The sequence below is a fragment of the Mycolicibacterium vaccae NBRC 14118 = CIP 105934 genome (assembly GCF_001552715.1).
In the GTDB taxonomy this organism is placed as follows: domain Bacteria; phylum Actinomycetota; class Actinomycetes; order Mycobacteriales; family Mycobacteriaceae; genus Mycobacterium; species Mycobacterium vaccae.
The window spans coordinates 1-46,265 of record NZ_BCRS01000023.1 but is presented as its reverse complement, the minus strand read 5'-3'; the positions used below and the strand labels follow the sequence as shown (position 1 = coordinate 46,265).

General features: G+C 69.0%; 42 protein-coding genes. 25 read left to right on the top strand and 17 right to left on the bottom strand.

The features are described 5' to 3' along the window. Positions 1 to 766, top strand: a 766-nt coding sequence (locus tag MVA01S_RS07085) for an LmeA family phospholipid-binding protein (protein WP_060941563.1), incomplete at its 5' end; no start/stop codon positions are given. A 1-nt stretch (position 767) separates the two neighbouring features. On the opposite strand, the gene MVA01S_RS07080 is transcribed toward MVA01S_RS07085, so the two are convergent. From MVA01S_RS07080 to MVA01S_RS07065, 4 genes are all read right to left on the bottom strand, one after another. Further along, the gene (locus MVA01S_RS07080; RefSeq protein WP_051015214.1) at positions 768 to 1,406 is read right to left on the bottom strand and encodes a cutinase family protein; all 639 of its coding nucleotides are present in this window, start codon (positions 1,404 to 1,406) and stop codon (positions 768 to 770) included. Between the two features lie 86 nt (positions 1,407 to 1,492). After that, positions 1,493 to 2,026: a nuclear transport factor 2 family protein gene (locus MVA01S_RS07075; RefSeq protein ID WP_003928934.1), complete on the bottom strand. Its 534-nt coding sequence runs from the start codon at positions 2,024 to 2,026 to the stop codon at positions 1,493 to 1,495. 29 nt (positions 2,027 to 2,055) lie between these two features. Then, positions 2,056 to 2,889: an aminoglycoside phosphotransferase family protein gene (locus MVA01S_RS07070; RefSeq protein ID WP_003928933.1), complete on the bottom strand. Its 834-nt coding sequence runs from the start codon at positions 2,887 to 2,889 to the stop codon at positions 2,056 to 2,058. A 20-nt stretch (positions 2,890 to 2,909) separates the two neighbouring features. Beyond that, complete coding sequence (locus MVA01S_RS07065; RefSeq protein ID WP_003928932.1) at positions 2,910 to 4,073, bottom strand: LLM class flavin-dependent oxidoreductase; 1,164 nt, start codon at positions 4,071 to 4,073, stop codon at positions 2,910 to 2,912. A gap of 167 nt (positions 4,074 to 4,240) precedes the next feature. Between MVA01S_RS07065 and MVA01S_RS07060 the strand changes: the two genes are divergently transcribed. Further along, on the top strand, positions 4,241 to 5,572 hold the full coding sequence (locus tag MVA01S_RS07060; RefSeq protein WP_040540134.1) for an APC family permease: 1,332 nt from the start codon (positions 4,241 to 4,243) through the stop codon (positions 5,570 to 5,572). Between the two features lie 5 nt (positions 5,573 to 5,577). Here the strand turns inward: MVA01S_RS07060 and MVA01S_RS07055 are convergent, their stop codons facing one another. Further along, complete coding sequence (locus MVA01S_RS07055; protein ID WP_003928930.1) at positions 5,578 to 6,429, bottom strand: class I SAM-dependent methyltransferase; 852 nt, start codon at positions 6,427 to 6,429, stop codon at positions 5,578 to 5,580. A gap of 398 nt (positions 6,430 to 6,827) precedes the next feature. On the opposite strand from MVA01S_RS07055, the gene MVA01S_RS07050 reads away from it, so the two are divergent. The 4 genes from MVA01S_RS07050 to MVA01S_RS07035 are packed head-to-tail and all read left to right on the top strand — an operon-like array spanning position 6,828 to position 12,362. Further along, entirely contained in the window at positions 6,828 to 7,502 is a 675-nt protein-coding gene (locus MVA01S_RS07050) for a PAS and ANTAR domain-containing protein (protein WP_003928929.1), read from the top strand. 14 nt (positions 7,503 to 7,516) lie between these two features. Next, positions 7,517 to 7,879, top strand: a complete 363-nt coding sequence (locus tag MVA01S_RS07045; RefSeq protein WP_003928928.1) for an STAS domain-containing protein — start codon at positions 7,517 to 7,519, stop codon at positions 7,877 to 7,879. Next, positions 7,879 to 12,057, top strand: a complete 4,179-nt coding sequence (locus MVA01S_RS07040) for a SpoIIE family protein phosphatase (RefSeq protein WP_040540130.1) — start codon at positions 7,879 to 7,881, stop codon at positions 12,055 to 12,057. Before MVA01S_RS07045 ends, MVA01S_RS07040 begins: the two co-directional genes overlap by 1 nt. Beyond that, entirely contained in the window at positions 12,057 to 12,362 is a 306-nt protein-coding gene (locus MVA01S_RS07035; RefSeq protein ID WP_003928926.1) for an STAS domain-containing protein, read from the top strand. The genes MVA01S_RS07040 and MVA01S_RS07035 overlap by 1 nt, the downstream gene beginning before the upstream one ends. Positions 12,363 to 12,369: 7 nt before the next feature. On the opposite strand, the gene MVA01S_RS07030 is transcribed toward MVA01S_RS07035, so the two are convergent. From MVA01S_RS07030 to MVA01S_RS07020, 3 genes are all read right to left on the bottom strand, one after another. Continuing rightward, positions 12,370 to 13,332, bottom strand: a complete 963-nt coding sequence (locus MVA01S_RS07030; RefSeq protein WP_003928925.1) for a DNA polymerase domain-containing protein — start codon at positions 13,330 to 13,332, stop codon at positions 12,370 to 12,372. 103 nt (positions 13,333 to 13,435) lie between these two features. Then, on the bottom strand, positions 13,436 to 14,650 hold the full coding sequence (locus MVA01S_RS07025) for a sulfotransferase family protein (protein WP_003928924.1): 1,215 nt from the start codon (positions 14,648 to 14,650) through the stop codon (positions 13,436 to 13,438). Then, on the bottom strand, positions 14,647 to 15,717 hold the full coding sequence (locus MVA01S_RS07020) for a DUF1214 domain-containing protein (protein ID WP_003928923.1): 1,071 nt from the start codon (positions 15,715 to 15,717) through the stop codon (positions 14,647 to 14,649). Before MVA01S_RS07020 ends, MVA01S_RS07025 begins: the two co-directional genes overlap by 4 nt. A gap of 162 nt (positions 15,718 to 15,879) precedes the next feature. Here MVA01S_RS07020 and MVA01S_RS07015 point away from each other — a divergent pair, with 162 nt between their 5' ends. Both MVA01S_RS07015 and MVA01S_RS07010 read left to right on the top strand, forming a co-directional pair. After that, a complete protein-coding gene (locus tag MVA01S_RS07015; RefSeq protein WP_003928922.1) occupies positions 15,880 to 17,907 on the top strand; it encodes a TRAP transporter permease in 2,028 nt (675 codons plus the stop codon). Beyond that, positions 17,904 to 18,923, top strand: a complete 1,020-nt coding sequence (locus MVA01S_RS07010) for a TAXI family TRAP transporter solute-binding subunit (protein WP_003928921.1) — start codon at positions 17,904 to 17,906, stop codon at positions 18,921 to 18,923. The genes MVA01S_RS07015 and MVA01S_RS07010 overlap by 4 nt, the downstream gene beginning before the upstream one ends. Positions 18,924 to 18,929: 6 nt before the next feature. Here the strand turns inward: MVA01S_RS07010 and MVA01S_RS07005 are convergent, their stop codons facing one another. Then, positions 18,930 to 20,060 (bottom strand): acyl-CoA dehydrogenase family protein, encoded by a 1,131-nt coding sequence (locus tag MVA01S_RS07005; protein ID WP_003928920.1) that lies wholly within the window; start codon positions 20,058 to 20,060, stop codon positions 18,930 to 18,932. A 117-nt stretch (positions 20,061 to 20,177) separates the two neighbouring features. Between MVA01S_RS07005 and MVA01S_RS07000 the strand changes: the two genes are divergently transcribed. The 13 genes from MVA01S_RS07000 (at position 20,178) to MVA01S_RS06940 (ending at position 33,014) form a co-directional block, all read left to right on the top strand. Next, the gene (locus MVA01S_RS07000) at positions 20,178 to 21,356 is read left to right on the top strand and encodes an acyl-CoA dehydrogenase family protein (RefSeq protein ID WP_003928919.1); all 1,179 of its coding nucleotides are present in this window, start codon (positions 20,178 to 20,180) and stop codon (positions 21,354 to 21,356) included. Between the two features lie 69 nt (positions 21,357 to 21,425). Further along, positions 21,426 to 22,586: an amidohydrolase family protein gene (locus MVA01S_RS06995; protein WP_003928918.1), complete on the top strand. Its 1,161-nt coding sequence runs from the start codon at positions 21,426 to 21,428 to the stop codon at positions 22,584 to 22,586. After that, positions 22,583 to 22,867, top strand: a complete 285-nt coding sequence (locus tag MVA01S_RS06990; RefSeq protein WP_003928917.1) for a hypothetical protein — start codon at positions 22,583 to 22,585, stop codon at positions 22,865 to 22,867. The genes MVA01S_RS06995 and MVA01S_RS06990 overlap by 4 nt, the downstream gene beginning before the upstream one ends. 45 nt (positions 22,868 to 22,912) lie before the next feature. Next, positions 22,913 to 23,743: an MlaE family ABC transporter permease gene (locus MVA01S_RS06985; protein WP_003928916.1), complete on the top strand. Its 831-nt coding sequence runs from the start codon at positions 22,913 to 22,915 to the stop codon at positions 23,741 to 23,743. Further along, positions 23,743 to 24,597 (top strand): ABC transporter permease, encoded by an 855-nt coding sequence (locus tag MVA01S_RS06980; protein WP_003928915.1) that lies wholly within the window; start codon positions 23,743 to 23,745, stop codon positions 24,595 to 24,597. The genes MVA01S_RS06985 and MVA01S_RS06980 overlap by 1 nt, the downstream gene beginning before the upstream one ends. A 1-nt stretch (position 24,598) precedes the next feature. Beyond that, on the top strand, positions 24,599 to 25,978 hold the full coding sequence (locus MVA01S_RS06975; protein ID WP_040540127.1) for an MlaD family protein: 1,380 nt from the start codon (positions 24,599 to 24,601) through the stop codon (positions 25,976 to 25,978). Next, positions 25,975 to 27,024 (top strand): MlaD family protein, encoded by a 1,050-nt coding sequence (locus MVA01S_RS06970; protein WP_003928913.1) that lies wholly within the window; start codon positions 25,975 to 25,977, stop codon positions 27,022 to 27,024. Before MVA01S_RS06975 ends, MVA01S_RS06970 begins: the two co-directional genes overlap by 4 nt. Then, entirely contained in the window at positions 27,021 to 28,067 is a 1,047-nt protein-coding gene (locus MVA01S_RS06965; RefSeq protein WP_051015213.1) for an MCE family protein, read from the top strand. Before MVA01S_RS06970 ends, MVA01S_RS06965 begins: the two co-directional genes overlap by 4 nt. Further along, complete coding sequence (locus MVA01S_RS06960) at positions 28,064 to 29,170, top strand: MCE family protein (RefSeq protein WP_003928911.1); 1,107 nt, start codon at positions 28,064 to 28,066, stop codon at positions 29,168 to 29,170. Before MVA01S_RS06965 ends, MVA01S_RS06960 begins: the two co-directional genes overlap by 4 nt. Continuing rightward, positions 29,167 to 30,405 carry an MlaD family protein gene (locus MVA01S_RS06955; RefSeq protein WP_003928910.1) on the top strand — a complete coding sequence of 413 codons (1,239 nt, stop codon included), beginning with the start codon at positions 29,167 to 29,169 and terminating at the stop codon, positions 30,403 to 30,405. The genes MVA01S_RS06960 and MVA01S_RS06955 overlap by 4 nt, the downstream gene beginning before the upstream one ends. Beyond that, positions 30,402 to 31,652: an MlaD family protein gene (locus MVA01S_RS06950; RefSeq protein ID WP_003928909.1), complete on the top strand. Its 1,251-nt coding sequence runs from the start codon at positions 30,402 to 30,404 to the stop codon at positions 31,650 to 31,652. The genes MVA01S_RS06955 and MVA01S_RS06950 overlap by 4 nt, the downstream gene beginning before the upstream one ends. 5 nt (positions 31,653 to 31,657) lie before the next feature. Then, positions 31,658 to 32,263 carry an Rv1363c family protein gene (locus MVA01S_RS06945; protein WP_255251683.1) on the top strand — a complete coding sequence of 202 codons (606 nt, stop codon included), beginning with the start codon at positions 31,658 to 31,660 and terminating at the stop codon, positions 32,261 to 32,263. Positions 32,264 to 32,276: 13 nt separating this feature from the next. Continuing rightward, a complete protein-coding gene (locus tag MVA01S_RS06940; protein ID WP_003928907.1) occupies positions 32,277 to 33,014 on the top strand; it encodes an RsiV family protein in 738 nt (245 codons plus the stop codon). Here the strand turns inward: MVA01S_RS06940 and MVA01S_RS06935 are convergent. Both MVA01S_RS06935 and MVA01S_RS06930 read right to left on the bottom strand, forming a co-directional pair. Next, positions 33,004 to 33,465 carry a DUF2599 domain-containing protein gene (locus MVA01S_RS06935; protein WP_003928906.1) on the bottom strand — a complete coding sequence of 154 codons (462 nt, stop codon included), beginning with the start codon at positions 33,463 to 33,465 and terminating at the stop codon, positions 33,004 to 33,006. The two genes, MVA01S_RS06940 and MVA01S_RS06935, sit on opposite strands and share 11 nt — an antisense overlap. Beyond that, positions 33,450 to 34,922, bottom strand: coding sequence for an aldehyde dehydrogenase family protein (locus tag MVA01S_RS06930; protein ID WP_003928905.1), 1,473 nt, complete (start codon positions 34,920 to 34,922; stop codon positions 33,450 to 33,452). The genes MVA01S_RS06935 and MVA01S_RS06930 overlap by 16 nt, the downstream gene beginning before the upstream one ends. Positions 34,923 to 35,034: 112 nt before the next feature. On the opposite strand from MVA01S_RS06930, the gene MVA01S_RS06925 reads away from it, so the two are divergent. Further along, the gene (locus MVA01S_RS06925; RefSeq protein WP_237024357.1) at positions 35,035 to 35,802 is read left to right on the top strand and encodes a FadR/GntR family transcriptional regulator; all 768 of its coding nucleotides are present in this window, start codon (positions 35,035 to 35,037) and stop codon (positions 35,800 to 35,802) included. Positions 35,803 to 35,810: 8 nt separating this feature from the next. On the opposite strand, the gene MVA01S_RS06920 is transcribed toward MVA01S_RS06925, so the two are convergent. From MVA01S_RS06920 to MVA01S_RS06895, 6 genes are all read right to left on the bottom strand, one after another. Next, a complete protein-coding gene (locus MVA01S_RS06920; protein WP_003928903.1) occupies positions 35,811 to 37,019 on the bottom strand; it encodes a CaiB/BaiF CoA transferase family protein in 1,209 nt (402 codons plus the stop codon). 45 nt (positions 37,020 to 37,064) lie between these two features. Further along, entirely contained in the window at positions 37,065 to 38,186 is a 1,122-nt protein-coding gene (locus MVA01S_RS06915) for a DUF7064 domain-containing protein (RefSeq protein ID WP_003928902.1), read from the bottom strand. A 25-nt stretch (positions 38,187 to 38,211) separates the two neighbouring features. Continuing rightward, complete coding sequence (locus MVA01S_RS06910; RefSeq protein ID WP_003928901.1) at positions 38,212 to 39,042, bottom strand: acyl-CoA thioesterase; 831 nt, start codon at positions 39,040 to 39,042, stop codon at positions 38,212 to 38,214. Continuing rightward, positions 39,042 to 40,610, bottom strand: a complete 1,569-nt coding sequence (locus MVA01S_RS06905; RefSeq protein ID WP_003928900.1) for an AMP-binding protein — start codon at positions 40,608 to 40,610, stop codon at positions 39,042 to 39,044. The genes MVA01S_RS06910 and MVA01S_RS06905 overlap by 1 nt, the downstream gene beginning before the upstream one ends. Positions 40,611 to 40,689: 79 nt before the next feature. Next, complete coding sequence (locus tag MVA01S_RS06900; RefSeq protein WP_003928899.1) at positions 40,690 to 42,129, bottom strand: FadR/GntR family transcriptional regulator; 1,440 nt, start codon at positions 42,127 to 42,129, stop codon at positions 40,690 to 40,692. Then, complete coding sequence (locus tag MVA01S_RS06895) at positions 42,126 to 42,986, bottom strand: enoyl-CoA hydratase/isomerase family protein (RefSeq protein ID WP_003928898.1); 861 nt, start codon at positions 42,984 to 42,986, stop codon at positions 42,126 to 42,128. The genes MVA01S_RS06900 and MVA01S_RS06895 overlap by 4 nt, the downstream gene beginning before the upstream one ends. Positions 42,987 to 43,101: 115 nt before the next feature. Here MVA01S_RS06895 and MVA01S_RS06890 point away from each other — a divergent pair, with 115 nt between their 5' ends. The 3 genes from MVA01S_RS06890 to MVA01S_RS06880 form a co-directional block, all read left to right on the top strand. Then, positions 43,102 to 44,328, top strand: a complete 1,227-nt coding sequence (locus tag MVA01S_RS06890) for a cytochrome P450 family protein (RefSeq protein WP_003928897.1) — start codon at positions 43,102 to 43,104, stop codon at positions 44,326 to 44,328. A 15-nt stretch (positions 44,329 to 44,343) separates the two neighbouring features. Next, entirely contained in the window at positions 44,344 to 45,612 is a 1,269-nt protein-coding gene (locus tag MVA01S_RS06885; protein ID WP_003928896.1) for an FAS1-like dehydratase domain-containing protein, read from the top strand. After that, a partial coding sequence (locus tag MVA01S_RS06880; protein WP_060941562.1) for an enoyl-CoA hydratase/isomerase family protein occupies positions 45,609 to 46,265 on the top strand: 657 nt, incomplete at its 3' end. The genes MVA01S_RS06885 and MVA01S_RS06880, both read left to right, overlap by 4 nt.

The following is a 46,265-nucleotide window of genomic DNA, read 5'->3' as shown; positions in this document are numbered from 1 at the left end:
CCGGGCTGCGGCGCCGCCCCCGGCGCGAGACGCTGCGGGTCGCGGCCACGGCCTCGACCGGCAGGCCGGCATCCTGCTCGCAGTCATCGTGGTCGCGGCGCTGGCGGGCGGCCTCGCCGGCGCCGAACTGTATGCGCGGCACCGCGCGGACGACGTGCTGGTCGGCATCGCCGAATGCGTGGTGGAGGACGGAGCGAGCATCTCCTACGGGGTGAACCCGCCGTTCCTGTGGCAGCACGTGACGGGTCACTACACGAACATCTCGGTGCACACCGCCGGAGACCGGGTGCAGGCTGCTGACGGGATGACCGCCGACGTCGTCCTCGAGGACATCCGGCTGCACGGCAGCGAAGACTCCAAGGGCACTATCGGCTCGCTGAGTGCCACGCTGACGTGGCGTTCGGACGGCATCAGGGACACCGTCGCGGAGAATCTGCCGGGCGTCGGGGCTCTCGTCACCGGCGTCCGCACCGACCCGGCGGCGGGCACCATCGTGCTCGACGCCGGCGCCGCCAGCGTGACCGCCAAACCTGTTGTGGTAGACGGTGACTTGAATCTAGAGGTGCTGGACGTGCAGGGGCCGTTCCCGAAGGCGGTCGTGCAGGGCGCGCTGAACGACCTGACGAAGAACCTGAACGACAACTACCCGTTGGGTATCCGTGCCGACAGTGTCGAGGTCACCGACGCCGGCGTCGTGGGGACCTTCTCCAGTCGGGACGCTGCGATTCCACAGGACGACGCCGATCCCTGTTTCGCCCCGCTGTGAATCAGACCTGTTGCCGCACATGCTTGGTGACCCACTGGGCCGCAAGTTTGACCAGTCCTGACTGCGGATAGCGCACATGGGCGGAGAAGTCCTCGCCGCGTGAGCACACCGGGTCGTTGGTGTTGCACAGATCGGCGGTGCGGGCGCCGAAGTCCGGGCTCAGCACGGTCAGGGGTCGTCCGAGGCGTGCCGACGGGTTGCCGAACACCGCGATCGCCGCGACGTGCGGGATCACGGCGGCAGGCAGCGGGGCGGTGTAACCCAGCCCGGCGATCGGGGCGGTGGCCACGACATCGATGACCGCCGCACCCTGGGAGTAACCACCGAGCACGATCCGGCTGTCCGGGCAGTTCGCGGCGATGGTCTGCACGCGCCTGCTGGCGTCGTTGGCGCCGGTGGCGACCTGGAGGAAGTCCCACGACGCGGGGTAGCGGACGGCGTAGGTGCCGATGGTCTGGTCCTTGATCATCGGTCGCAGCGTGTCGACGAGCGCCTTGCCGACGACCCCGAGACCGGGGGGTTCGTCGGTGCCCCGGGCGAACACGACCTCCACGTCGTGGCACCGCGGTGCCGCCGTTGCGGTCGGCGCGCCGACCAGCGCTGCGGCCGTCATCGCCGCGGTGGCCGCGATCGTGGACATGGTGGTGATTCGGGCGCTCACGGACCTCTCCTCGACCGGGCGTGGTGGGACGATGACCTCCCGTCAGTACCCGTTAGTCACAGCTTTCACTCCTTTAACAGCGTGAAGAAGCTGTGCGAGGGATCGTCCGGGCCGGGGCTGCCCGGGGCGGTGTCCCTGGTGATCGGGTGATCGAGGTTCCTCGGGGACGGGTCCTCGACGCGGGCCCAGTCCGTGACGACCGCACGGGCGACGAAGCGCCACTGGCCGTCGTGCTTCCGGTATTTGTCCAGGTAACGCCCGCCCACCGTGACGTCGACGTCCCGGTCGCCCGCGGCCAGGGTATGGGTGGCGATCGTGTAGATCTCACCCTCGGCCACCTCGCCGTCGACGGCGAAGTTGGTCGTCGTGACGTGATGCTGCATCGAGCGCAGATAGGGGCGGGCTGCCGCGATCCGGTCGGCGAACGCGTTTGCCGTTCCCGACGAGAATCCGCCGTGGTCGTCCTGCGCCTCGGCGTGGTAGAGCCTCCTCAGTGTGTCGACGTCACCGCGGTCGACGGCGCGGCAGTAGCGGTGCACCAGCTTGAGAAGCTGATGCTCGTCGAGCATCTCCTGCAGTGCCGCATCGGTCGAGCCCATTCGCCCAGCCACCTTCCGGTTCTCGTGGTTCAGTCCTGAACGGCCTTGGCGACCGCCACGTACCTGGTCAGTGCGTCTGCGGGGGCGCCGGGCACAGGTTCCCGGGTGGCGTTCCACACCACGCGGATCAGCGTCCAGGCCCTGGCGCGGTCCTCGTCGAGACCCGCGGCGTCGACGAGTGTGTAGAAGCGACGGCGCACTCCGTCGCGGACATCGTGGGCGAGTTCGTGCCAGCGGTGCCACAGCGTCGGGGCCAGCTCGTAGTGCGGGTCACCGTTCATCGGCTCGGGGGAGATGGCCAGCCAGGGTTGGCGGTCCGCGGCGAGCACGTTGCCGGGGTGCAGATCACCGTGCAGCACGACCGAATCGACTGATTCCGCGGTCAATTCGCGAGCCAGCGCCGCCGCCTGCTCGACCAGTCGGTGCGGGACCGCGGAGCGGCGGGGTAGGCGTTCGGCGGAGTCGACCCACCGGGTCACCTGCGCGTGCAGCGACGGCAACTGCGGCATCGGCGGTACGTGCAACTGGCCAGAGAGGCCGGCGACGATCTCGCACGCCTCGACGTCCGGCCTAGTCGTCAGCGACTGTGGGTGCAGCCTCTCCAGCAGAACCGCGCGCTGCGGCGGGTCGGCGCGCAGCAGCCGTACCGCTCCTCGACCGCCCCAGCGTCGCAGCACGAGATGCTCGTGACAGGGCGCGGTGTCGTGCGCACCCACCTTGAGGACCGCGGGGACGTTGTCCTCGGTGACGACCGGCGCCACGAGCGACGCCGTGCCCTCGCGGACCGGACCGTCGGTCCGCAGCTGCCACCGGTCGAGGTGGTCGCGCAGCGCAGCACCGAGATCGCGTTGTCGATCCGTCATCGATTGTGTTCCGGCACTGCCTAATTCGACGCCGGGTGCGGCGCCCGCTGTTCGGCCGCGTGATCCTCGATCGCCTTGCCGATCGCGTGGGCAGCCTGGTCGACAAACGTGCGGCCGCTTCCGGTGACCCAGTCGCGGGACGCCGTCGGCGGGGTGAGCTGTCCGGTGAAATGCGGGATCACGTACTGCGCGAACAGTTCATAGCTGTGCGACTTCGCAGCGGGGGGAGCCCAGTCGTGGTCGAACAACAGGAACGCGCCGAACCCGCCGTTGCTCGCCTCGACCAGTTCCTCGATCTTGGCGATCGCGTCCTGCGGGGTGCCGATCACCGCGAAACCCGTCGCGTGATTGTTCGCGATGATCTCGGCGGGTGTGTCGCCCTGCACCGGCCCCGCAGGCAGGATGTGCGAAAAGTACTGCGAGAACTCCGCGATCCCGTATTCGACGTCGCGCTCGGCCTGCTCGCGGGTCTCTGCCAGATGCATCGGGCCCACCAGCCGCCACTTAGACCGGTCGGCGACGTGGCCGTGCTCGCGGGCCACCTCCTGCCAGGTGTCCCAGTGTTGGGCGAGCAGGTCCATGCCCTGCCTGGCCGTGGCCGCGATCGAGAGCATGCCGATGCCGTGGCGGCCCGCGCCGCGCGGGCCGGTGGGGGAGAACGACGCGGCGACGGCCACGTCGAAGCACGGATCGCTGTAGGGCCGTAGCTGCAGGCGTGCGTCCTGCAGCGTGAACCCGTCGGTGTGCATGGTGACGGTCTCGCCGCGCAGCAGTCGCATGATCGCGTCCAGGCACTGTTCCATGCGCGGTCGCTGCTCGTCGGCGGGGATACCCAGCATGTGTGCGTCCGAGGTGAGTTGGCCTGGGCCGCAACCCAGCATCACCCGCCCCCGGGTGAGGTGGTCGAGCAGCACCATCCGGTCGGCGAGCAGCAGCGGCTGGTGGTAGGGCAGCGAACTCACTCCGGTGCCGAGCCTGATGTGCTTGGTGCGCTCGGCGGCGACCGCGATGAACACCTCGGGGGAGGCGATGATCTCGAAGCCCGCCGAGTGGTGCTCGCCGACCCACGCCTCGTGAAATCCGAGGCGGTCCATCGCGACGATCAGGTCGAGGTCCCGTTCCAGGGCGAGGGTGGGATTCTGCCCGACGGGATGGAACGGGGCCATGAAGCTACCGAAGCGCATCCGGCCATTCTGTCTGCGGAGGCGGCCGCGCAGGGTGATTTCGGACCAGACCCCCGGTCCCGGCTGAGCCGGGGTGTCGATTTTGCACTTCGGGGTATCTGCCTCTACGGCTCGGTGTGGAGCCCGGAAAGCACTTCGACATGGGGCGACAAAGAGGGGGCCGACTGATGTCTTCAGACACCACAGAGGTGAACGCCGCACCGACCAAGTTGGCGCGCAAGATCACAGGCCCGCTGTTGTTCCTGTTCATCCTCGGCGACGTGCTCGGCGCCGGCGTGTACGCGCTGATGGGGAAGCTGTCGGCGGAGGTCGGCGGGGTGCTGTGGGCGCCGCTGGTGGTGGCGATGCTGCTGGCGCTGCTCACCGCAGGGTCTTACGCCGAGCTGGTGACGAAGTACCCGCGTGCGGGAGGCGCGGCGGTGTTCGCCGAGCGGGCGTTCGGAAAACCGCTGATCGCGTTCCTGGTCGGATTCAGCATGCTGGCCGCGGGCGTGACCAGCGCCGCGGGCCTGGCTCTGGCGTTCTCCGGCGACTACCTCGCCACGTTCGTCGACGTCCCGGTCGTCGTAGCGGCGCTGGTCTTCCTGGTGCTGGTCGCCTGTCTCAATGCCCGCGGCATCAGCGAATCGCTCAAGACCAACGTCGTCATGACGGCGATCGAGCTGACCGGCCTGGTCATCGTGATCGCCGTGGTCGCGATGATGCTGGGCCGCGGAGACGGGGACATCGGCCGCGCCACCACGCTGCCCGACGGCGCGTCGCCGGGGCTGGCGATCCTCGGCGGCGCGATTCTCGCGTACTACTCGTTCGTCGGTTTCGAGACCTCGGCCAACGTCGTCGAGGAGATCAGGAACCCGCGACGGGTGTACCCGGCGGCGTTGTTCGCGGCGTTGATCACCGCCGGCGTGGTGTACGCCCTGGTCGGTCTGGCCAGTGCGATCGCGTTGCCCTCCGGCGAACTCTCGCAGTCCTCGGGGCCGTTGCTCGATGTGGTGTCGGCCTCCGGCGTCGGGGTGCCGGACTGGCTCTTCAGCCTGATCGCGCTGATCGCCGTCGCCAACGGGGCGCTGCTGACGATGATCATGTCGAGTCGGCTGGGCTTCGGGATGGCAGAACAGGGGCTGCTGCCCGACGTCTTGTCCCGGGTGCTGCCCAACAGGCGCACCCCGTGGGTCGCCATCGTCGCGACGACGGCGGTGTCGATGCTGTTGACGCTGGTCGGCGACCTGTCCACCCTCGCCGAGACGGTGGTGTTACTGCTGCTCTTCGTGTTCCTGGCCGCGAACGTCTCGGTGCTGATGCTGCGACGCGACCACGTCGAACACGACCACTACCGGGTCTGGACGTTCGTCCCGGTTCTCGGGGTGGGGTCGTGCGTGCTGCTCATGACGCAGCAGAGCGGCAAGGTCTGGTTGCTGGCAGCGATGCTGCTGGGAGTCGGCGTGGTGCTGCACTTCGTCACCCGGCGGTACTCCAGCGCCGCCCCCGCGAACGCGTGAGGGACTCAGCGCTTGGTGGCCGTCACCAACAGATACTCGGCCTCATAGGCGGTCCGGCCGGGTTCCCCGGAGGTGTTCCACTGCTCCAGGAATGCCAGGAAATCGCGGTCCAGAGCCGACAACCGGTCGGGATCCTGGGCGTTGAAGCCGTACACCGCGATGGTGGGGCCGTAGTTGGACTTCCAGTACTCACGGAATTCCAGCGGTGTCGCGCAGCGGTCCATCAGGACCGTCCGGCGCTGCATTTGTAAGTCGGCGACCCTGTCTCCGAACAACTTCCGGACGTGATCCTCGCTGCCCCACAACGGCGCGGCGCCGGCCCCCGGTGGCGGCGGGGCGGCGTAGGGCTTCATCGTGGCGAACAGGTTGCCGATGAACCCTTCCGGCGTCCAATTGATCAGGCCGATGGTGGCGCCCGGACGGGCAACCCGGACGAGTTCGTCGGCGGTGGCCTGGTGGTGCGGTGCGAACATCGCGCCGACACACGACATCACGACGTCGAAGTCATTGTCGGGGAACGGCATCGACTCGGCATCGGCTTCGACCCAGTCGAGTTCCACTCCGCGTAGTGCGGCGATGGCGCGCCCGGCTTCGAACAGTTCCGGGGTCAGGTCACTGGCCACGACCGTCGCGCCGGACACAGCCGCCGGGATCGCGGCATTGCCCGAGCCCGCGGCGACGTCGAGCACCCGTTGGCCGGGACCGATGCCACACGCTTGCACCAGCCGTGGCCCGAGGTCAGGGATCAGCTCCGCGGCCACGGCGGGGTAATCGCCCGATGCCCACAGCGCGCGGTGCCTGGTTTTGAGTTGACGGTCGGCGTCGGGTTGGCCCGTCACGCTGTCAGCAGTGGTCATCTGTCTCCTCGAATCTGTCAATGGGTGCCGTGGTCCGCGCGACCGGCTGCAGAAACCATCGCCCACCGACGGCTCGCCCACATCGGGGAGCGACTACCTGTATTTGTGCCCACCACCCCCTCAGGTGCGGATGCGGTCTCGCGCCGCGCTACGTACCGCGGTGCGGCGCCCGGCCGCCGGCGGCGCGTTGCGGGGCTGCGGCACAACCGCTTCTGGGCGCCCGACGGCGGGCCGGCGCAGGATCGTGCCCGCTGCAGCCGCGCCTCCGCGGCCGATGCTATCCGCATTCGACCCGGCCCATCAGCGGAAACGGCAAGTTCGGCGGGCCGGCGTCCGCAGCTGCCGACCAGTCCGGCGCAAGGTGTTTGCCAAATCGGCTGAAGTGGAATAATGCGGCAATGCCGCGTGCCGATCAGTCGTGTGAGGGTGGGTCGTCTGCTGACGAATCGCCCCAGGCGGGGGGTGACCTCCGCATCGGCGGCTTCCGGTTCTGGTTCGTCGGCCAGCGGTGGGAGTGGTCGGACGAGGTGGCCCGGATGCACGGCTACGAGCCCGGCACGGTCACCCCCACCACCGAACTGCTGCTCTCCCACAAACATCCCGACGACCGCCGCCATGTGCAGGAGTTGCTCGACCGTGCCCTGCACTCCGGCGGGGCGTTCTCCAGCCGGCATCGCCTCCTCGACACCCGCCACCGCGAACACAGCGTTCTCGTGCTGGGCGACAGGATGTTCGACGACAGTGGCGCCGTCGTCGGCACCGAGGGTTACTACGTCGACCTGACCGACACCCTCGATCAGACCCGCCGCGACGTGCTGAACACCTCGCTGCCCGATCTGTTCGCCGCGCGCGCGGCCATCGAGCAGGCCAAGGGCGCTCTGATGCTGGTCTACCGCATCGACGAGACCCAGGCGTTCGAGTTGCTGCAGTGGCGGTCTCAGCAGACGAACACCAAACTCCGGGCACTCGCCGGCCGGATCGTCGCCGAGTTCCACAAGGTGGAGGTGCGCGGCGACGATCTGCGCCGGCAGTTCGACCACCTGCTCCTGACCGCGCACCAGCGCGTCGAGTGACTGTCGCCGAATCCGTGAAATCGTTGAACATCGCGCAGGAAGCGCGCGACGGCGCGGTGATCGTCTATGTCAGCGGCGAGGTGGACACCGGCACCGTGCAGCGTCTGGCCGCGGCGCTGCAGGCCGCGACCGCCGACGCGCTCGCCCATCCGTCGCGGGCACTGGTCGTCGAGCTCAACGAGGCCACCTACTTCGGCAGTGCCGGATTGAACGCGCTGCTCGACAGCGTCGAAACCGGTGGCGGCCGCGGCGTCACGGTCCGGGTGGTGGCCGCGAATGCCGAGGTGACCCGGCCCATCGAGGTCACCAAGCTCGACGACGTGCTGCGGCCCTACCCGACGGTGGCGGACGCACTGGCATCGAGCGAAGGCCTGTGATGAGTAGCGTGGACGGCGGGAATCCCTCGCGCTCAAGTCTTTTCGCCGACGGTGGCGAGGTCGGCCGCGACCACGCCGAGGTCGACTGGGCCGCGACGCCACTCGGTCCGCCGACCGGTTGGCCGCAGAGCCTGCGGACGGCGGTCAGCATCCTGCTGTCCTCACGGTTCCCGATGTGGATGGCGTGGGGGTCGGAGCTGACGTTCTTCTGCAACGACGCCTACCGGCGCGACACCCTGGGCCGCAAGTACCCGTGGGCGCTGGGACGCCCGGCCCGGGAGGTGTGGGCGGAGATCTGGGACGACATCGGCCCGCGGATCGAGCGGGTGCTGTCCACCGGTGAGGCGACGTGGGACACCGCTCTGCTGTTGTTCCTGCAGCGGTCGGGCTACGTGGAGGAGACCTACCACACCTTCTCCTACAGCCCGTTGCGCGACGACGACGCCCACGTGGTCGGGATGCTGTGCGTGGTCAGCGAGGACACCACACGGGTGATCGGTGAGCGGCGCATGGCGACCTTGCGCGATCTCGGATCCGATCCCAGCCTGGTGCGCGGCGAGGAGGACATCCTCAGCTTCGTCGACGAGCAGCTGGCCCAGAATCTGCGGGACCTGCCCTTCACGCTGACGTACCTGTTCGACGACGACGGGTCGGCGCGGTTGGCGGGCGCCAGCGGCATCGAGGTGGGACATCCCGCTGTGCCCGCACGCCTGGGCGCCGACGGCCTGACCCCAGACGACAGTCGGTGGCCGCTGGCCGAACTGGCGCGCGGCGACTCGGTTCTGGTCGATCTCGACCTGGCCGAGTACCCCGCGCTGCCGAGCGGGGCGTGGCGCGAGCCGCCGGTGCAGGCGCTGGTCGTCCCGTTGCTGCATCAGGGCGGGTCGCCCAGCGGCTTCCTGGTGGCCGCGCTGAACCGCTACCGGCTGTTGGACGAGGCCTACCGCGGTTTCGTCACGCTGGTGGCCGCCCACATCGCGGCGGGCATCGGCCTGGCACGCAGCTATCGCGCCCAGCAGCGCCGGGCCGAGGAACTCGCCGAGCTCGACCGGGCCAAAACCACCTTCTTCTCCAACATCAGCCACGAATTTCGTACCCCGCTGACCCTGATCCTGGACCCGGTCTCCGAGCTACGCCGCGCCGACGGCGTCGACGAGCGTGCGCGTCAGGAGTTGGACGTGGTGTGGCGCAACGGGTTTCGGCTGGCCAAACTGGTCAACACGCTGCTGGACTTCTCCCGGATCGAGGCGGGCCGCACCCAGGCCCTCTACCAGCCGGTGGACCTCGGCACCCTGACCGGCGAACTCGCCAGCGTCTTCCGCTCGGCGATGGAGCGCGCGGGGCTGGTGTTGGACGTCGACTGCGAACCGTTGGACGAACCCGTGTACGTCGATCGCGACATGTGGGAGAAGGTGATCTTCAACCTGTTGTCGAACGCGCTGAAGTTCACCTTCGACGGCACGGTGTCGGTCCGGGTGCGCAAGGACGGCCGCAACGCCGTCGTCGCGGTCGCCGACACCGGTTCCGGTGTGCCTGCCGCGGAGATGCCGCGGCTGTTCGAACGCTTTCACCGCATCGAGAACGCGAGGGCGCGCTCGCACGAGGGGAGCGGTATCGGGCTCGCTCTGGTCAAGGAGTTGATCGGGCTGCACGGCGGCACGATCGGCGCGCAGAGTGTCGAAGGCCGCGGAACGACGTTCACGATCCGGCTGCCGCTCGGCGCCGCGCACCTACCCGGGGACGCGCTCGCCCCGGCCGGGGAGAACCGGGCCAAAGCGGGCACGGCGGACGCCTATGTCGAAGAGGCGCTGCGCTGGATCCCCGGCGAGCACGATCGCGACTCTGAGTCATTCGGCACGCCAACAAGATTCGCGACCACTGCCACCGTCGGGTCCGCGACACCGACACGGGTGTTGATCGCCGACGACAACGCCGACATGCGCGAGTATCTGAGCCGGCTGCTGCATGCCGACGGCTACCAGGTGGAGGCGGTCGTCGACGGGGTCGAGGCGTTGGAGAGGATCCAAGCCGACCCGCCCGACATCGTGATCAGCGATGTGATGATGCCGCGCCTCGACGGGCTGGGCTTGGTGGCCGAGCTGCGCGCCGACCGGCGCACCGCGGCACTGCCGGTGCTGCTGCTCTCGGCCCGCGCCGGCCAGGAGGCGTCGATCAGCGGCCTGCGCGCCGGCGCCGACGACTACCTGGTCAAACCGTTCGCCGCGGCGGAGTTGCTGGCGCGGGTGCGCACGAGTGTCGAACTCTCCCGGCTGCGTGCGCACCACGCCCGCTGGCGCTCGGCGCTGGTCGACTCGTTGCAGGAGGCCTTCTTCATCTGCGACGACGAGGGCACCGTCATCGAGATCAACCCCGCCTTCGGCGACATCCTCGGGTTCGACGCCGCCGGTCTTCCGTACCGGCCCGTGCACCCGTGGTGGCCGTCGGCCGAGCATGATCCCGAAGCGCACCGGCGGACCAGGGAGGCGTTCGACAGAGTGCTGTCGGAGCCGCACGGCAGCATCGGCGCGGTACCGGTGACCCACCGCGACGGGCACCGGTTGTGGATGGCGGTCACCTTCGCCCGCACCGAGGATCCGGAGACCGGCCGTGACGTCGTGGTCGGAACTCTGCGCGACGTCAGCGCCGAGCACTACATCGTGCAGCGTGAGACCGCGCTGGCCTCACTGCATCAGCAGCTCTCGCAGGCCGACACGCTCGACGACGCCGTGCTGGCGGCCGCCGAGGAGTTCGCGGCAGTGTGGGGTGCGCGGCGCGTGCTGGCCGCCATCTGGCCTGATGACGAGGACCGTGACGACTCCGGGCAGCCGCACCTGAGATGCGTCGGGGAGCCGGCCGGCTGGGGTGACCTGTCACCGCAGACCCGCGCGGCGATCACCGCGCTGCGGGACGGCCAGTTGCTCGACCCGGACACCTCGGCCGCCGGCGCGGCGGGGGTGGCATTGCGGCATCCGCGGGGCGTGCTCGTGATGTACATCGAGCTGTTCGAGCACCGGCGGTTCACCACGGACGATCACACGCTGCTCACGGTGTTGGCGGGCCGGCTGGGGCAGGGGTTGCAACGCGTGCACCAGATCGATCAGCAGCGCGAGACGGCGCTGGCCCTGCAACACGCGATCCTCGGTCCTGCGCTGTCCAGCGGTTTCGCCGTGCGGTACCAGCCGGCGACCAGCCCGTTGCAGGTCGGCGGCGACTGGTACGACGTCGTCGACCTCGACGACGGCAAGATCGGACTGATCGTCGGCGACTGCGTCGGGCACGGCCTCACCGCCGCCACGATCATGGGTCAGCTGCGCAGCGCCTGCCGCGCGCTGCTGCTGGAACATCCGAGCCCGGCGGCGGCGCTGTCGGCGCTGGACCGATTCGCGGCACGGTTGCCGGGGGCGCGGTGCACGACGGCTTTCTGCGCGGTGCTGGATCCGCAGAACGGCGAGTTGGTGTACTCGTGCGCGGGTCACCCGCCCCCGATCCTGGTCACCGCGGACCGTTCCACCCGGCTGCTGGAGGGTGCACGCGCGACGCCGCTGGGGCTCAAGAACCCGCCCCACCGCACCGAGGCCCGGGAGACCATGCCGCCCCGGGCCACCCTGCTGCTCTACACCGACGGTCTGATCGAACGCAGGCGCGAGTCGATCGACGACGGCATCGCCCGCGCGACCGACGTGGTGCAGCGCAACCGGGCGACCGCGCTGGACGAGCTGGCCAATGTGATCATGTCGCGGCTCGCGCCGACCGACGGCTACCAGGACGACGTGGCGCTGCTGCTCTACCGCCAGCCCGCGCCGCTCGATCTCGAGTTCCCCGCCGATGTGGCGGAGCTGGCCGGCAGCCGGGCCGTGCTGCGGGACTGGCTGACCGCCGTCGGGGTCTCGCAGGAACAGTCGCTGGATGTGCTGATCGCCGTGGGGGAGGCGCTGGCCAATTCCATCGAGCACGGCCATCGCGACCGTCCGGACGGGACAGTCCGGCTGTGTGCCACCGCGCTGCCCGACACCGTGTTCGTGACCATCGCCGACTCCGGGACGTGGAAGCCGCGCGCGGAGGTGCCGGCACTGCACCGGGGTAGGGGCATCGCCTTGATGGAGGCCTTGATGCAGGATGTCACCATCGACTCCCAGCGCACGGGCACCACCGTGCGCATGAACGCCAGGATCCACTGATGCCCACCCCGCTGAGCCTGCACACCGACCGTCAGGAGGACGGCTCGTCGGTGCTGACCGCTGTCGGCGAGCTGGACATGAGCAACATCGCCGCGTTCTCCGAGGCCGTCGGGGCCGCGGTCGGGTCCGACGGGCAGGCCCTGCTCGTCGACCTGAGCGCTGTGGACTACCTCGACAGCGGCGCCATCAACGTGCTGTTCGACTACGCCGAATCGATCGAGCTGCTGGTGAATCCGGTCCTGTTGCCGGTGCTGACGGTGAGCGGGCTGACCAGGGTGACGATCGTCAAGCCGGCCGGCGGATAGGCGCGCCCTACCGGGCCTCGCCCTCGCGTTGCGCCCTGGCGCGCCGCTTCCCTTCGTGCATCGCCGCCACCCGTGCGACCGGGATCGTCCGGCCGTGCTCGATCAGTTCGTTCGGCAGTCGTTGCGGCGCCGGCATCGCGTCGGCCCACGGGTCGCGCCCGGCCAGCACGGCCGCGGCGGTGTGCACCGTGAAATCGGACGGGTGCACCCGCTCCAGCTCAGACCAGGACACCGGGAAGGACACCGGCGTGCCGGGACGCAACCGCGGGCTGTAGGCCGCGGCCACGGTGGCCCCGCCCGCACGGGTGGCGTCGACGAACACCTTGTCCTCACGGTCGGAGACGATGAACGCGGTGGTGGCGATCGACGGATCCAGCGCCTCGGCGCGCGCGGCCATTGCGCGCGTGGCGGCTGCGACGTCGTCGACGGGAGCGGTGTCGTCGATCGGGACGAAGATGTGCAGGCCGCGGGAGCCGCTGGTCTTCACCGCACCCGCCAGCCCGCTGTCGGACAGGGCCTGCCGAACCAGGTGGGCCACCGCCACCACCGCGGCGAAATCGGCGCCGTCGGGTGGGTCGAGATCGAGGATCAGGTGGGTCGGTCGGTAGATGTCGTCGGCAGGCCCGAGCGCGGGGTGGTACTCGACGGCGCGCTGATTGGCCAGCCACAGCAGGGTGCGGCGGTCGTCGCAGACGGCGTAGCGGATCTCGCGCTTGGACGCCTCGGCCCAGATCGGCACCGTGCGCACCCAGTCCGGGGTGTACTTGGGCACGTTCTTCTGCATGAACGGGGCCCGGCCCCGAAGCGCCCGCAGCACCGTCAGCGGTCGGCCGGCGAGCACCGGCAGGATGCGGTCCGCGACGGCGTCCAGATAGTCGACGAGGTCGCGTTTGGTGGCGCCCGCATCGTCGGACAGCGGCTGGTCGAGGTTGGTCAGCTCGACCCCCGCGCGCTCCCCGTCGCTCGCCATCGGTCCAGCCTAGAGGCGCAGCGCCCAAACGGCATTCAAATCCGCTGCCGGGATGTGCTTTCGCGGATCGATGCCGTGTCCGGTTCCCCGCCAGCGGTTCTCGTCAGTCGTGGGGCAGGAACGAGAAGCGCTCCCGCAACTCCGCGGGATCGAGGCCGAAGTCGTGCGGCGTGTAGCGGTGGCCGCCGTGCCCATCCCCGGGGTGGACGCGGTGGTAGTCGGCGACGAAGCGCTTGAGGTCCGTCGGCGGCGGCATGTCCGCCGCGGCGTAGATCGTCGCCAGCACGGCTTCGGGTCGGTCGACGAGATCGCGGTAGGCGACGTCGACGAGGGTGACCTGCTCGCGGCGCGGCGACGACCGGAACGCGGCGGCGCGTCGGAACCAGCGTTCGCTCTGCTCGATCTGCCTGCGGCCGACATCGAGCGGATCCACGGTGTCGCTGTAGGTCGACTGGTACACGGCGAACAGGCTGGCCCCGGACGCGATCGTGGTGACGATGTCCCGGTGGATCTGGATCACCACGGCGCCCGGAAATGTCGAAGCGACGTGGTCGAGTTCGGCGGTGTGGGCCGGCGCCTTGAGCGCGAACCGCCGGTGGTCGCCGAGTTCGAGCAGTTGAAGGATCTCCCGGTACCGGGCATAGGATTCGGCGAAGTCCTCGACGCCGAGCCAGTCGGCGTACGACGGCACCCGGAACATCGACGTGAACCCCCAGTTGCGCATATCGGTGCCCATCGCCAGCACGCATTCCTCCGGGAGGTCGGGTCCCGACGGATGGACGACCGCCATGGCGGGGTTGAGGGTGTGCAGCATCGAGGTCCGGGCCGCGGTCACCTTCTTCGGCTCCTGCGGTGCCGACTTCGTGAACGCCCACGGCGCAACGAGTTCCGCGGGCAGGGGAGCGTGCAGTCGCGGATCGCTTCCGAGCAGCCGGAACAGGAACGTGGTGCCGGTCCGCCAGCCGCCGGTGATGACGATGGGGGAGCGGACCGCGTTGTCGCCTGCGTCCGGGTGGTGCAGGTGGCACCGGCGGATCGTCGCACCGGCGGTGAGCCTGCCCAGCGCGGTGGCCATCGCCGTGCGGATTCCGACGGCGTTGAGCCGGCCCTCGTGCTGCGCCGAGGCCAGAAACATCTCCAGGCCTTCTCGCCAGCCGGCCGCGAACTCCTCAGGTGCCACCTCGCCGCGTGCGGCGATGCGGTCGAGGACGGACTCGGGGTCGAGCGTGTAGCGGTGGGGCCGGTCGATTCGGTCCTGCTCTGCGGCGCAGTAGATCTCGCGCGCGGCTGCCGAGCGAGGGGGCGGTTGCCAGCTCACGTCGGCCCGAGGTCGGCGATCGGTACGCTGCGCACCGAGGGAAGTTCGGGAGTGCCGCAAGGCTGCAGGAAGCGCATGACGAACACCCCGAAATTCCGGCCCTCGGTGTCGAGCCAGTCGTATCCGGCGATGCCGGGATCCCGGGCGGCCAGGACGAAACGGTATGCGCCGCCGGCGGTGTGGGCGCCGGCGCCGGTCCGGGACACCGTCCGGTGCCGGTAGTCGAGCGAATTCAGGAACCTGCTGTACAGCACGATGTTCCAGTGCCGGCAGTCCACCAGCGGGCCTTCCACCACCAGTGCCTCACCGGGGCCCAGTTCCCATGCGCCGCGCAGGTAGTGGATACCCGGCTCGGTGAAGGCCGCACCGCCCGTCATCGCCGACCAGTGCCGAACAGAGTTGGGCGACTTGATGTCCCGCGCCGTCGACAACTCGAACACCGCCGGCACCTGCGCGAGAACCTTTCCCAGCTTCGCCAGGTCACGGGCGAACTCCGCAGCATCGGGCACCGGTACACGGTCGGGTGCCCCGCAGCGGGTGATCCGGCAGTCGCCTTCGTCGGCGGGTCGGGACCGGTCATGGACGTAGCGGACCCACACCGAGGTCGCCTCGGCAGGCAGGTGCAGGTGCGACGGTGACGGGCGCCGGTCGGGGGACAGCGTCAGGGTAAACTCGCCATCGTCGTCGACGTCGAGTCCGTCGGAGTCGATGCGTGCCACCGCCGCCGCGTCGGCCACCCCGCGTCCGGTGTAGACCGTGATCGACTGGTAGACCGAGTCGCCGATGTTGCCGGCGAGCCGGTACTCGTGCCGGCCGGAGATGTCGGCGATCCAGTACCGGTAATCGGGGTTGTCCAGAAAGAACTTCTGCCGCCAACCGTTGAACGGCACCAGCTCCGGCGCCTCCGGGTCGGTCTCGAAGCGGCCGAACAGATTGTTCGCCGCACGCAGCAGCGCACGGTAGCCGTCGGCGCGCTCCTGCGGGTCGAGGGCGGCGGTGGATTCCTCGAGGTGCCGCCCTGCGCTCGCCAGGCCGTCCACCAGGCTCGCCCACGCCTCGGCGGTCACCGGGCGCTCACGTCCTGACGGTGCCCGGCGCCTTCCAGCATGGGAAACGAGTGTTCTCGACGGAGCCGGAGGTGTCAACGACGTCGCGCTGACTCCGGTTCCGCGCAGCGATTGCGAGATTCTGGTCCAGACACCGTGTTCGGGGCATAACGTCTGCATGCAATGGACCGGAGCTCAGCAACGGAGCCGGGCAACCCGCCGACGGTGGTTGCCACGCCGCCTGCGGCGCTCCAGGTCGACGATCAGGAGAAGCCGGGCCGCGAGCTGTCCGGCTGGACCCGGCGGCTGGTCGCCGGTGTGGCGTTCGCGGTGGCGCTGCTGACCATCGGGCAGGTCTTCCGGCCGCTGTCGCAGGGCAGCCAGTACTACCTGATCGTGTTCCTGGCCGGCTCCCTGCCGTTGGTGTACCTGGTCTACCGGTCCGGCTGGGGCGGACGGCTCGACCCGCGGGACCGGCCGGGGGCACTCGACTGGGCGCTGGCCGCGGTCACGCTGCTGGTCTGCCTGTATCCGATCCTTCCGGTCCGGATCGGCGCCGGCGGCGGCGGGTACAACGCGTTCCTCGATCGGCAGGGCATGCTCGTGCCCACCGACATCGCAATGGGCGCCCTGCTGCTGATCCTCATCCTCGAGGCCTGCCGCAGGACCACCGGGTGGGCGCTGCCGGTCGTGTGCGGCCTGTTCCTGGCTTACGGCTATTACGGCGGGCTGCTGCCTCAGGGGTGGGCGATCGGCCACGCGGGTCTGGATTTCGACCAGATCGTCGACGCGCTGTACAACTCGGGCAGCGGGTTCTTCGGCACCCCACTCGATGTGGCGGCCACCTACATCGTGCTGTTCACCATCTACGGCGCCGTGCTCGAACTGTCCGGCGGCGCCAAGTTCTTCGTCGACCTGTCGGTCGCGGCGTTCCGGCGCTCGCGCAGCGCCGCGGGCCGCACCACCGTCGCTTCGGGGCTTCTGCTCGGCACCGTCTCCGGTTCGGGCACCGCGACCGCGGTCACCGTCGGGGCGATCACCTGGCCGATCATGAGGCGCGCCGGCTATACCCCCGAACGTGCCGGCGGTGTGCTCGCCGCGGCGGGGGTCGGCGCGCTGCTGTCGCCGCCCACGTTGGGAGCGGCGGCGTTCATCGTCGCCGAGTACCTCGAGGTCTCCTACCTGACAGTGCTCGGGTGGGCGATGATCCCGACCGTCCTGTACTACCTGGGCATCCTGCTGGCCGTCGAGATCGATGCCCGCCGCTTCGGCATGAAACCGGCGCACCTCGGTACCGAATCCGCGTGGAAGTTGTTGGGCCGGTTCGGGTATCACTTCGCATCGATGATCGCCATCGTGGTGTTTCTGGCGATGGGGATGTCGGCCACCAGGGCGGTGGTCTACGCGACCGTGCTGGCGTTCGTGCTGAGCTTCCTCGACCGGCGGGGCCGGTTGACCCCGCGCCGTCTCTTCGAGGCGTTGAGCACCGGGGTCCGCGGGGTGCTTCCGGTCGTCGCGGTCTGCGCCGCCGCCGGCGTCATCACCGCGATGACGACGAAAACCGGTCTCGGATCCCAGTTCTCATCAGTTCTGGTGGGCGGGGTGGACTCGCTCAGCGACAACCGGACCGTGATCCTGGCGCTGACGGCTGTCTTCGCCGCGGTGGCGCTGGCCCTTCTCGGGCTCGCGATACCGGTGACGGCGTCGTTCGTGATCGGTTGGGTCATCATCGGGCCCGCCCTGCTCGCGCTCGACGTGCCCGCGCCGGCGGCCGCCATGTTCGTCTTCTACTACTCGGTGCTCTCCGAGGTCACCCCGCCGACCGCACTGGCGGCCGTCGGCGCGTCGGCGGTCACCGGTGGTCAGGCGATCCCCACGATGTGGCAGGCACTGCGGTACGCCGCGCCGGCGTTCCTGGTGCCGATCGCGTTCGTGTTGACCACGCCGGGCGAATACCTGCTGGGGCGCGGTCCGGTGGTCGGTGTGCTGTGGGCCTCCGCCGCGGCGTGTGCCGGCATCGTGGCGCTGTCGTTCGCGGCGGGTGGCTGGGCCCTCGGAGTCGGTGCGCTGGGCCCGGTTGCGCGCTCGCTCAGCGCACTCGGCGCGCTGCTGCTGCTGTTCCTGCACCCCGTCACGATCGCGGCGGGGCTGGCGTGTCTGCTCGGTGCAGTCGCGCTGACCTTCATCACCGACAAGAGGAGACGGACATGAGACGTGCGACCAGGACCTTGGCCGCGCTCGCGGCAGTGGTGTGTGCCGCGACCGCGACGGCCGGTTGCGGCGGCCGCCAGGACACCCCCACCGCCGACTCCGGTGGCGAAATCACCTGCGAGGTCGGCGCGGACACCCGGGTCAGCATCGCGACGGGCAACTCGACGGGGGTGTACTTCTCGCTCGGCAACGCCTACGCCGAGCAGATCTCGGCGGCCACCGACGGCACGGTCAAGGCCACTGCCGCGGAGACCGGCGCCTCGGTGCAGAACATCCAGCAACTCGTCGGTGGCAGCTATCAGGTGGCCTTCTCGCTGGCCGACACCGCCGCCGACGCCGTCGAGGGCACGGGCAGCTTCGACGGGGAAAAGCAGCCCGTGCAGGCGATCTCACGTATCTACCCGAACTACACCCAGGTGATCGTGCGCACCGGCAGCGGCATCGCCTCGATCGCGGACATGCGCGGCAAGCGGGTCTCGACCGGCTCACCGGGGTCGGGCACCGAGGTCATCGCCAACCGGTTGCTGGAATCGGCCGGACTGGACCCGGCCGTCGATGTCGCCGCCCAGCGCCTCGATCTCACCAAGACCGTGGACGGCATGAAGGACGGCTCCATCGACGCGCTGTTCTGGTCCGGCGGTCTGCCCACGCCGGGGATCACCGATCTGCTCACCACCTCGCGAAACGAGGTGGTCTTCCTCGACATCACCCCGCAGCTGGCCAGGATGGCCGAGATCAGCCCCGCCTACGAGGAGGGGGTCATCCCCGCCGCGACCTACCAGCTGCCCGGCGACGTCAAGACCATCGTCGTGGCGAACATGCTGCTGGTGCGTGACGACCTGGACGCGAACCTGGCCTGCGTGCTGACCAGGACGCTGTTCGACAGGAAGCCGCAACTCGAGCAGGCGGTCGCCGCGGCCAAGGGCATCAGTCTGCAGACCGCGCGTGACACGGACCCGGTGCCGCTGAACCGCGGCGCCGTGCACGCGCTGGACCAGCTCGGTGCGGCGGGCTGAACCCGGTTACGCCTGCGCCGATTCCAGTAGGTGGCAGAGTCGTTCGCGGTGGAAGCGGGTGTCACCCGAGAGCAGCGCGTCCGTGCGTGCCCGCCTCAGGAACAGGTGCAGGTCGTGCTCCCAGGTGAAACCGAGGCCGCCGTGCAGTTGCAGCGCCTCCCCGGCGATCCGGCCCGCGGCGTCGGAGACATACGCCTTGGCGACGCTGACCGCACGGTCGGCGTCCAGTGGGTCGCCGTCGAGCGCCATCGCGGCGTGGTAGGCCGCGGCGGTACTGGCCTGCACCCAGATCCGCATGCCGGCGCACTTGTGTTTGACGGCCTGGAAGCTGCCGACGGGGCGGCCGAACTGGACCCGCTCCTTGACGTAGTCGACGGTCATCGCGAGCAGTCGTTGCCCGATGCCGACGAGTTCGGCGCACAACAGCACGGTGTGCAGACGCATCGATGCGGTGAGCGACTGTAGGGCCCGCTCGCCGGCCGCGCACAGTGCGGCGCCGTCGACCGCCACGTCGTCGAAAACGACGTCGCAGTAACTCCGGGTCACATCGAGGGTGCGTTGTCGGTCGATGCGCACCCCGGCGCTGTCCGCGGGCACCAGGAACCGGGCCGGCGCACCGTCGAGGACGGCGTCGACGAGCAGCAGGTGAGCCGCATCGGCGTCCTGTACCGACACCTTCGCGCCGTTGAGCAGGTAGCCGCCGTCGTGGCGACGCGCGACGGTGCCCATACCCACGCCCATCGCCCCCCAGGACTGGCCGAACTCCGCATAGGCCCACGCGGCGATCATCGACCCTTCGGAGATCGCCTGCAGCACCTTGTCTTTGTCGCCGACGTCCGACCGGCTCACCGCGTCCGCGGAGACGACGACGGGGATGAAGGGCGTGGCGGCCAGGCCGTACCCCAGTTCGACGGCCACGAGCGCCAGGTCGATGGGGCGTTGTCCGAGGCCGCCGTCGCTCTCGGCGATCCCCAGTGCGGACCAGCCGAGATCGGCGCCGCGGCCCCACAGTTCGGTGTCGAACCCGTCGGCGCCGTCGAGCAGGCCGCGGGCTCTGTCCACCGACGCGAGCTTGGTCAGCAGCGCACGGGTGGAATCGACCAACCCTCGTTGTTCCTCGGTGAGCTCGAAGTTCACAGGCCGCTCCTTAACTGGGAGGAGGTGATCGGGGTCGGGGCCGCGAAACCCTTCACAAAGATACAGGATACTGATTAAGCTCAATCAGGCTTGCGGGATCAGACAGCGGAGGACGCTTTGCAACTCACTCAGGACGCGGGACTGGGCGCACTGCGAGAACGTGTCCGCGATCTGGCGGCCCGCCACGCGCCGCCGAGGCAGGCCCGCACCGGTGTCCGCGCGCCCGAGCCGGACGAGGTGCCCGCGCTGCGGGAATGGACCGGGCTGTTGTTCGCCGAACAGTTGCTGGGAGTGAACTGGCCCGTCGAGTACGGCGGCCTGGCCGATCCGCATCCTCTCCACGAGTCGGTGGTCGCCGACGAGTTGGTCCGGGCGGCCGCGGCGGGCCCGGTGGGCGGCGGATTGCTTGCGGCAGGGGCGATCATCGCTTCGGGCAGCACCGAGCAGAAGGACTTCTTCCTGCCGCGGATCCGGTCGGGCGAGCACATCTGGTGTCAGCTGTTCAGCGAGCCCGACGCGGGCAGCGACCTCGCGAGTCTGCGCACGAGGGCCCGCCTGGACGGCGGCGAGTACGTCGTGGACGGGCAGAAGGTCTGGACGACCAACGGTCAGCACGCTGACTGGGGTTACCTGTTGGCCCGCACCGACGCCGACGCGCCCAAACACGCAGGCATCACCGCGTTCGCACTGGACATGAAGACGCCGGGCGTCACCGTGCGGCCGCTGCGGGAGATCACCGGCACCTCGGACTTCAACGAGGTCTTCCTGGACACCGTGCGCATCCCGGCCGACCGGGTCATCGGCGAGGTCAACCGGGGCTGGGCGGTGACCACCGCGAGCCTGGCGCACGAGCGTTCCAGCGCGGGAGGCGGTGCGTCGCTGTTCGGCGCACTGGACAGGCTCGTACGGCTGGCGACCGAGATCAGCCGTGACGGATGCCCCGCGATCGACCGCGACGACATCCGTCAGGCTATCGGCAAGCTGGCCGCCGACGTCCACGTCAACGCGCTGGTCTCGGCATTCGGCGACAGCAGGTCCCTGCACGGCACGGGCGACGTCGGCGACGCGCCGGTGTCGAAGATCCTGTTCAGCGAAATCAACCTGGCGCTGCACGAATTCGGATTCGAGCTGCAGGGCCATGACGGCATCCGGGTGGAGGGGGACCCGGGTGTGTGGGACGACGGATGGTGGCAGGACGGCTTCCTCTACGCACGTGCGTTCACCATCGCCGGCGGCACCAACGAGGTGCTGCGCAACGTGATCGCCGAGCGGGCACTGGGGCTGCCACGCGGATGACGGACACGGCCGGGACACCGGCCGTCGGCAGAAGTTGCGGACAGAAGTTGTGGACTCGGAGGACAGGCAATGCCGTTACAGGACTGGATGAAGATCATCTCGGTGGACGACCACGTCATCGAGCATCCCCAGGTGTGGCAGGACCGGTTGCCCGAGAGGTACCGCGAGACCGGGCCGCAGATCATCGAAACCGCTGAGGGCCACCATGTGTGGCGCTACGAAGGGCAACTTTATCCGCAGATCGGGCTCAACGCGGTCGCCGGCAAACCGCCGGCGGAGTACGGGATGGAGCCCGTCCGCTACGACCAGATGATCCCGGGGTGCTACGACCCCGCCGAACGGATCAAGGACATGGACATCGACGGCGTCCACGCCGCGCTGGCCTTCCCGTCCTTCCCGGGATTCGGTGGCGGCGTCTTCCAGCGCGCCCGGGACAAGGAGCTCGCGCTGGCGTGCGTGCGCGCCTGGAACGACTTCCAGATCGACGAATGGTGCGCAACGGCGCCGGACCGGTTGATTCCGTTGGGGATTCTGCCCACCTGGGATCCCGTGCGGGCTGCCGCCGAGGTCGAGCGGCTGGCGCGCCTCGGCACCAAGGCGGTGTCCTTTCCCGACAGCCCCGTCCCGCTGGGCCTGCCGTCCTTCCACGACCCGTCCCACTGGGAGGTGCTCTGGGATGCCCTCGAAGCCGCGGACATGCCGGTGTGTCTGCATTTCGGCTCTGGCGGCTACGTCCCGGGTTTCTCGTTCGCGGCCGGCTCCTACGACCCCAACGCGCCGTTCGCCGTGGCCATCGCGACGTTTTCGACGAACCTGATGTGGAGCACCGCCGACCTGGTGTTCTCCGGTGTGCTGCAACGACACCCGAACCTGAAGTTCATGCTGTCCGAAGGCGGAATCGGCTGGATTCCCTATCTGCTGGAGCGGCTGGACTACACCTGGGAGCGGCACCGGTGGTATCAGAAGATCAGCCGCACCGACCGGCCCTCGGACCTGTTCCGGAGGCACTTCTGGGGCTGCTTCATCGACGACGTGCACGGGATCGACGCCCGGGACACGATCGGCGTGGCGAACATCCTCGTCGAGGTCGACTACCCGCACTCCGATTCGAACTGGCCCAACAGCCGCAAGCGGATCGCCGAGAACCTTGTCTCGGTCAGCGACGACGACGTGCACCGTATCGTCGAACTCAATGCGCGTGCACTCCTGCACTTCGGGGAGGGCCGATGACCGAGCCGCGGCCCGAGACCGATGATTACGACCTGCTGACCTTCGGTGAGGTGGCGGCCAGGCTGGCAGAGGAGCTGGCCGAGGCCACCGGGCAGTTGGCGCGGGTTCGCGCCCGGACACCGTCGGACACCGACGAGATCGCCCGCATCGAGGGCCGGATCGAGTTGCTGCGGGAGAGCGGGGACCGCTACCGGCGGGAGCAGCAGACGAACGAGTCGTTCACCAGGCGGTTCGGCTCCCTGGCGGGCCCACCATCTGAGCAACGCCCCCGGTGGCGCTGAGAAGCGAGGACGGGGGACCGGGAGTCAATGGTGACAACACGGGACATGCCCTCACCGCTCGGTGAGGTCGGTGAGTGGACGAAGGGCTATGCCAGGCGGCATCCCGTAGCGTCGCTGGAAACCGTGGGCAGCCAGTGCATCCTGGGATTGCGTTCGCTGCAGTACCTGATCTTCGATATCGCCAGGTGGCGTTTTCCGTTCGGGGAGTTCATCCAGCAGGCATCCTTCATGGCATCGACCGCCATGTTGCCGACGATGTGTGTGGCCATTCCCATCGGCGTGACCCTGCAGATCCAGTTCGCGCTGCTGGCCGGCCAGGTCGGGGCGACGTCGCTGGCCGGTGCGGCCAGCGGGCTCGCGGTCATCCGTCAGGGCGCACCCCTGGTGGCCGCGCTGCTGATGGCCTCGGCGGTCGGGTCGGCGATCTGCGCCGACCTCGGCTCCCGGACGATCCGTGACGAGGTGGATGCCCTTGAGGTGATGGGGATCTCGGCGATCCGCAGGCTGGTGGTGCCGCGCCTGGCGGCCGCGATCGTGGTGGGTGTCGCGCTGACCGGGCTGGTGTGCTTCATCGGGTTCCTGGCGGGCTATCTGTTCAACACCTTCGCCCAGGACGGCGCGCCGGGCAGTTTCGTGACCACGTTCGCATCCTTCGCGACGGTCGGTGACCTGGTTCTGACGTTGATCAAGGCGGTGGTCTTCGGCGCGATCGTCGCGATCGTCGCGTGCGACAAAGGGTTGACCACCAAGGGCGGGCCTGCGGGCGTGGCGAACTCTGTCAACGCCACCGTGGTCGCCTCGATCCTGCTGCTGATGATCACCAACGTGGTGTTCACCCAGATGTATGTGCTGCTGTTCCCGAAGGTGGCTCTCTGATGGCGGCACCGTACTACCCGCGCGGGGTCCGGCCACTGGTGGTCGCGTCGACGGCGGTGGCCGGTGGCGGTATCCGCCTGGGCCACATGCTGACGTTCTTCATCCGCGCGGTGGCCGGGATCCCGGTGACGCTCACGCGCTACCGCAAGGCCTTCCTGACCATCCTGTCCGACGTCACCTGGGGCAACGGATCCATCGTGGTCGGCGGCGGGACGGCGTGGGTGATCATTCTGCTCGGCGCATCGGCCGGCGCGATCGTCGGCATCGAGGGGCTGCAGGCCCTGCACCTGCTCGGTATGGAACCCGCCGCGGGCCTGCTGTCCTCGACGGTGTCGACGCGCGAGTTGGCGCCTGTGATGGCGGCGCTGGCGTTCGCCGCGCAGGCGGGCTGCCGGTTCACCGCGCAGCTGGGCTCGATGCGCATCTCCGAGGAGATCGACGCGATGGAATCGCTGGCGATCCGGCCGATTCCATACCTGATCACCACCCGGCTGCTCGCGTCGGTGGTGGCGATCATCCCGCTCTACATCCTGTGTCTGCTGATCAACTACGCGGCGGTCCAGACCGTCGTCAGCGTCGCGGGCGGACTGTCGGCGGGCTCCTACGATCACTACTTCCGGTTGGTGCTCACCGGTTCAGACATCCTGTACTCGGTCTGCAAGGCGATCGTCTTCGTCACCATCACGACGACGATCCAGTGCTACTACGGCTATTTCGCCAGCGGCGGCCCGCAGGGAGTGGGTGTGGCCGCAGGCCGCGCGATGCGCGCCAGCATCTCGGTGATGATCATCGTGAACCTGCTTCTCACCATCGGCCTCTGGGGCATCGGTTCCGGCGCGAGGCTCGGTGGCTGAGATGGTGCAGAGGTTCGAGTCGGCGGCCAAGGAGGTCTCGCACCGGCAGCTGCTGCTGCGCGGAGTCGCGCTGCTGGTCGGCACGGCGCTGCTGGCCGCCGGGGCCGTCGCGAAGTCCGAGGGGATGTTCTCCGGCCACGTGCAGGTGCTCGCCCTGCTCGACGACGTCGGCGACGGTCTGCCGCAGGGTTCCGACGTCAAGTTCCGCGGAGCGCTCGTCGGCAGGGTCGACGGTGTGGAACCGGCGCTCGACGGCGGCACGAACACCGTCGCATTGACTCTCGATCCCCGCTTTGCACAGCACATCCCGGCGACGGTGACCGCCCGCGTAGTGCCCGGAAACGTGTTCGCGGTGTCGTCGATCCAGCTCGTCGACAACGGGCCGGCGCCCGCACTGCGCACCGGTTCGGAGATCGTGCAGGACCAGAGCCTGGCCACCGTCCAGTTCCAGACCGCGCTGACCAAGCTGCGCAACGTGCTCGGAGCGGCCGGCCGGCCCGGATCCGACGACAGCGTCGGTGTGCTCGCGGCGGTCGCCGAGGCCACCAGCGGCCGAGGTGACGAGCTGACCCATGCGGGCGGCGGCGCCAAGCGCATCGTCGACCAGCTCAACGACCTCATGGTGGACGACGGCACCGAGCCGACGCTGGCGGTGCTCTCGGATGCGTTGCAGGGCCTGCAGTCCTCGTCGCCGGAGCTCCTCGACGCCGTCCACCAGGCTGTGGTGCCGATGCGCACCGTCGCCGAGAAGCGCCGCGAGCTGGCGAACTTCCTGTCCGCCGGGCACACCGCGTTCGGCGCGATGGGCACGGCGTTCGAGAACCACACCGACCGGCTGATCGGGATCACCACCCAGCTGTCCCCGGTGCTCGGCGTGATCGCCGACGGCGGAGCCGAGTTCCCGGCCATCGTCACCCGGATCAACACCCTGTCCACCCGCTTCTTCGACGAGGTGTGGAATCCCGACAGGAACCACGGCACAGGGAAATTCATGTTGGTGTTCACCCCGAACCGGATGTACACCCGGCAGGACTGCCCGCGCTACGGCGAGCTCGAGGGTCCCAGCTGCACGACCGCGCCCGTCACCCAGGACGTGCCCGCGCTGGCGCCGATGACCGATCCGCGCAACTACCCACTGACCCCGACGCGGCCCGGCGGCAACGTCGGACCGGTGGGCAGCGCACAGGAGCGGGCAGCGATCGCCGAACTCCTCGGCCCCGAGCCCAATGCCGCGTCCGAAATCCTGCTCGGGCCGGTGGCCCGGGGCAACACCGTGCATGTCGTGCCGGAGCCCGCACCGGTCCCCGGCGCGGCCGCGCCGGCGCTGCCGCTGCTGCCGGCCGAGGCGCAGCCCGTCGCACCGGGAAGGGAGAACCCGTGAGTTACCGGCGCCCGCTGATCTGGGTATGCGTGTTCCTGTCGGTCTGCCTGGCGCTGATCTGGACGGTCTTCGTCACGCTGCAGCGCAACGTCGGTGGTGCCACCGAGTCCTACAGCGCGATGTTCACCGATGTGTCCGGCCTGAAGGTCGGCGACGAAGTCCGGATGGCAGGAGTCAAGGTCGGCCGCGTCGACGAGGTGGCCCTCGACGGCGACATGGCCAGGGTCGGGTTCCGCGTGCAGTCCGAACAGGTGCTCTACGGAAACACCAAGGCGTCCATCGTCTACCAGAACATCATCGGCCAGCGCTATGTCGGCCTGTCGCTCGGCGACCACTCCACCGACCCGAGCGAACCGGTTGTACTCCCCGCCGGCGCGGTGATCCCCGTCGAGCGCACCGAACCGTCGTTCGACATCTCGAACCTGCTCAACGGCTTCGAGCCGCTGTTCGCATTGCTCAACCCCGACCAGGTCGACAATCTCACGACGGCGATCGTGCGCTCCACCCAGGGCGACACCGGCGCGCTGACGATGTTGATCTCCGAAACCACCCGGCTGGCCCAGTCGTACTCCGGGACCGACCAGATCCTGGAGAGCGTGCTGGTCAACCTCAACTCCGTGGTGGGTTCGCTGGCCGAACGCGACGGCGACCTGAAGTCCACCATCGATTCCGCAGAGGCGGTGTTCGGCGGATTCGCCGCACGCCGAGAGGAATTCGTCACCTCGATGGATCAGGTGGGCATCGTCGGTGAGCGGCTGGCGAAGGTGATCACCGACGTGCAGCCCGACCTGCGCGAGTGGCTGGCCCGGGAACCCGGATTCGCCAAGCACTTCATGGACAACAAGCAGGCCTTCGCCTACATGGGATTCAACACCCCGCTGATGCTCAAGGGACTCGCCCGAATCAGCCAGGGCGGTACGTATCTGGACATCTACGCCTGTCATCTGACGGTCAGTCAGTTCCCGCGGATCGACAGTCTGATCGACGCGATCGTCCGGAACGCGACTCCCGGCGGCAAGATCCAGCAGAGCGCGAAATGCCGATGAGCGCCCCGGCGAGGCTCACGACGGTGTTCCGCACGCCGATCGAACACCACGGCACCCTGCGGTTGGGGATCATCTCGGTGCTGGTCATCGTGGTGACGCTGGGCGGGCTGCTCGGCGTGCAGCGCCTCGGCCTCGGCAAGACCACCTACGACGCGGATTTCGCGCAGGCGGCCGGACTGAGCGCCGGCGATCAGGTGACCGTGGCCGGCGTCCACGTCGGCTCGGTGAAGGGGCTTCGGCTGGCCGGGGACAAAGTGGTGGTCACGCTGGAGGTCGACAGGAACGTCCACCTCGGTGCGGCGAGCCGCGCCGGGATCAAGCTCACCACGCTGCTCGGCGCGCGGTACGTCGAGCTCAAGCCCGCCGGATCCGGCGAGCTGACCGACAAGCGCATCCCGCTGGCCAACACCGAGGTGCCCTACACCTTGCAGGACTCGCTGCAGGATGCCACGACGACGTTCGAAGCGGTGGACGCCGAGAAGATCGCCCAGTCGATGACCTCGCTGTCCGAGCAGCTGCAGGGCTCTCCGGAGATTCTGCCGCAGGCGCTGGACAACGTGGCGCATCTGTCCTCGGTCCTGGCCGGTCGTCGCGACGAGATCGGGGACCTGCTGCGCAGTACGCAGCAGATCGCCGAGTTGCTCGGTGGTCAGCAGCGCAGCCTCGCCACCCTGATGACCCAGGGCCGCGACGTGCTGACCGATCTGGCGGCCCGGAAGCAGATGATCGTCCGGCTCGTCGACGCCACGACCACACTGGTGAACCAGTTGCAGCCGGTGCTGGTCGGTGACCGCGCCCAGATGGACGCGCTGTTGACGAACCTCGACGGCATCCTGGCCTCGGTCGGCAAGAACGACGCGTTGTTCCGCAACACGCTGCAGATGATGCCCGTGCCGCTGCGCAACTTCACCAACGCCACCGGCAACGGCAACGAGTTCGACTTCTCCTCCTCGGGCGGCACGCTGATCGACTCGGTCATGTGCGCGTTGAGCGGTCGTGCCGAACAGTTCAACCTGCCGAACTACTTCGAGGACTGCCGATGACGGGGCGCACACTCGGCAAGGCGGCGGTCATCGTCGCGATGGCTCTCGGCGCGGGCGGATGCTCGGGCGGACCGTTGGCATCGGAGCAGGGCGGGATGGTCATCAGCGCCCAATTCGACAGCGCCAGCGGACTCTACGAGGGCAACGCGGTGTCCGTCCTCGGGATGCGGGTCGGCGAGGTGACCAGGATCGTCCCCACCGGTCAGTACGTCGACGTCACGATGCACATCGATCCCGGTGTCAAGATCCCGGCCGATGCACAGGCGGTGACCGTCTCGACCTCGATCCTGACCGACCGTCACATCGAGTTCACCCCGCCCTACCGGGGCGGGCCGACGCTGGCCGACCGCGACACCCTCAGCCTGGCCCGCACCCGCACCCCCGTCGAGTTCGACCGGGTGCTGGCGATGATCGACGAACTGGCCGTGCAACTGCAGGGCAACGGCCGCGGCGGCGGGCCGGTCGCCGACCTGGTGAGCGTCAGCGCCGCGATGACCAGCGGCAACGGCCCCCGCATCCGGGAATCCCTCGGCGAGTTGTCGACGGCGTTGACGCTGAGCCGGGACCGCGGCGCACCGACGGGGGACGCGATCACCACCATCGTCACCAACCTCGACAGCCTGACCAAGGCCGCGGCGGAGAACGACGCGACGATCAGGCAATTCGGTTCGGCGATCAGGCAACTCAGCGCGGTGCTGGCCGCCGAACAGCTGGGCAGCGGGTCCGCCGGCGCGCAGGTCAACCAGATCCTCTCCGGGACGGCTGATCTGCTGGAGACCAACAGGGAGTCGCTGAAGTCGACCGCGGCCAACACCGAGCTCGTCACCCGGGCACTGGCCGACTACCGCAGGGAACTCGGGGAGGCGTTCGACCTGGTGCCCACGCTGACCAACAACGTCTACAACATGATCGATCCCGAGAAGCAGGCCATCAGAGCGCATCCCGTGCTGGACAAGATCGAACTGAACACGCAGGCCACCAAGGAGATGTGCAACCTGCTGGGCATGAAACAGCTGGGCTGCTCCACCGGAACCATCCAGGACTTCGGTCCCGACTTCGGGATCACCAGCATGCTCGAGGGATTGGCGGGTCTGGGGCCGTGAACGTGGTGGGACGGGTTCGGCGGGCTCTGGCCGCCGCCGGTGCGCTGGGCGTGGCGGGAGCGCTGACGTCGTGTGCGGTGGGCCTGGACCGGCTTCCGCTGCCCGCGCCGTCGGCGGGCGCCAGCACGTACCCGATCAGTGCGACGTTCGCGAATGCGCAGAACCTGCCGTTCAAGGCCAAGGTGCGGCTGTCCGGCGCGGACGTGGGCGAGGTGGCTTCCATGGTGGCCCAGGACTACACGGCCGTGGTGCACATGCGGATCGCCTCCGACGTCCAGATCCCGGTCGGGACCAGGGCGGAGTTGCGTTCGGCCACGCCGCTCGGCGACATCTTCGTGTCCCTGAGTCCTCCGGCGGTGGGCGGCGACTGGAAGGCGCTGAACCCCGGCGACGTCATCCCACTGGACGCCACGGCGTCGGCGGCGTCGGTGGAGGAGGTGCTGAGCACCGCGGCGCTGCTCGTCAACGGCGGGGCGATACGCAATCTGACGAAGGTGGTCAACGGCATGGGCCGGGCCGTCGGCGGCAAGGGGGAGGACCTGGGTGAGTTCCTCGACGAGTCCACCCGGTTGATCCAGAACCTGTCCGAGCGCTCGGCGGTGGTCAAACGCGCGCTGACCCGGACCGGCGATCTGGCCGCCACCATGTCCGCCCGCCAGCAGTCCATCGACGAGGCGATCGCCGCGGCCGGCCCGGCGCTGGGCACCGTCGCCGACAACACCGGCCGCATCGTCGACCTGGTCGCGCAGGTCAACCGGATCACGTTGCAGCTGGCGAAATTGCCGTCCGTGCGGGGTGAGCCGTCGCGCAGCATGATCGCCGACCTGAACCGGTTGTCGGCCGAACTCAACGCCGCGTCGCTGGAACCCAATGCCTCACTGGAGCAGTTCAACTCGATGTTCGGGTCGGTGCTGAAGGTCACCAACGGCACGGCCGCGCACGTCGACATCGACCTGGCCGACCTGGCCATCGGCGGGTTCGCCGATCCCTACCATCCCGCCGACGCGGGCAGTCACGCGCCGACCAGGGAGGACTTCCGCAACATGGTCGGCAGTATCAGCTACGAGCTGATGATGCTGCGAAACAAGTTCTGGGGCGCCCCGACCGCGCCACCCGGCACGGTGCCCCCGCCCGACCTCGTCGGGCCTGCCCCGGGTTCGCTCACCCCCGCGCCGCCACCGCCGCCGCTGCTGCCGCCCACCACGAATCCGCCTGCCCCGGGCGGTGTCCCGTGAGCGTCCTGCGCGACACGGCCGAGTTCGTGCGCGCCAGGCGGCTGGGGCTGTCGGCCTGTGCGCTGGCGATGATGTTCGTGGTCGGCGTCGTCTACGTGTTGTTCGGGACGCTGCAACTTGATCCGACCAGGTCCGACACCCTGGTGCGCGTGCATCTCCCGGTGACGGGCGGCCTGTTGCCGGGCCAGGACGTGACGCTGCGCGGCGTACCGGTCGGCCGCGTCCGCTCGGTCGACATGACCTCCGACGGCGTCGTCGCGGTCGCGGCGATCCGCCCCGACGTGCAGATCCCCGCCGACACCCACGCGCGGGTCTCGGCCCTGTCGCCGGCCGGCGAGCAGTATCTCGACTTCCGCGCCGACCGCAACGACGGACCCTATCTCGCCGACGGTGACGAGATCGACAGGGACAGAACACAAACCCCGGTGACGTTGCCGACTTTGCTGGCCGACCTGGACGGGACCCTCCAGCAGATCGACACCGAGCAACTGTCCGCCGTGCTCGACGAGCTCCGGGTGGGACCGCAGGGCGGACAGAAGCTCGCCGCCATCCTGGACGGCGGCGCGTTCCTGGTGTCCACGCTCGACTCGGTGCTGCCGCAGACGGCGCGCCTGATCCGCAACAGCAAGGTGGTGCTCTCGACCGTGCACGACGTCAGCCCCGGGCTCGAGGCGACGGCGACGGATCTGGACTCGATCCTCGGCGGGGTGGAGCGGATGGACGGCGGCTACCGGACGCTGGTGGATACCGCGCCGACCGCGTTCTCCGGCATCGACGCTCTCATCGCCGACAACTCACCCACGATGGTCCAGCTGCTCGGCAACCTGACCACCGTCGCCCAGCAGTCCTACATCAGGGTGCCCGCACTGCAGGAGCTGTTCTTCCCCCAGTACCGCGCAGGGTCGGCGCTGGAGGCGGTGGCCAGCACGTTCCGCGACGGCGGCGTGTGGGGCGCGGTGAACCTGTATCCACGGCATTCGTGCGACTTCAACCTCCCGAAGTCACCGCCGACGGTCGGCGACTTCCCCGAGCCGTACCTGTACACCTATTGCCCCAACCCCGATCCGAAGTACCTGGTGCGGGGCGCGCGCAGCGTGCCGGTGCCGCCCGGCGCCGACACGGCCGGTCCGCCGCCGGGTGCGAACCCGCTGCAGCGGGCCGATCCGACCCCGACCGGCCCGCTCACGATTCCGACACCCTATGCGGGCCCGGACCTTCCGTTGCCGCCGCCACCGCGCGGACCCTGACCCCGATGACCGTCGAGAGGACCACACCGATGACGAACCGAGACCAGGTTCTGACGCTGGAGACCGAGCTTGAGACGGCCGGTTCGCTTGACGGCGAACCGGATGACGCCCCCCGGGCAGGTCTGCGACGCCCGTCGTGGCGCGCCGTGGGCGTCGGCGGGGGTGCGGTGCTGCTGGCGGGCGCGCTGGCCGCCGCCGGGATGCTGGGCTGGGAGGTGCACAACCAGCGCATCCTCGCCGACGCGCAGGAGCAGGCGTCGGCTGCCGCGCAGCAGTACGCGGTGATCCTGACCGGGGTCGACGCCGCGAAACTCGATTCGAACTTCGCAGCTGTCCTCGACGGCGCCACCGGCGAGTTCAAGGACATGTACAGCCAGTCCAGCGCGGGGCTGAAACAGGTGCTGATCGACAACAAGGCGAAGGCCACCGGGACGGTGATCGCGGCAGGGATCAAGTCGGCGACACCGGCCAGGGTCGAGGTCATGCTGTTCGTGGACCAGGCCGTCACGAACGCGCTGAATCCCGAACCCCGACTGGACCGTAACCGGATCATCATGACGATGGACAAGGTCGACGGCCGGTGGCTGGCCGGCGACGTCGAGCTGGCCTGAGCGGTCCGCGGAGATGACGAGCACGGGCCGCGTCGGCCGGCTGATCGGTGCGGTGGCGGTCGCGACGGCCGCGGTGGTCGGCGCCGCGCATCCCGCGAGCGCCGACACGACCTCCAATGGCGTCGTCTACACCGTGGTGCCCGACGTGCGCACCGGTGTCAGTCCGCAGGGTCCCGGCGACTGGACGGTCAACTACGACAAGGTTGTCGGCGGTGACCCGGCGGTGACCGATGCGATCAACCGGATCCTCGACGACGAGGCCGACGGACAGGTGTGGCTGTACGCCGCGAGCGCCAGCAAGAGCTCGCCGTGGACGTTCCGCTCCCAGGGCCGGTTGCTGTTTCGGCCGATGACCATCTCTGCGCTGTTCACCGGTCAGTATCACGCCACTGAGTTGCCGAACATGCCGGTGGACGCGGTCGCGACCCGGGTGTTCGACTCCCGCAGCGGGATTCAGATCGTCTGGGACAATCTGTTCGTCGACGGGCAGGCAGGCCTGGTGCGGCTGTCGGAGCTGACGAAGAAGATTCTGCCCGTGGTGTACCCGACACCACCGCTGGGCGGCTGGGCCGAATACGGAACCGCGATGGCACCGTTGAAACGGAACTTCAAGTTCTGGGTGCCGACCGCGGACGGCATCGAGCTGTACTTCCCGGACGGCCAGATCGGGCGCGGAGTACGCACTCTCACGGTGCCGTGGGCCGCGGTCACCGACCTGATCGCGCCGGAGTTCCTGCCCATCACCAGTTGAGCACGTCGTCCGGGCCACCCGGATTGCATCCGGCGTTGAACAGCATGGTGTTCGAGACCACCGGCCGCCACGGCTCCAGGTTCCACGTGCCCACCTTGCCCGGGTTGGTGAACGCGTTCTGCTGCCAGTGGCAGAAGAACTGATGCTGCATGGTCAGGGTGTTGGCGTCAGGGGCATGCTGCAGTAGTTCGGCCCACGCGTCGTAGAGCTGTGCGCCGTTGCTGAACATTCCGGCCGAGCCCCACCCCCAGGAGGTCGGATAGATCCGGAGGGTGGCGCGTTCGCCGTCCGGTCCGGGGTGATACTCCCAGACGGTGTGGTCGATGTACTGAGGGCTTCCCGGCGGCCGCGGTGGCGGTGGATCCGCCTGGGCACTCGGAACCCAAAGCGTCGCGGCCGCAGCGACCGCCGCGGCCGCAACCCGACCCCGCGCCCTCAGCTGGTCGGCCATTGAAGTGTCTTGTGCTGCAGATACTCTGCGAGGCCGTACTCTCCGAACTCGCGGCCGATGCCGCTCTGTTTGTACCCGCCGAACGGTGCCGCCGGATTCAGCCCGCCGCCGCCACCGTTGATCACGACCATGCCGGTGCGTAGTCGGCGCGCGACCGCGGCGGCCCGCAGCGGGTCGGCCGACCACACTCCGCCGGACAGGCCGTACCGGCTGTCGTTGGCGATCCGCACCGCCTCGTCGTCGTCGCTGAACGGGATCACCACCGCGACCGGCCCGAAGAACTCCTCCTGGGCGATGCGCATCCCGTTGTCGACGCCGACGAACAGCGTCGGCTCCACGAAGTAACCCCGTTCGAGGTGCGCGGGCCGGCCACCTCCGTAGGCGATCTCAGCGCCTTCGTCCACGCCCACCGCGATCATCGCCTCCACCCGGGCGCGCTGGACGTCGCGGATCAGCGGGCCCACCATCGTGGCCGGGTCGGCCGGGTCACCGACCGGGATGAACCCGAGTACGCCGACGATCCGGGCCACCAGGTCGTCGTGCAGCGACCGGTGCACCAGAATTCGCGTCTGCAGTGCGCAGCCCTGCCCGGCGTGGGTGATGAACCCGCCCAGCACGCTCTCCAGAACCTTGTCCAGGTCAGTGTCCTCGAGGATGATGTTCGCCGACTTGCCGCCCAGCTCGAGAACCACCTTCTTGATGCTCTCCGCGCCCTGGCCGTACACCTTGCGGCCGACGGCGTCGGAGCCGGTGAAGCTGACGATGTCCACCCCGGGGTGCCGGGTCAGTGTCTCGCCCGCCGCGACATCACCGGTGACGATGTTCAGCGTGCCCGGCGGGAGTCCCGCCGCCTCGGCGACCTCGCCGAGCACCAGTGCTTCCAGCGGCGTGTACGGCGAGGACTTGAGCACCGCGGTGCACCCCGCCGCCAGGGCGGGCCCGAGTTTGGCGAGGTTGAGCAGGAACGGGAAGTTGAACGCGGTGATCAGCGCGGCCACCCCGTAGGGTTCGCGCACGACGACGCCCTGACCGATGCCGTTGCCGTAGACCGGCGGCACCGGCTGCTCGAACGCGAACCGGGGCAGCACCCGGTCGGCCATGTCCCGGAAATGGTCGATGGGCGTGCCGACCTGCAGGATCTCGGCGAGCATCCGCGTCGACCCGGCTTCGGTGATGTTCAGCTCGACCAGGTCGGCGCGGCGGCGGTCGAGTTCATCGGCCATCGCCGCGAGGATGCGGGCGCGCTCGGCGGGTCGCATCGACGGCCAGGGGCCCTCGTCGAACGCACGCCGCGCCGCGGCCACGGCGGCATCGACGTCGGCCGGGGTGGCCTGCGGCACCTCGGCGATCGTCTGCTCGGTGGCGGGATTGAGTACCTGCAGTGTCTCGTCACCCTCGCCGTCGGTCCAGGCGCCGTCGATGAACAGTCCGCGGGTGGCCAGTGGGGTCGAGGTCATCGAATGCTCCTGGGGGTCGGAATCAGTAATATCAGTGAGGTAATTGACGAGGTCGGGTATCGACACGGCGAGGGCGGGTGGCGTGGTGGACGCGGTGAACCGTCCGAAGAACGTGAGCAAATTGGTCAGGGCCCCGAAGACGGCCGAACTCATCGCCGACGAGTTGCGCAGACAGATCGTGCGCGGTGTGCTCAACGAAGGGGACGCGCTGCCCACCGAGGTGGAACTGGTCAAGCAGTTCGGCGTCTCCCGGCCCACGCTGCGGGAGGCGTTCCGCATTCTGGAGAGCGAATCGCTGATCGTGGTCCGCCGCGGGTCGCGCGGCGGGGTGTTGGTGTGCTCGCCCGAAACCTCGGTCGCCGCACGTCATTTCGGTCTGCTGCTGCAGATGTCGGGCACCACCCTCGCCGACGTGTACGAGGCGCGGAAAGTGTTCGAGCCGGCTGCGGCGGAGATGCTCGCGCAGCGCGCGACCCCGGGTGACATCGCCGATCTCAAGGCGGCGGCCGGCGCGCTGGCGGCCCTGGTCGACGAGGGCACCGCGGGAGCGGATTTCGCCGAGTGGTCGGCTGCGACGTTCCGGTTCCACGACCTGATCATGGAGCGGGCCGGAAACAAGACCGTGATGCTGATCGCTGCGGTGTTGCGCGACGTGGTGACCAGGCACATGACCCGGGTGATGCGGTCGGTGACCGACCAGGCCGAGATCGAGAAGCAGTTCAAACGTACGGTGCGCACCTTCACCAAGTTCACCGCGCTGGTGGAGGCCGGGTCCGCGGTCGAGGCGCGGGAGCTGTGGGCAGCTCACATGGACCGTGCCGGCCGCAGTATGCTGTGGGGTGGCATTGCCAAGGAGACGGTGGTCGATCTCTTTGTCTGACATGGTGTTCAGCCCAGGGCGCCGCTGTCGCGCAGTTCGCTGATCTGGTCCCAGTCCCAACCCGATTCCAGTAGGACCTCCTCGGTGTGCTGGCCCAGTTCGGGAGCCCCGGCGGTGGGCGCGACGGGTCGCCCGTCGAACTGGTACGGCGGTGCCACCAGCCGGAACTCGCGCCCGTCGGCGCCGGTGACGGTGGGCAGATACCCGTTCGCCGCGACCTGGGGACTGGCGCAGACCTCCTCGAAGGTCGCTGCGGCAGACCAGACTCCGGAGAACCCCGCCAGCGCGGCCTGCCACTCGGCCATGGTGCGCGCGCCGAAGGTCTTGTCGAGTTCGGCGATACAGGCGCTGCGGTTGACGTATCGGGACATGCCGTCGGCGAACCGTTCGTCGTCGGCGAGGTCGGAACGGTCGATCAGTTCGCACAGTTCGATCCAGAAGCGATCCGCCTGCAGGCAGACGAGGTTCAGCCAGCGGTCGTCGGCGGTGCGGTACAGGTTGACGATCGGATTGGGCGCGTCGCGGCGGTCCATCCGCGGGAGTTCGCCGCTGCCCGCCGCGGTGGCGGCCAGATCCGGTCCCATGGTCCACATCCCGGTGTTGAGCAGCGACACATCGACCACTGCGCCCTCGCCGGTCCGTTCGCGCCGGTACAGGGCCATCGCGACCGCGCCGGCGATGGCGCTGGAGCCCTGCAGGTCGAAGAACGCGGCGGGCTGCGCGACAGGAGCGTCGGCGCCCGGCGCGGTCAGTTTGTGCTGCACGCCGGCGGCCGACCAGGCCGCGGCCGAATCGAAACCACCCGTGTCGGCCATCGAACCCGCTGTGCCCCAACCAGAGCCACGCACATAGATCAGCCGGGGATGGCCGGCGCGCAGGTCGTCGACGTCGATGCCGAGCTTCGCCCGGACCTTCGGCAGGTAACTGGTGAGGAAGACGTCGGCGTTGCTGGTGAGCTGCACCAGGGTGGCGAGCCCGGACGGAGAGGTCAGGTCCAGCGTGATGCTGCGCTTGCCTCGGTTGGGCACGTGCAGGAACGGGTTCGGCGACGTGTCGTCGGCGTTGAGCGCGTTGCGCAGGGCCCGCTGCGGATCACCGGTGGGCGGCTCCACCTTGATCACGTCGGCGCCGAGGTCGGCCATGATGGCGCCCGCGCCGGGGACGAACGTCCATGCGGCGACCTCCACCACGCGCACACCGTCAAAGGGTCCGGTCACCTGCTGCTCCTCATGATCTCGGCATCCACCTCGGACGTCACCGGGTCACCGCACCGCGTGCATGGCTTCGAGCATGCGGGCGAAGTGTTTCGGGTGCCAGATGTCCTGGTCCTCACCCCAACCGATCCGGCCGTCGAACTCCCAACGCATCAATGCGGTACTGCCGCCGCCGCGTTCGCAGATATGGCTCACGGTGAAACCTTCAGCGTCCATCGTGCGGCCGGACAGGTCGGTGAGTCGGACGTCCATGTGGGCGCTCCAGCCGGTCACGGGGTCCCGGAAGTTGCGCATCCGGCTGGTGGACTTGTCCAGCCGCTCGAAACGACCGTCGCGCAGCAGCCATCCGTGGTTGAGGGGCGACCAGCCCTGCGCGTCGCCGTCGGCGACCCGGGCGAACGCCAGGAAACCGAGGTCTGCGCCGGCGTGGCCGAAGATGTACTGGATGCGCCCACGTCCCCGCTCGCGTTCGATCTCGCGCCACCGCGGGCCACCCGGGTGACGCACCCGCGACTGTTCGTCGACGCCCCGGGCCGACACGCTGCCCGCCGGTGTGCCTCGGGCCGGCGACGGCGCACCCCGCGGCGCCCAGGACCGGTCCCGGATCGAAAAGCAGTCGATGGGGACGGTGTCGCCGTCCAGGGTGAGTTCACCGGTGACGTGGCCGAGCTGATCGAGATGGGTGTGCTCCATGAACGGTGGCTCACCCGGGGTGTAGCGACGCGGGTCGTGCACACCTGCGAACATCAGGCGCACGGCGAATCCTGCTCTCGCATCGGTGTACTCGATGCGGTAGTCGCGGAGCGGGCGCAGCATCGTGACGGAGAATCCGCCGCCGGGGATCGCGATCCGGCGTAGGTCGGGCGTCGGTTCCTGCATCGGAACCTCGGGCTCCATGCGGAAGTAGCGGACCTCGTCGGCCCCGGCGCCGCTGTCGTCCCAGACGTACACCCGCCAGGTCACGGTGCCCCGGGTGGTGTTGAACTGCGCGTGCAACCAGCCGCCGAGCTTGCGTTCGGGCACATTGAACGACCACCAGGTGGTCTCGGCCCAGTACGGGTTGTCGTCGGGGGAGCGGTGGAAGTCGTCGTCGGCCGGCGTGAACGGGGTGTCGGCGGTGACGAGTCCCGCGTCAGCGTCCGCCGCCGTCGGCGTGGCCGGGCTCACCATGGGCCGATCGTAACGTAAAGGATACTCATTTAGGTGTTGGTTTCGGAAGTCGTGCGTGATCGAACAGCGACTCCTGGGTGAGGGTGGCCGCCAGCGTGCCGCGCTGGTCGTAAATCTGCCCGGTGTAGACGCCCCGGCCGCCGGCGGTGACCAACGGATGAAGGTCGACGAGCAGCCATTCGTTGGGGGTTCGGTTGTGGTGCAGCCACACCGCGTGATCGAGGCTGGTGAGGAGCGCCTTCTCCGCACTCTGCGGCACCCGGGTCAGGCCGGTGCAGAGATCGGACAGGAAGACCACGCCACAGGCCCGCACATTCGGGTCGTCGTCGAGCGGCTCGCGGATGCGCAACCACAGCCGGGCCGGCCAGCGGTAGCAGGGTTGCGGATCGTCGGGCACGCATGCCTCCAGATCGAAGGTCCGCGACGCGTTGAGCTGGTAGGTCGCCAGCCGCCCCGGCGGCTCGGCCTCGGGCATCGCGGCAGCCTGGTACTCGGTGGCCTCTGCGGCGGGGCGCGAGAAGGAACAGGACATCGACAGGATCACCGCATCGCCCTGGAGTGCGGTGATCCGTCGGCCCGAGTACCGGCCGCCGTCGCGGTCCCGTTCGACGGTGAAGACCACGGGTGCGCTCGCGTCGCCCGCCGCCAGGAAATACGCGTGCAGGGAGTGTGCCACCCGCCCGTCGGGAACGGTCAGGCTTGCCGCGCGCAGGGCTTGGGCGGCCACCTGGCCGCCGTAGAGCGTGCGCCGCACGGGGCTGACGGGATCGGCCATGAATCGCCCGTGGGGCAGCTCTTTGAGGCGCAGCACCTCCGCGACGGTCGGTGGGCGCGCGCCGGGGCGGGACGGCACCATCAGACCTGTCGACCGGCCGTGGCCCAGTAGGAGTCCCGGAGATCGCGCTTGACCAGCTTGCCGGTCTCGGTGCGTGGCAGTCTGTCGGTGAAGTCCACCGACCGTGGGCATTTGAAACCGGCGAGGCGGGACCGGCAGTAGGCGACGATCTCGTCGGCCAGCGCTGACGAGGGAGTGATGCCGTCGACCGGCTCGACCACCGCCTTGACCTGCTCGCCCCACTCGGGATCGGGGATGCCGATGACCGCGACGTCGGCCACCGCAGGATGGCTGGACAACACACCCTCGACCTCGGCGGGATAGATGTTGACCCCGCCGCTGATGATCATGTCCTTGGCGCGGTCGCAGATGAACAGATACCCGTCGTCGTCGAGGTAGCCCATGTCGCCGATGGTGAACGCCGATCCGCGGTGTACCGACGCGGTGAGTTCGGCGTCGTTGCGGTACTCGAAGGACTGACCGTCCAGGCGCTCGATGTAGACGTGCCCGACAGCGTTGGGTGGCAACGGGTTTCCGTCGTCATCGAGGATGTTGACCCGGACGCCGCGGATCGGCCGGCCGACGGTGCCGGGCTTCTCCAGCCACCGGTGCGGCTTGGCGATGGTAGCGGGGCCTTCGGTGCCGCCGTAGGTCTCCCAGATCACCGGCCCCCACCAGGCCATCATGTCCTTTTTGACCTGCAGCGGGCACGGCGCCGCGGAGTGGATCACCGACCGCAGACTCGACACATCGTATGTGTCGCGAATGTGACTGGGCAGCTTGAGCATCCGAACGAACTGGGTGGGCACCATGTAGGCCGTGGTCACCGAGTGCCGGTCGATCGCCCCGAGGGTCTTCTCGGGATCGAACCGGTCCAGGATTGCCAGCGCCTGTCCGACGTTGAGCGCGCCGAGGTAGAAGCTCTGGCAGCCGGCGTGGTGCATGCCCGTCGAGACGAGGTGCACTCCTTCGAGGGGCCGGAAATCGAAGGCGCGCCCGAAGATTGCGTGCGCGTTGGCGGCCTCCGAAGGATCCTGACCGTCGAGGGGGCGAACGATTCCCTTGGGTTTTCCGGTCGTTCCCGAGGAGTAGCGGATGGCGTCCCCCTGGGTGCGACCGGCCGGTGGTGCGGTGGAGTGACCGGCCAGCAGGTCCGACTCGCCCTGGAATCCGTCGGGGACTGCCGATGTGTCACCCACCACGACCCTCAGCCGTGCACCGGCGGGCACGGTGGGGAAGCGGTCCAGGTAGTCGACGTGGGTGACCAGCGCGGCGGCACCGGAATGCTCCAGGATCGAGGCGAACTCGTCGGCCGACAGTGCGGTGTTCAGCGTCAGGTAGCGCATTCCGATCTCGGTGGTGGCCAGCTGCCAGATCACGGCGTCGACATCGTTGGGCAGAGCGTAGGCGACGACTTCACCCGGGCCGAGTCCGCGCGCGCGTAGCGCGTTGGCCACCCGGTGGGCCGCTCCGACCAGCTCGGCGAAGGTCAGCGTCCGGCCGCTGGGCGATTCGACGATCGCCGCTGTGTCGGGGTGGTCCTCGGCGATCCACCACACGCCGAGACGCTGATCCCACGGATGCTGCATCGACCCTCCCGCTCAGAATTAGATAGAACAGTATCCTTAACTGTCGGAGGTGGGAAGACCTGGGACCGCACGGATCCCGTCAGTCAGGGCGGGTGACGGTTTCGGCCATATGCGCGCGCATCCGCATGACGGCCAGCTCGGTGTCCCCGGCGACGAGGGCCTCGGTGATCTGCCGGTGGGCCGGCCCGACCGCCGAGGGCAGCGCCTTCGACAGCGCGGCCACCCCGGGATTGTCGGCGGCCAGCTGCGAGAAGAACTGCCAGCCCAGCCGCATCGTCACGCTGTGGACGAGCTGCAGCGCCCGGTTCCCGGTGAGACGGCCCAGCGCGGAGTGGAAGTCCTCACCGTGGCCGAACGCGGGCGCCAGGCCCTGCTCGGCCTCGGCGGCCAGCGCCCGCTCGAGGACGTCCGCGTCGCTGTTGCCGGTCCGCAACCTGTCCGCGGCCTGCGCGACAACCGCGAGCTCCAGCCCCGTCCGCAGCGCCGTGATGTGGCGGACCGTCACGCCGCGGCGGCGCAGGTAGATCGCGATGATGTCGGTCAACGCGGAGATGTCGGGATCGTCGACGAACAGCCCGCCCCCCGGGCCGCGCCGGGTGCCCGCGATCTGGTGGTACTCCAGAATGCGGATGGCCTCCCGGACGACGGCACGGCTGGCGTGGTACTTCTCCATCAGCGTGGCTTCGGACCCGACGAACGAGCCCGGTGTCGCACCCGAGTTCACGATTCCGGCGAAGATCTCGCGCGCCAGCGCCTCGCCTCGTTTGTCGCCGAGCGTGCCTGCCAGCGCCACCGCGGGGTCCAGGCGTTGCACGGTGGTGGGCCGCCTTCTGATGAACGCGGCCTCAGCGCTGAGATGGCGCCGCATGCGCTCGCGGGCCAGGCCGGGATTGTTGCTCAGTATCGCGCCGGCGATCGCCTCGTGGGCCCGGCACACCTCGTCGGCGAACTTGCCTGGTACGGCGGCGCTTTCATCGAAGAAAAAGTTGCTGACCCGGGTGAACACCTCGACGAACAACTCGAGAACGGGATTGGCGGTCAGTGAGGCGAGCTGGCTGTGCAGCAACCGGAAATGGGAGATGCCGCCCGCGGACTCGCGTTCCAGGGTCTCCCGGACCACGGCGATGTCGGCCTCTGCCGCGCGTTGCGAGGCGATCTCGGCGACGAGTTCCTCCAGCGCGATCCGGGTGTCGAAGACCTCGTCCAGGGTGGCCCCGACCCGCAGCAGATAGATCACGGCGGGGCCGATGACGCCCTCGACGTCGGGTTCGACGATCACCAGCCCGCCGTTGGTGCCGCGGCGCATCCGCGCGACGTGCTGGTGCTCGACCAGTCTGATCGCCTCCCGCAGCACCGCGCGGCTGACCCCGTACCGGTCGAGCAGTTCGGTCTCCGATCCGAGCACCCGGCCCACCGGCCACCCCAGCTCGACGACGTCGGCGACGATCTGTTCGGCGGCCCGGCCGGCCAGTTTGGCGCGACGTGAATCGACGCGAGAGGCGATCAGCTCGGAGGTCACCGCATCACCGGTGGGCCGTTGCGCCTCGGCGCGGCCCGGCGCTCGTGCCGCGGCGGGTTTCCGATATGGGTGTAGGCCATCCCGTTCTGCAGCGCGGTCGACCTGGTCATGTCTAAAGACTCCCATATCGCGCGAACACTGCCCTGGATCGCGGTGGGACTGCGCATCGCGATCGAGGCGGCGATGGCCTGCGCCCGGTCCCACAGCTGCGCCCGGTCCACGACTTCGGACACCAGCCCGATCCGCAGCGCCGTCTCCGCGGAGATGCGCTCCTCGGTGCCCATCAGGGCCCACCGCAGCACCTCGCCCAGTGGCACCCCGCGGTGCAGCATGCCGATGGGTTCGAGCGCGGAGACGATCGCGGCGTTGGCGTGCGGATCGAAGAACGCGGCGTCGTCGGCGCAGATGATGATGTCGGACTCGTTGAGCAGATACTGGGCGCCGCCCGCGGCGAACCCGTGGACCGCGGTGACCACCGGTTTCCAGCATCGGTGATGCAACTTGGGGGAGATCACGGTGCCGGGGTCGAAAGTGTTCCAGACGTTGGTGCGAAAGAACCAGCCCGCATCTCCCTTGACGTCCACTCCGGTGCAGAACGCCTTGTCGCCGGCGGCACGCAGCACCACGGCGTGGATGTCGTCGGTGTCTCGAACGGTCTGCCACGCCCATGCGAGCTCGGCGGCCATCCGGCCCGAGATGGCGTTGAGGGCATCGGGACGGTTCAGGGTGATCGTGGCGACGTGGTGCTCGTCGACCCCGAACGTGATGTCCTGCAGTCGGACTGCGCTGTTGGCGTCGGCTTCAGGGCTGACGTCGAGATTTCCTGAGGTGTTTCCCGAAGGGCTAGCCAGAATCATAGAAATCAGTGTACTAATAAAGCGGATGCCGCACGGAGTTAAAAAGAACTCGACATGGGCTGTGTGCTCGACGCCCGCGGTGTGGTGCCGGACGTGAGGAGCTGGAGGAGCGGCCATGTCCAAAGTGATTGAGACGCTGGAGAGAACAGATCTCGACACGCGGGAGATGCTCGACAACCCCCACGCCCGATTCGCCGCCCTGCGTGCCGCCCAGCCCGTGTCCTGGGCGACGGCCACCGGGCTGCTGCAGGGTAAGGGTGGGTACCTGCTGACCCGCTACGACGACGTGATGACTGTGCACAGCGACGAGCGGTTCTCGACCGACGTGCTGAAGAACTCGGCGGCGGGCAAATTCATCTGGTTGCTGCCGCCGAGCCTGCGGATGCTCGCCCAGACCATGGTCTTCAAGGACGACCCGGACCACAAGCGGCTCCGCACGCTCGTGCACAAGGCGTTCACCCCGAAGTTGGTGACCACGATGGCGCCGGACATCGCGAAGATCGCCGACCAGCTCGCCGATCAGGTTGCCGCCAAGCGGGAGGTGGACCTCGTGCACGAGTTCGCCGTGAAGCTGCCGCTGGCGGTGATCGCCACGATGCTCGGCGTCGCCGACGAGGACCGCGACATGTTCCACACGCTGGTCGAGAAGATGGGAAACCAGCAGGGCAGCCCGCTGCGGCAATACCCCACGGCGCGCAGGCTGGCCAAACTGTTCGAAGCCCTCATCGAGGACCGCCGACTGAAGCCCGACGAGGGCCTGATCTCCGAGCTGGTCCGTGCCAACGAGGGCGGCGACAGGCTGAGCCACCGGGAGCTGGTCTCCATGGTGTTCCTGTTGCTGCTGGCCGGCCACGACACCACCGCCAACCTGATCGGCAGCAGTGTGCTGGCGCTCATCGAGCACCCCGATCAGCTCGAGCTGCTGCGGGCCCACCCCGAACTGCTGGAGACCACCGCGGTCGAGGAGCTGCTCCGGTTCACCTCGCCGGTCGCCGACGGGGCTGCGCGATTCGCCATGGCGGACATGGAGATCCGCGGTGTACCGATCCCGCGTGGGTCGCAGGTACTCGGATCGATCACCTCGGCCAACCGCGACGAAGCCGTGTTCGACCGTCCCGGACAGCTGGACCTCACCCGGAAACCCAACCGGCACTTGGCGTTCGCATTCGGGATCCATTACTGCCTGGGCCACCAGCTGGCGCGGCTGGAAGGGCGCATCGCGTTGGCTGCACTGCTCGAGCGCTTCCCGGAATGGGAACTGGCCGTGCCCCGGGAGTCATTGCGTTACAAGCCCACGGTGTCCCTGCGGGGGCTGACGAAACTACCGACACGGATGTACTGACCGGAAGAGCCGACCATGACACAGACCGAACAGGCCCAGGACTTCGATCACGCGATCAAAGACGAGGACATCGAGCGGGCCAAGTTGCTTCTCGGCATCGACGCCCCGATCAGCATCGACGAGCACCACCGCCGGGCCGGCGTCGACACGATCCGTCAGTTCGCGATCGGCTACGGCGACGACAACCCGCTCTACGTCGATCCGGAGTACGCGGCCGGCACCCGGTGGGGCGGACCGATCGCGCCACCGATGATCCACAGCTCGCTGTCGAAGAAGATGCTGGGCGACCCGATCCCCGAGGACGTCCGCAAGGCCACCAAGGGGTTGTTCTCGGGGGTGCACCTCTTCGTGTCCGGCCAGGACACCGAGTGGTTCCAGCCGGTGCGGCCCGGCGACGAGTTGTACGGATTCGGCGGCATGGAGTCCACCGAGGTCAAGACCAGCGAGTATGCCGGTCGCTCCGTCATCCGGATCCGGCGTGCGGTCCGGGTCAACCAGCGCGCGGAGGTCGTGGCGATCGAACGGACCATCCTGATCGCCACCGAGCGCAAGAAGTCGCGCGAACGCGGCAAGTACATGGATCTCAAACCCGCGAGCTACACCGACGAGCAGATCGCCGAGATCGACGAGATCTACGCCGCCGAGGGTCCCCGTGGGGCAGAGCCCCGGTGGTGGGAAGACGTCCACGTCGGCGACGCGCTGCCGAAGATGGTCAAGGGCCCGTTGACGCTGACCGACATGATCAGCTTCCATGCAGGGGGCTACGGGTTCGGCCCGTACGGAATCGGCGGTGCGCGTGTCGGTTACAAGAATCGCCAGCGGGTGCCGAAGTTCTACATCAAGAACGCCGCGGGTATCCCGGACGTGGCGCAGCGCCTGCACTGGGAGAACGAGTGGTCCCAGTCGATCGGCAACCCGATGGCCTACGACTACGGCGTGATGCGCGAGTGCTGGCTGACGCACTACGTCACCGACTGGATGGGTGACGACGGGTGGCTGGTCCGCCAGCACGACGAGATGCGCAAGTTCAACTACATCGGGGACACCCAGTTCATCGCCGGCGAGGTGGCCGGCAAGCGGGTCGAGAACGGCAACGGCGTAGTCGATCTGGAGTTCCAGGCCACCAGCCAGCGCGGCGAGGTGACGGCGCCGGCCACCGCGACCGTCGCGCTGCCGAGCCGCGAGTTCGGGGTGGTCGTGCTGCCGCAACCCGATGAGGAGTTGCGCCGCAAGGCCGCGGCGATGATGGCCCGGCACAACGAACTGTCGCGCGGTAGACGGTGACCCACGCCCACGCGCGATCCGTCGACACCGGCACGGACACCGTACGGGCCGAGATCGTCGACCGGGTCGCCGTGCTCACCTTCCACCGGCCGCAGCGCCGCAACGCGCTGCATCCCGAGATGTACGAAGCCGTGCCCCGGCTGCTCGAACAGTTCGCCGAATCCGCCGATGTCGGGTGCGTGCTCGTCACCGGCGCCGGGAACGCGTTCTGTGCAGGCGGCGACGTGCGGGACGGAGGTTCGGCCAAGGATGTGCCCGCCGGAGACCCGGAGGAGCAGATCCGCGCCCGCAGCGCCCTTCTCGCCGACAACGCACGCATGGTGACGCTCCTGCACTCGATGCCGAAGGTGACGATCGCGGCGCTGCCCGGCGCGGCCGTCGGGGCGGGCATGAGCATCGCCCTGGCCACCGATCTGCGCATCGCCGCCCGGTCGGCGCGGCTCATCCCCGGCTGGGCGAAGCTGGCGTTCTCGGGCGATTTCGGCGGCGCCTGGCTGCTGACCCACCTGGTCGGGCCGTCGCGAGCACTGGAGCTGCTGGTCGGCGACGCGCCGATCGACGCGGCCGCGGGGGAGCGGCTCGGTCTGTTCAACCGGGTGGTAGACGACGCCGACCTGCCCGCGGCGGCGCAGCGCTGGGCCGCCGAGATCGCC

What these genes read in the sequence shown, in the direction of transcription:
- MVA01S_RS07080 (WP_051015214.1), bottom strand. Translation starts at nt 1,406, where the DNA reads ATGTCCACGATCGCGGCCACCGCGGCGATGACGGCCGCAGCGCTGGTC.
- MVA01S_RS07075 (WP_003928934.1), bottom strand. Translation starts at nt 2,026, where the DNA reads ATGGGCTCGACCGATGCGGCACTGCAGGAGATGCTCGACGAGCATCAG.
- MVA01S_RS07070 (WP_003928933.1), bottom strand. Translation starts at nt 2,889, where the DNA reads ATGACGGATCGACAACGCGATCTCGGTGCTGCGCTGCGCGACCACCTC.
- MVA01S_RS07065 (WP_003928932.1), bottom strand. Translation starts at nt 4,073, where the DNA reads ATGCGCTTCGGTAGCTTCATGGCCCCGTTCCATCCCGTCGGGCAGAAT.
- MVA01S_RS07060 (WP_040540134.1), top strand. Translation starts at nt 4,241, where the DNA reads ATGTCTTCAGACACCACAGAGGTGAACGCCGCACCGACCAAGTTGGCG.
- MVA01S_RS07055 (WP_003928930.1), bottom strand. Translation starts at nt 6,429, where the DNA reads ATGACCACTGCTGACAGCGTGACGGGCCAACCCGACGCCGACCGTCAA.
- MVA01S_RS07050 (WP_003928929.1), top strand. Translation starts at nt 6,828, where the DNA reads ATGCCGCGTGCCGATCAGTCGTGTGAGGGTGGGTCGTCTGCTGACGAA.
- MVA01S_RS07040 (WP_040540130.1), top strand. Translation starts at nt 7,879, where the DNA reads ATGAGTAGCGTGGACGGCGGGAATCCCTCGCGCTCAAGTCTTTTCGCC.
- MVA01S_RS07035 (WP_003928926.1), top strand. Translation starts at nt 12,057, where the DNA reads ATGCCCACCCCGCTGAGCCTGCACACCGACCGTCAGGAGGACGGCTCG.
- MVA01S_RS07030 (WP_003928925.1), bottom strand. Translation starts at nt 13,332, where the DNA reads ATGGCGAGCGACGGGGAGCGCGCGGGGGTCGAGCTGACCAACCTCGAC.
- MVA01S_RS07015 (WP_003928922.1), top strand. Translation starts at nt 15,880, where the DNA reads ATGGACCGGAGCTCAGCAACGGAGCCGGGCAACCCGCCGACGGTGGTT.
- MVA01S_RS07010 (WP_003928921.1), top strand. Translation starts at nt 17,904, where the DNA reads ATGAGACGTGCGACCAGGACCTTGGCCGCGCTCGCGGCAGTGGTGTGT.
- MVA01S_RS06995 (WP_003928918.1), top strand. Translation starts at nt 21,426, where the DNA reads ATGCCGTTACAGGACTGGATGAAGATCATCTCGGTGGACGACCACGTC.
- MVA01S_RS06990 (WP_003928917.1), top strand. Translation starts at nt 22,583, where the DNA reads ATGACCGAGCCGCGGCCCGAGACCGATGATTACGACCTGCTGACCTTC.
- MVA01S_RS06985 (WP_003928916.1), top strand. Translation starts at nt 22,913, where the DNA reads ATGCCCTCACCGCTCGGTGAGGTCGGTGAGTGGACGAAGGGCTATGCC.
- MVA01S_RS06980 (WP_003928915.1), top strand. Translation starts at nt 23,743, where the DNA reads ATGGCGGCACCGTACTACCCGCGCGGGGTCCGGCCACTGGTGGTCGCG.
- MVA01S_RS06975 (WP_040540127.1), top strand. Translation starts at nt 24,599, where the DNA reads ATGGTGCAGAGGTTCGAGTCGGCGGCCAAGGAGGTCTCGCACCGGCAG.
- MVA01S_RS06965 (WP_051015213.1), top strand. Translation starts at nt 27,021, where the DNA reads ATGAGCGCCCCGGCGAGGCTCACGACGGTGTTCCGCACGCCGATCGAA.
- MVA01S_RS06960 (WP_003928911.1), top strand. Translation starts at nt 28,064, where the DNA reads ATGACGGGGCGCACACTCGGCAAGGCGGCGGTCATCGTCGCGATGGCT.
- MVA01S_RS06945 (WP_255251683.1), top strand. Translation starts at nt 31,658, where the DNA reads ATGACCGTCGAGAGGACCACACCGATGACGAACCGAGACCAGGTTCTG.
- MVA01S_RS06940 (WP_003928907.1), top strand. Translation starts at nt 32,277, where the DNA reads ATGACGAGCACGGGCCGCGTCGGCCGGCTGATCGGTGCGGTGGCGGTC.
- MVA01S_RS06935 (WP_003928906.1), bottom strand. Translation starts at nt 33,465, where the DNA reads ATGGCCGACCAGCTGAGGGCGCGGGGTCGGGTTGCGGCCGCGGCGGTC.
- MVA01S_RS06930 (WP_003928905.1), bottom strand. Translation starts at nt 34,922, where the DNA reads ATGACCTCGACCCCACTGGCCACCCGCGGACTGTTCATCGACGGCGCC.
- MVA01S_RS06915 (WP_003928902.1), bottom strand. Translation starts at nt 38,186, where the DNA reads ATGGTGAGCCCGGCCACGCCGACGGCGGCGGACGCTGACGCGGGACTC.
- MVA01S_RS06910 (WP_003928901.1), bottom strand. Translation starts at nt 39,042, where the DNA reads ATGGTGCCGTCCCGCCCCGGCGCGCGCCCACCGACCGTCGCGGAGGTG.
- MVA01S_RS06905 (WP_003928900.1), bottom strand. Translation starts at nt 40,610, where the DNA reads ATGCAGCATCCGTGGGATCAGCGTCTCGGCGTGTGGTGGATCGCCGAG.
- MVA01S_RS06895 (WP_003928898.1), bottom strand. Translation starts at nt 42,986, where the DNA reads ATGATTCTGGCTAGCCCTTCGGGAAACACCTCAGGAAATCTCGACGTC.
- MVA01S_RS06890 (WP_003928897.1), top strand. Translation starts at nt 43,102, where the DNA reads ATGTCCAAAGTGATTGAGACGCTGGAGAGAACAGATCTCGACACGCGG.
- MVA01S_RS06885 (WP_003928896.1), top strand. Translation starts at nt 44,344, where the DNA reads ATGACACAGACCGAACAGGCCCAGGACTTCGATCACGCGATCAAAGAC.